This is a genomic window from Staphylococcus nepalensis (assembly GCF_014635045.1).
Taxonomy (GTDB): domain Bacteria; phylum Bacillota; class Bacilli; order Staphylococcales; family Staphylococcaceae; genus Staphylococcus; species Staphylococcus nepalensis.
The window spans coordinates 173,015-230,685 of the sequence record NZ_BMCF01000003.1 but is presented as its reverse complement, the minus strand read 5'-3'; the positions used below and the strand labels follow the sequence as shown (position 1 = coordinate 230,685).

Sequence of the window (57,671 nt, the reverse complement as noted above, 5' to 3'; positions counted from 1 at the left end):
TATGTTTTCAGTTAATAAATCGTACCGTTTTGATGTTTTAACATCCATAACAAATCGTTTAAGTCAGATTGCACTTTTATATTTCGTTCAAAAGATTGTGCGTTTATGTATCATTCGTCTATATAAATCAGTAGCTTGAGATGATACCCTTAAGTTATAATTTCAAGAACAAATAGATTATGATATAAACAGGACTATGATTAAAGGAGTAGTACGTTCTATGAAAAAAAGTATATTTTTATCGTTAGTACTCATGCTAACTGCTATACTCGCCGCATGTTCTAACGAAGATTCGAATGATGACCAACAACACAGTGACAGACACGCACCTACCGATGTCAAAAAATTAACAGAAAATGACATTTTTAGTTCGAATAAAACAGATGAAGCCATTAGTGAAGAGGAAATGAATAAAGCAATTAAAAAGTATTTAGATGTTAACTCAGATATTATAGACAACAAATATTTAATACAGTATAAACTAGATAAACAAACGGGTACTGATACTAAAATTACAGATGCTCAAGCAAAAAGATTATCAGATTTGTCTCACAACGCTATCAAAAATGATGTACGCTTCGAGAAATTCGTCAAAGAAAATCATTTACCAAAAGGTTATAAAACCCATGTTGACCGTATTATCACTTACTTCACAGCTTTAAATAGCACAATTAAAGATGCTGATAAACAAATTGAAGAAGTGAATTATCAACCCCAGAACAAATTGAACGTTGTAGATGTATCGACAGAATACGCTGGAGATGTAAATGGTAAACAACAAGAAAAAATTAAAAAATTCCTTAAAGAAAAAGGCATAAAAAGTGACGCAGTAGATAAATAACCACATTATTTATTTTTATGAAAATAATAATCATAATTGTGAACATTATTTTAAATAAATGTCATATTTACTTTACTTAATAAGAGATTAAATCAATAGCATTACAAAACGATGACATCTTTAATTTCCAGTCTCATAAAGCTTTTTAAACGCTTACACATTATTTTTCGAAAAACATTGACTTATATTTGTAAAAAACCTTACATGATTGTAAGGTTTTTTAATATGATATGTCTTTTTTTCTCAGAGTTGTGTTTGTTATCCTTTAGTATAAGATCAAATACAGTAAACGTAGGAGCACAGTCGAGAAACCATTTTAAGGAGGTAGCACCCATGGTGATAACTATTTTACTAGGTGCAATGGCTGCTGTCTTCATAGCTTTTAATCTCTTTGAGAAGAAAGAAACATATGGCGTTATCTCATATAAATCAATTGCTCTAAGTATAACTTACGTCATACTAGCAGTTATTGTCGGTAGTTTTTTAGACAATATACACACAATTTTTCAAGGATTTCATGATAGCTTAACAGCAGCAAAAAGATATTAGCTGACAGGGCAGAGTCCACATTTCTCTAAAATGATTGCTCAGTTGCGCCCTGCCAAGGATGGCTAGTTAATGTAAATATAAAGCTTGAAGCGTGTTTTCATTCCCAGTCATCTTTTGATAGCATACTGAGACCCACAGAAGTCTGTATCAGAAACTACAGCACCAAATCATACGCATTGGCAAGTATGTACGTTCAAAATTAAAATACTTAAATATAACAGTGCACCTTATTTAACGAAGGTGCATTTTAATTTTATTTTGGCCGTGAGTATTTATCTTTAGATTCTTATGCTATTTTTCAACTTCATACGGCACACAATTTTCTATTTTTTTGTCTATTACAGTATCTTTATTTTCATACCCTAAATATACTAAGCAACATCTGATTACGACTTGATGCGCAATAATTACAATAGATTCTAAAGATGGGTCTACTTCATGTTTAAAGAAAGCTTCTACACGTTTCAATACATCTTCATAACTTTCACCTTCTGGCGCTTTTTGAGTAAAGCTGTGTCTAAATGCATGATATGCGCCATTACCAAAATATGCTGCATATTGAGGATCTTGTTCAACTTCACTCACTTTTTTACCTTCAAAAATACCTAAAGAACGTTCTCTTAATAAAGGGGTCACAGTTGCAGGGATAAATTTATCAAAAATTGCATTATATGTTTGCCTAGTTCTCGTTAAATCTGATAAATAGATATGGTCAATCTTCATTTTATTAAAATGATATTGTAATCGTTGTGCGCCGCGCGCTCCTTTTTCCGTTAAAGGCACGTCTAATTGGCCACAAAAATAATGATTCCCTTCTTTTTTATCATAATTAGATTTAGATTCACCATGTCGAATTAAGTATATTTTCATATTGATTTATCCTCCTTTTTATCTCATCTAACACTTTTGTTAGATGGAGCATATAGACTATAATTCATTTTTTATTGTTGTTATGATTAACATGAGGTGATAAAAATGAATGAACAATCATTACATTCGGATACACAAGGCGGTCGCGTTCTATCTTCTATCAGTTATTTTAGTATATTTTTTGCACCTATTATTTTACCAATCATTATTTGGATTTTTGCTGATAAGCCAGCGTCTGCGCATGCAGCTAAATCATTATTTTATCATATTATCACATATATCGGTCCAGTCTTCATTGCAATTACGTTAGGTTTAGGAAGCACACTCATCAATCAGCAACAAAACACGATTACTGTTATCGCTATTATTTTCTCTATCATTTTAATCATATTGACCATTTGGTATACAATTAAAAACGTTTATCGCGGTGTTAAAGTACTAATTTCTGAAAATGCTTATTTTAACCCGTAAAATAATATTTAAAAAGGAGGATGGTTCTTAATAAACGTGAAACCATCCTCCCTTTTTATATTCGCTTTTATTAACTACTTTTACTAAATAGTAAGTTAAGTGACAGACCTATTAAAACTGTTCCTACTGCGTAATCAAAAATGGCTTTGACTTTTCTATTAGCAAAAAGTAGCTTGATATATTGAAAAATATAAACACAAAAAATAAACCATAATAAAATAACTGTAGTTACAATCGCTGACAGTATGGCTATTTGTGTTGTAACGCCTTCACCCGTACTTAAAAATTGCGGTAAAATACTTATGTAATAGAGTAGTGCTTTCGGATTTAATATGGTACTCAAAAAGCCTTGTCTATAAGAGCTTAAATAACTAAACTGTTGCGCTTCGATTTGCGTTACAGAAAAATTCATACCTTGACGTGCACTTATAATACTTTTTATCCCTAGATATATAAGATAACCAGCGCCAAGTATTTTAATTACTAAGAATACATAATACATATTTGCTAATATAAAAATAATACCAAAAACCGCTAATAAAGAATAAACAACGTGACCGGTTGTGATACCTAACGCTGCCATTGCGCCATTACCTTTACCTGACGTAATCGAATTTTTCATTACTACAAAAAAATCTGGACCAGGGACGATAATAATCATTAAAGTGATTGTAATAAATGCGGCTAATCCTTCCATTCTATGCACCTCCACTTTGTTTATGTTATCAAGATGCACTGACCATCGCAACACGCTAGTCCATTATTTTTTAATAATTCAAAGAAAGTATATTACAAGCTAGGCCTTAAACAGTTTACTATAAAAATACACCGTCTGAATTGATTCAAATTAAACGATTATGCTATATTACCTGTGTAGTCGAGAATCGGCTACTTGTCTTTTATATTCATAAACATATTACACTTAATAGAGAGCAGGACAGAAACGATTTTACTCAAAAGTTTTCACCCTGCTCTCTTCTATTTTATTAGCAATAACTCAATGAATCGAGAATAAGCTAATCTTTATTTTTCGATCTTTTTATATTTTGTCTAGAAAAAACTATCGCATATTGCGTAAGCTGTAAGTTCTATTCTAAACCTCCAAAGCAAATCAAACACATTAAAGACTAACATTAGCCAATAAGAGGATTACACATCTTCTTAATATTGATTGATACAATAAACATTAACTTATTAATTTCAAACCAATCGTACTGCCTAATATGACAATAATACAGATAATTCTTTTTATATCAGTTGACTCTTTATAAAATAGCATACCTAAAACAGCCCCTCCGACTGCACCAATACCAGTCCATACAGCATAAGCCGTACTCATAGGCAATTGGTTCATTGCTATGGATAACGCTAAGAAACTCACTGCAAAGAAAGCTATCATCCATCCAAGCGAACGCCATTTACGACTATGCACATAAGCATTCAAAAACGTGATACCTAACATTTCAAAAACACCTGCAAAAATTAATAAAATCCAAGCCATTACGAACGCCCCCCATCACTTGTTGTCACTAATTTCAAGCTAATTACACCTAATAATAATGTTATTATTAAAATAGTTTTCCCTAAATTAAATGGTTGTCCAAAAAATAGAAAATCAAATAATGTCACACCGGTCGTACCAAGTCCAACAAACACTGCATAAGATGTTCCTACTGGCAATACTTTAGATGCTTCAATAAGCAAGTAAAAGCTTAAAAATATAGCAATGATAGTTAAAATCCATTCAAATACTGATGAAGCATGCGTTAAACCAATCACCCATCCTACTTCAAAGACAGCTGCAATAATAATTTTTAACCAATTCATAATAAGATACCTCCTAAAAAAGTTAAAAAAGCCCGGGAGATAGTTGTTCATACTATCTCCCAGGCTTTTATCCTTCCGTGTCACATCATATATGTGGCTTTCTCTCGGACCGAACCAACAAAAATGTTGTGGAACCCTAGAAAGCGTTTATTCAATTATTTAAATCATATCAAATTACACTTTTATATTCAAGCTTAAGAAATGAATTTTATCATAAATTATAATAATTATCATAAGGAAAACGCTTAACATAAGATTAACGCTTAATTTTGCACTTTTTTTATAATTTTTCGAGTCAAAACTCTCTACATTTTATGAATTTTAATGTATACTAAGTATTAAATTATAATAATTATAATTTAATAGCGTGATTGATGAAACTCATTCTCAATTAAGCACTTTGATTAATTAAACTATAAATTTTTATAAAAGCGAGGGATTATGATGAAATTATTAAATTACAAAATGCAAAATGATGAACTTATTGCTACTGTATTATCCGACAAGAAACAAATATTCAAATATACTTTTGATATCAATACACCTGAATACGAGATTTTAGATGTACTTGAGGAAATCAATCACTATGTAGATAACGGTCAACATCCACTAGGCTGTTCATTATTAAAAAACTATTCACACGAGGATGTGAGCCACAATATTTTATAATCTAAATCCTCGACCAAAAAGGTGAGTATAACTGATGCATACGAATCAGTATACTCATCTTTTAATTTTTGATTAGCGCCAATAACATATCTGTTTTTAATTTTCGATATCATGTTTAAAATTAAATACACGCAGGAGAACGTCCCTGGATATATTAATATTCTATTTCATAATTTGGATAGGCTTTATTTGCAATAGCCCCATAAATCACCGCATTAAAAACACGACATTTATTGGCTTTTTTGTTTTATATCTAACTATACCCTTTCTTTACATAATCATTTATAATATATATAAACCGTATTTTAAATTTAATATGCATAATATCATTATAAATAACAAGACGAATGCGTTAATCCTAGAAAGTAAAAGGGTAAATATATAATAAGAGCACGTGTCATAATCAAATTACATAAGGAGGGACGCAAAATGTGGATTATCTCAATATTACTCATTATTGTTGGTATTGTGTTGCTCATCCTAAATAATCGTATACCAAAAAAAGAAAACGTGGGCAAAAAACAAAGTTTAGTTAGCTTCGGCGTTGTTTGTTTAGTTATTGGTATTTTTGGATTGATTGGTCAGATTATTAAGTCAATAATATAATACGTTTCATATAAGAAGGCTGAGACAAATTTAGTACAATGTCTCAGCCTTAAATATCATATTGGCAGTAGATAACTGGAATGAAAATACACTGATATTAAATTTTTAAAGTACCACTTCTTAATTTATTAAGTTGAAGGCACTTATGGCAAGCATTTTAGCTCTTGCATGCTTTTTTTCTAGTCACCTTTACCGAGATAGGACAGAAACCATTTTAGAAACATACGTTTTCTGTCGTATTCTATTATGCATGAACTTGCTTTATACGATGCTCTAAACCTTAGTAGTCCTTATATACAAATCTTAGCAAATGTATACTTATTACTGTTTGCTACCTACATATTAAATAAATCATTAAAAGATTCTGCCATTGTAGGATGGGTATAAATATTCTCTTTCAATACTTCAAAAGGTAAGCGTTGATCGATTGCTAATTTTATTAAATTAATGATTTCTTCTGATTGTAAACCATATAATGTCGCACCTAGTATTTCATTTGTTTCTTTGTTAACTACTGATTTAAACAAACCTCTTGTGTCATTGTTTACTTTGTGACGTGGGATTGTATTAACTGGAACTGCATTTTCTAAAATTTGATAACCTTGCGTTTTGGCTTCTCCTGCTGTCAAACCAACGCGTGATAATGGAGGATCAATAAATACTGTATAAGGTACAACGCCACGATTTTCAGTTGTACGTTCGCCGTTCCCAAATAACTGGTCTTTGACGATTCTAAAGTCATCTAATGAAATATAAGTGAATTGCATACCGCCTTTCACATCACCTAATGCGTATATATGTGGTACATCAGTTTGTAAATGTTTGTCTACTTTTATTTCACCACGTTCGCCAATTTTGATGTCCGTATTTTCTAGTCCAAAATCTACATTAGGTTTACGGCCAGTTGCTAATAATACGGCATCTGCTTCATAGTTACCTTTCGTAGTGTGCACAATCGTGCCAGAAGTTGTATCTTCAAAACGTTCTGTATCTGCGTTCAATACGAGGTTTACGCCTTTATTTTCTAAATCCTTCTTAACTTCAGAAACAATCTCTTTATCTTCTTTAGGCATAATATCATCATGTTTTTCTAAAATTGTGACTTGTGTACGAAAATTCGCAAACATAGAAGCAAATTCTAATGCAATATATCCTCCACCAACGATAACTAACTGTTTAGGTTGAGTTGTCAACGCCATAATACCTGTAGAATCGTATAAATGTTGTGACGTCTCTACACCATCAATGGATGGAATAACGGGATTCGCACCTGTGTTTATAACAATGTCAGTTGCTGTGATTGTTTCTTGTATTTGATCATCTTCATCTAATAAATCAATTTCTTTATTAGACGTAAATACTGCCTTATAATCTAGGACGCTTATATTGTTATCATCTGCTAAATTATGATAATTTTTGCTATTTAAAGCATTAACTACATCGCTTTTTCTAGAAAAAGCTTCATCAAATGAACCATGCTCTAATCCTTCGTGTACAAGCGTTTTAGAAGGAATACATCCTATATTAATGCATGTACCACCATACATTTTCTTAGATTTTTCAACTACAGCGACACTTTTCCCTTGTCCAGCTGCAAATTTGGCTAATGTTTTGCCGCCTTTACCGAATCCTATAATAAGTAAATCAAATTGTTTCATTAGTATCCTCCTTAAGCGTTTCATTTAAAACATCACGTATTGTAATACCTTTATAATAATCGATTAATATCTGCTGTTCCTTTTTGTGGAACTTAGACATTGTATTACCAATCTCTCTAGATATTTCACAATTACTACTTTCATCTCCAGTATATATACGTCCTTCCGATTTATCTTCATTAAAAAGTATAAATAATTCAGCTAAATTCACCTGAGCCGTTGTAATGTTGGCTCGATACCCACCAAACTTACCTCTTGATGTTTCTAGATGTTGGTATTGATTTAATTTACGCGTCACCCTACGTAATTGCACTGGGTTTACACAAATACGTTCAGCTAATTCAGTGCTATTAAAACGTTCATCAAAATGCTTTACCAAAAATGATAATAAGTGTACTGCTATATTAAATTCTAAATTCATAGGTCTCACCTTTTGGTTTTAATTGAAACTTTTGTAGTTACATTTAAACATACAATTTTATTTCACACAAATCATTTGTTTAATCCTTTGCTATATTATAACGAAAAGCGTTCAAAATGATTTAACATCTCTCCTCTTCATGGAACTTATAATCATGCACCTCTTATTTTATTATCGTATACCATATATATCTTTAAACAGCTGACATATAAATCCACCTTCTTTTTGTCCTAGTAAGCGTTTCACATCATTTTCATTAAACCCACTTTCGCTTGTAGTCACTATCGTGTAATGACTATTACATTTAAAATGAATTGTGACTGAATGCGATGCTCCTCATTTAAAGTTAATTTCTTCATTTTCAACAATATTTTTTATAAATATATTAATTTCAGCATTATACGCCTCATATCGTAAGTTGTTGTTTTTCCTTAACATCAACGCTCAGAGCCAGAGGAAAACCAGAATCCTCCAACACAATCTGGATTTACAAAAGCTTCAAACACTTTATCACTAGGCACATTGTTTTACATTTTCGTTACTATATCCAACAAATTCACAACCTTTCTCCTAAAATAAATCTTTTACCTACCAACCATATGTTCATTTTCAACTGTTTCATTATTGGCTATGTATTATGTCATACTCTAAAATGTAACTAGGTATTACGGAATCAGTAATACAATTGCAAATTACTTATAACTTATATATTATTAATAATTTTGTTATAATTTAACAATCACTAAATATATAGATTTAGGAGCTAATTATGAAAAACATCTTAAAAACTTATTTATATTATTTAATTATGCTCGTTATTGTCGGCATAGTATTACTCGGTTTATATTTCACATACGTATGGAATCAGGACCAACCTCAGAACCATGATCAATCCCAGCATCAAGATCAATCCCAGAACCAAGACCAATCTCAAAATCAGGATAAATACCAAAATTTCTCTCAATTAAAATCAGACACTGAGAAAAATAGCGATTGGCAAAGAAACATTAAGAAAACTAATAATAAAGATATATTAATCACTGCTATCCATGGTGGTGGCATTGAACCTGGTACTTCTGAATTAGCTAAGATTATCTCTAAAAAAGGAGATTTCAACTTATACAGCTTTGAAGGATTATTAAAATCAAATAATAAACAATTACATATTACTTCTACTCGTTTTGATGATTCTAAATTAAAAGAAATGAGTAATAAATCTAAAGAATCTATTTCTATACATGGCTTTCAAAGCGATGAGAATGCAGTTTATATTGGTGGACGGGATAAAAAAATGGCCGATTCAATTAAGAAAGAATTAGAAAAAGAAGGATTTAATGTAGAGGAAAGTCCCAACCGTATTGACGGGAGTTCAAATAATAACTTTATTAATAAAAACGACAGTGGTTCTGGTGTACAACTTGAGATATCTACTTCTATCAGAAAATCGTTTTTCAAAAAAGATAACTTAGACAGAAAAACGAGAGAGAACACTTCTAAATATCGTCAATCTATTTATGATTTTGCAGAAGCTGTCACTAAAGGCATTCACTCTCAAACATAAAAAATTTAATTTATTAAATAACTCATTTTAAAATAAATTCAACGAAGGTATCTTTATTTTATTTTCGTTAACTGAGGTTATTTTGTATTATACAGGCTAAGACTTTTTAATAGTTGCCTTATAAAAACGTCACGATTAGTATATTTTAATTCTAATTTACTACAGCCAAGCATATTGAAAGCCTGGGGCACATATTGCTCCCCCAGGCTCTTCTTATTCTACAAACTATTTAACGAAATACCCACTATAACGCATCTTTCAAATGGTGTACCATTTATCTAAAGCATTTAACGATTACTACACTACCAATATCATTTTATGCTTTTTAAAATAATAGACATCACTGCACACACCACCGTAATTAATAAGAAGATATTCATTATAATCATATCTGTACCATACACGTCGAAGCCTAATTTAAAATTCCCAGAATGATTACCCACGTAACTATTTATAAATACAATAATCAACACGCCAATTGCAGACAGAATTCCAATAAAATCAAATAATAATTTAACACGTGGATGTTTAATTCCTTTTGTTAACATAGCATTTCACCTCAAGTTTTATAATTATCTTTTGATTTATATTTTATAACTAAATAAAGTGCTCTATATGTGTGATTGAATCATAAACTCATACACTTGTTCATTTTTGGCTATCATTAAATGAAGTTCATTTATTTTTTTATTGATGTTTGTCCTTTTTGATACGATACCTACGGTTCATTATTCCAATCAACACACCAAATATCATATATATAATATAAATCCAAAATCCCTTGCCTTCAAACGATTTTAAATTTGTATATTCAAAAATAAGGTAAATAGACCCTATCAATAAAAACGCATATAATAACGTAAAATAATGATTAAAATATTTCATAAACATGCCCCTACGATATCAATATTAATTATTTTGATATCTTTCTAAATCATACTCTCTGAACTTAGACACCTACGTTTTAATATTTGAAATAATGTATATATTAGTCTCTCAATTTCTATGCGTAGAGTTAATTTAACACGACATGATACATTCCACAACTTTAATAAAAAGAGAAAAACAGTACTAACACAAGATTAGAACAGACTGAATATAGAAGGTAAAACGCTTATATAAGGACTATTTCTATTTCAAATACACATATTCTAAATTATATTGAAGGCCGAGACATTATAAATGTTCGGCCTTATTGACAGTAGCAATTTTTATTTGATTTTTAAAATTTGTCCTATTTTCAAACTATTCGACGTTAATTTATTATCCTTTTTAATTTTTTCTACACTCGTCCCTTGCTTTTTAGCAATGCTGTAGAGCGTATCTCCCTTTTTAACAGTGTGTGTTTTAACTAAGTATAAAGTTTGCCCTTTACTAATATGATTTGATTTTAAGTTATTCCATTTTTTTATATTATCTACACTCACTTTACTTCTTTTCGAAATATTATAAAGTGTATCTCCCTCGACTACCTTGTGTGTATCGCCAGTAATCGAATCACTCGGTGTTTCGGGATTTTTCAACTTCAATACTTGCCCCACAGTTAAATTGTTACTACTTAAGTTATTCCATTTTTTTATATTATCAATTGAAACACCACTTCGTCTTGAAATACTGTAAAGCGTATCTCCTTTTGTCACTTTGTATGTGCTGCCAGTAATAGCATCATCACTATCGTCACCTGAAAGAGATTTATAATGTTTTTGCACTAAACTGTAAAATTGGTTCATGTCATATCCCCATTGACTAAAATAACCAATAGGATCCGTATGGTTTGTGCCACCCCAATACTGACTTACAGCATTATGACTAATAATTGTCCCTGTACCTTGGTTGTTATCTGCAAGAGAAGGTTGTAAACCATTAGCTTTCAACATTTTTGCTGTTAAATAGGCCTGGTTATTTACAGATTTAGCGAATTCATCAAATGTATTAGACCTTGTTAATTCGATTTGATAAAAATAAGGGTTCGCGTTTGCGCCAGCCCCCCAAGCTAAATATTGGCTTGGGGCAGTTTGAATAATTTTATCACTACTCGCGTATGCGTGAACAAATGCACTATTGTAATTGTTGTACATATAATTCACTTCACCATCAATCGTGCTATTTGGATTAGCCGTTTCATGAATAACTACACCAATGTATTTGCCAGACTTATAACTATACTGTGGCAAATTATTTATTCTAGTATCTTGAACAATCTTCGCTGGCTTAATATTATTATTTGCTATATATGTATTCACATCTTGATAAGCACGATTTGCAGCAAAACTTCTCATCTCTGTACTATTATGTTCTGCAACTTTATTATGTAATTTTAAATCTTCTGGTGTCAGTGCATTTTTCAATTGTTGTGGGCTCATTTTTTGAGCTTCTTCATAATCAATCGCTTTGCTGGTGTCCTCTCTATTTTGCTTATTGCTTTTATCTGTGTTTTGTTCATTATTATCTTGGGCAGCCATCGCCGTTTGCGAAAGTAGCAAGCTAGAAACCAATAATAGTGAAACACCAAACCTAAATTTCATAACAACATCTCCCTAGTTAAAATTTGAATCATATTACATGTCGATTTCAAAAAATTCATTTTCAAAACCTCTTTAATTTATTCTATATTAATTTTGAAACATTTACAAAATGTTATTTTATTTGGCTCATTATAATAACAAAAATTATATTTTAATTATTTACAAAAAAGCCGCTACTCATTTCGAGTAACGACTTTGATTATATATCTGTAAAAACACTTGATAAAATCGCGACTAAAGCCACTATGAGCACTAATACTAATATTGAGTCAATTTTCCTTTGGTTCCGCTTATTCATAGGTTTTTTAAACTCTTTTATTGCTACAATACCAGCGCTTACCACAATGATTAAACAGATTACATGAAATAACAAAATCAGTACAGACATCACGAACACCCCAAATCATTAAAAATGCGCTTATTCAGTAATATTCACCTTAATATATCCTTACGAATAAGTTACACTGCTTATTTATTCATACCCATTTTATAAACTAAAATAACCAGGTTCTTACATTTCAAATTGACTATAGATAATGTTAAAAAGATTTGACATATTACGCAATATTTTTTTATGTTAATGATACGTTAAACCTATTTTAATTTCGAGGTGTCATATATGAAATATTTAATTATTTTTATTGTAGTTCTATTGTTTTCAGCTAGTTGGAACGTCTTGTCTCATAAATTTTTACCTTCAGAGCTAACTGACCACCCAAACGATCAATTTGACGAGAGCCAAAGAAAAATGTTTTTAGCGGTTTTAGCAAGAACCTGCGTATGGAGTGTATATAGTTTGTTATTTATTCTTATCATGCGCTTATTAAATGTGTGGGATTTTAATCATAGTCTATTTGGAAACTATCCAGAAATAACTATGATATTCATTATGTTCTCATTAGCTATTATGAACTATTTCTATATTAGACGTAAATATATGTCAAAAGGCCATTAAATCAAAAATAAAATTAACGTTTATCGTCAAAGCAATGCATTTCTCAATTCACATGAAACCAAGTCGTGAATGTATCTAGACAAATTATTAATGCTATTGAAAACAATCAATACAACTCTTCGTGATCTTTGGCATTCAAACTTGCTAAAATACATGGGGCCACAGTTGATGATTTAATTCGTTAATTACTTATTAATCATAAAGATAAGCCTATTCCGCTTCAATTCGCATATACATTTCCATTTATGTATAAAAAAAATGACGCAACCATACTATTGAATTTTATCATTCATTATGTTCATATTTCTCTACTTATATGCTTTATGATTTACTTTAGTATTAATTGGTAAAATGCTAAATCTAACCACTGTTCAAATTTATAACCAACACATTTTATATTCCCACATGCTTCAAAACCATATTTCTGATGAAGTTTTATACTTCCAACATTAGAAGCATCAATACCTGCTACGATTGTTTTAAAATTATTTTTTGTGATTTCATCAATTAATTTAGTTAATAATTGGGAAGCAATACCCTCATGACGTGTTTCGGGAGCAACGTAAATAGAATGCTCCACTGTATATTGATATGCTACCCAATTCCTAAATGGTCCGTATGTTGCAAATCCAACCACTTTACCGTTTTTAATGTAAACAAAAACAGGTTCCGCTTTTTCTAATTTCGAATAAAACCACGCTTCTCTTTCTGCTAATGTAACTGGTTCATATGTATAAACTGCAGTAGTGTTTAAAATCGCATCATTATAAATAGCTAAAATAGCTTGTAAGTCTGTTTGTTGTGCATGTCGTATCATAAAATATCACCTCTCACTTATTGTATATTGAATGTAAACCAGCAGCAAATTAATGTTAGAAAATATAACAAAAAACACTCATCATAACTGTCATCAGTTAGCAAATGAGTGTTGTCCATTAAATGATTTACATAAAAAAACGCATATACTTATCAGTTATTATTTATTAATAAATTGTAATTCATAAAGTGCTTTTTCTTCATACGTATTAAATCTATCTAGCTTACCATTTAACATAATCATTTTTTCTTTTCTACTTACATTATGGTAATAAGTAATTTTTATATTTAAATGAGACTCATAACCATTATTTTGAATCGTAGACTGTAATTCATCGAAAACATCTTTATTGATTGGTAACAAATAGCTTTCTTTACTAGGTAAAATACTCACATATTTTTTCTGAATTACACTATCTTCATCTAACAAAATTTCAATCTTAATGTCTTTAGCTGCGCCGCCTCCTAAATTATACATCTTTAAATAGTCTTGATGATTAAGAGAATCAGCGCTTGTATTAATCATTTGTAATTGGTTATCTTTATCTAGAGAAAGTAGAATCTGATTAAACCCTAAAGCAGGAATAAATGTGATTTTCATTTGATATAATTGAATCGAAACTGAAACAAAATAAAACAATGCCATTATAAATGTTCCTATAGAACCAATGGCGGAAATGATATTAATCATAATAAGCCACCTTTAAATTTAAAATTAGAGATGGTCGTTGATTACCGCAACGCTTTTTACAATTGTTCATCATTTTCTACCCGTTATATTAAGAAATTGTTGTATCATTCATTGGCTTTCCATTATATTGTGTCTTTATTTATTCTTTTTAAGTGCCCCAACAATAAGTGAAACTACAAAAATAAGTACGATAGCGCCGATAAGCGCTGGGAAGATTGGGACGCCGCCCCATACTGGTCCCCAAGTACCTAATAATCTGCTTCCTATAGCTGAACCGATAAGTCCAGCAATAATGTTTCCAATGATGCCTCCTGGGATATCTTTACCTACAATAGCACCTGCAATCCAGCCGATCAAACCACCGACAATAATCATTATTATAAAACTCATATGAATAATCTCCTTCTTAACTATAAATTTTAAGATACACGAATATTGCGATAATCAACATGAAAATACAATACCATATATACTTTTAATTCGTAAATAGCTATAAAATGCTAAATAAAAAAGACCCCTAATTAAAGGGGCCTTTATAACGGGAGTTATGAATCTTCTGCATACCCAAGGGCACACAGAAAACCCATCTCCTCATTTTCGCACACCCGAGGGCATGCAAAGTACATTATAAAACGCATTAGTAAGAATGTAAATCTTAAATTGATATTTTTTCTACTAAACTATAACACAATATTTAAGTTACTTCGTCCGCATTATAAAATAATGACAATACAAAAACCTCGTAAGCTTTCTGCCTACGAGGTTTACAGATACAATATTTATTATTGTTCTTCTTTAACATATGGTAATAATGCCATATGACGTGCACGTTTAATAGCTAAAGTTAACATACGTTGGTATTTAGCTGAAGTACCTGTTACACGACGTGGTAAAATTTTACCGCGTTCTGAGATAAAACGTTTTAATAATTCTGTATCTTTATAGTCGATATGTGTAATGCCATTTGCTGTGAAATAACAAACCTTTTTACGACGACGTCCGCCTCTTCTTGGTCCACCTGCCATGGTAACTGCCTCCTTTTAAAAAATTTTATATTTTATATGTTCACTATAATTAGAATGGTAAATCATCATCACTAATATCAATAGGTCCGTTTGCGTTCGCAAATGGGTTGTTTGATTGATTATGATTTGATGAATTATTGTTATTATTTTGATAAGAAGACGTGTTTTGTCCAGATTGTTGTCCACCAAAGTTTTGGAAATTATTATTTCCTTCTTGAGCATGACGCTGATTTTGGTTTTTAGGTTCAAGGAATTGAACACTATCACAGACAACTTCAGTCACAAATATACGACGACCTTCTTGGTTTTCATAGCTACGTGATTGAATGCGACCGTCAACGCCAGCTAAACTACCTTTGAATAAGTAGTTGCTTACATTTTCTGCTTGTTTTCTAAAAACAACGCAGTTAATGAAATCAGCTTCGCGTTCCCCTTGCGCATTTGTAAACGTACGATTTACCGCTAGAGTAAAAGTCGCAACACTCACGCCTGAGGGTGTTGTTCTATATTCTGGATCTTTCGTTAAACGACCGACTAAAACAACTCTATTTATCATTTAAACGACCCCCATTTATTATTTTCTTGTCTTATCTTCGTCTTCACGAATTACGATATAACGGATGATATCATCTGTAATTTTAGCTAAACGTTGGAATTCGTCAGTAGCTTCGTTATCTTCAGTTTGGATACGTACGATATTGTAGTAACCTTCACTGAAATCATTAATTTCATAAGCTAAACGACGTTTGCCCCAATCTTTAGTTTCTAAAACCTCTGATCCGTGAGAAGCTAAGATACCGTTGAAACGATCAACAACAGCTTTTTTAGCATCTTCTTCAATGTTTGGACGAACGATGTACATAACTTCATATGTTCTCATTTATAATTGCACCTCCTTGTGGTCTATACGGCTCACCATCTAATGTGGTAAGCAAGGAATAATTTTCATTACTCACAATCAAGAATTATAGCACACGCCTTTACATTTTACAATGATTAACAGACGTTCAAACGTATATTTTTTATTGAATGTTTCATATGAAACATCTAGAAATACGAGTACATTTAATGAAATTCCAAAATCACAATAAACGCATACTTTAAATCATGAACCCCATTTATATTTTATAAAAATTTCTTATTTATATAATTAAAAATCACTTGAGACAAACTTGATAAATAATTTTAATTCTACTAGCATGTCAAATATGTTCTTGTTTTATATGTTCTTGTAGCAAAAAACGCTTACATTATTTACATCATTCTATATTTAAAAAGGAGATTTATATGAGTTCAATAATCAGAAAAGGGTTTTTATCAATTAGTATTCTATTTGCAACTACAATGACTTTGAATGCTGCACATGCAGCTGAAGATACAGCTAACCAAAAAGGCACAATGGGCTACGGATACCAAAAATACCTTGACGAACATCCAGAAAAAGCTCAAAAAGAAAAACCTGAAAGTAGTTTTCGTTCTGAAGCTGGCACAACAGCTGCTGGAGAACGCGTCTTAGATATATCAGAATGGCAAGGTGACCTAACAGCTCAACAAGTAAAAGACTTAAAATCAAATTACGACTTTATTATTATTCGCGCCCAATACGGATCCGAAAAAGTTGACGCTACATTAGAACACAATTCAAATTTGTTAGATAAATATAACTTAGATTTCGGTGTTTATTCCTACAGCATGTATGAAAATCCAGAGGACGCACGATATGAAGCACAAACATTATATAACCGAGCACCTAAGGCTAGCTTTTATATTAATGACTTTGAAGAAAACACCGTAACATCTGGCACGACAGAAGAAAGTACTTCCGCATGGTATGATGAAATGCGCAGCCTTGCTGGTGATAAAAAAATCTTATTCTATTCTTATGAAAACTTTATGAAAGAACATGCTTCGGAATCTGTTGGTCAATATGATGGCTATTGGATAGCTAATTATAATCCAGGACAACCAACTCAAGAACATGTGTTATGGCAATATACAGATAGCTACGCATCACCTGAATTAAATCAAAATGTAGATGCAAATTATACTGGCCCTGGTGTAGATACATCATGGTTCACATCATAAGTGTTTTAAAATAACTGCACAATGTGTTATAAAAACATCCACAACATATAAGAAGCAAGGCAGTAATCCAATGTTTCTAAAATTGATTGCTGCCCTATTTTTATTTTGGGTACACATATATAAGCTCAAGTCTTTCTTTTTAATTTATATATCACTCAAACAAAAATCTAACCAATCAATATAAGCTTGTTCACGAAGTATTGCCTTTTTCACTATACGAATATGTTGAGCATCTTTAGTAGAATCAAGACTTTTAAAAATCGACTCTAAGTAACTCAGTTTTTCTAACTTATATGTTTGCTTACTTACTAAAAGATTTTTCTTCTCTTCAGCCTTTAAATAATCATAGAAGTAAACTTTAATTGCAAAAGGGTCTTTATTATTTTCTTCCTCATCTGCTGTTTCAATCCAATGGTATAAGGTTTTCTGACCTAACGGCGTAATACGATATATTTTTTTTGTTACCTTACTCGTTTCATCTACATCTGAAATAAAAATATGTTCAGATTCCAAAAGTTTTTTTAGTTCATTATATATTTGGCTATGTTTGGCAGACCAAATCTCCCCTATAACCTCACTGAATGATTTATAAATTTCGTACCCTGTTAAAGCTTGATGGTTTAATAAACCTAAAATTGTGTATTGAAGCACATTTTTCAATTTAATCACTCCCATTGATTTGACATGATTAGTATACAGATTTAACATGTAAAAGTAAACATGTAAGTAATTACATATAGGAGGTCGATCAGCATGTCTACATTAAAAGAATTTATTGGAATGCATATGATTTATACGTATGACAATGGATGGGAATACGAAATGTATGTTAAAAATGACCATACCATTGATTACCGTATTCATTCAGGCATGGTTGGAGGCAGATGGGTAAAAGACCAAGAAGCTGATATCGTTGAAATCATTGAAGGCGTTTATAAAATATCTTGGACAGAGCCAACTGGTACCGATGTTTCATTAAACTTTGTCCCTAATCAAAATCTAATGCATGGTGTTATTTTCTTCCCAAAATGGGTGCATGAGCGCCCAGATATCACCGTTTGTTATCAAAATGATTTCATTGGTTTAATGGAAACATCTAGAGAAAAATATGAAACGTACCCTAAATATGTTGTACCAGAATTTGCAAAAATTACTTACATTGGTGCACCTGGCGTGGATAATGAACAAGTTATTGCACAAGCACCATATGAAGGTATGCCGGAAGATATCAGACAGCACAAATTAAATTTCTAAAAATAAGTTAGAAGTACAAATTTTAATATTTAAGACAGCCGTATGATTAAATATTAAAATTATAAAAACCCCTATATATTACAAAATACGTAATATATAGGGGTTTTAAATTTAAACATTAAATCTAAAGTGAACAACGTCGCCATCTTTCATGATATATTCTTTACCTTCTAATCTTTGTTTACCAGCTTCTTTGGCACCATTTTCACCGTTAAATTCAACGTAATCATCATAACTTGTCACTTCTGCACGAATAAAACCGCGTTCAAAATCTGTATGGATAATGCCCGCACATTGTGGCGCAGTCATACCCTTAATAAATGTCCAAGCGCGTACTTCTTGTACACCAGCTGTGAAATAAGTCGCTAAACCTAATAAGTCATAAGTTGTTCGAATTAAACGATCTAAACCTGGTTCTTCAATACCTAGATCTTCTAAAAACATTTCTCTGTCATCAGCTTCAAGTGTAGCAATTTCTTCTTCAATCTTAGCGCTAATTACGATTACTTCAGAATCTTCTTTATCTGCATATTCACGAATTGCTTGAACTTTTTCATTATCTTCATCGCCTATTTCATCTTCACCTACGTTAGCGATGTATAGCATTTCTTTAGATGTTAATAATTGTGCTTGATTCACATATTTTTGATCTTCTTCAGTGAACTCTAAACTTCTTACTGGAGCGCCTTCTTCTAATGCTTCTTTAATTCTTGTTAAAATACGAACTTCATTTACAGCATCTTTATCTTTTTGTCTCGCCATTTTCTCTAATTTTGGTAGGCGTTTCTCAACTGATTCTAAATCTGCTAGTACAAGTTCCATATTAATCACTTCGATGTCTTCTATAGGATTCACTTTACCAGACACATGAGTTACGTTATCATCATCGAATGCACGCACAACTTGGCAAATGGCATCAACTTCTCGAATATGAGATAAGAATTTGTTCCCTAACCCTTCACCTTTAGAAGCGCCTTTCACAATACCTGCAATATCAGTAAATTCAAATGTTGTAGGTATTGTTTTTTTCGGTTGTACCATATCCGTCAATACATCTAATCTGCTGTCTGGAACCTCTACAATGCCTACATTGGGATCAATTGTTGCGAATGGATAGTTCGCTGCAAGTGCACCAGCTTTAGTAATTGCATTGAAAAGTGTTGACTTACCTACGTTGGGTAAACCAACGATACCTGCTGTTAAAGCCATTTAGTCATTCTCCTTGTTTTCAGTATCTTGATTAGATACTAGTATTTTTTTTAATTTTTTATTAAAAGTTTGTCTTGGAATCATAATACTTCTTTGACAATTTTCACATTTTATTCGGATATCTGCACCCATGCGAATAATTTTAAAACGATTTGTGCCACAGGCATGTTGTTTTTTCATTTCTACAATATCATTTAAACCGTAATTGGATGTCATTCTGTAACACCTCCGATCGTCTTACGCATTATTTTGTTGATTGGCTTCGTATTTTACCATCATTGGTTGTGGCATTTTAATTTCTTTAAGTTTGAATAGTTTCAATATTTCTTTTCTTAAAATGCGTGCGCCTGTAAAGCCTTCTCCAGGTATCGTCTCTGCAGAAATACGCAATACGATTTCATTATTTGTGATGGAATTTACACCCACAACCTCTGGCGTAGATATAAATAAATAATATTTCGAACGAATCGCTTCAAAGAAAGCATTTAATTCTTCTTCTACTTTATCAATATCTTCCTCTATAGAAACTGGGATTTCTACGATCGCTTCACCATTTATCACAGAGTAGTTCGTAATTTCACCGACACTACCATTTGGTAATGTCGTCAGTTCGCCAGAAATAGTATTAATGCGCATAGATCTTAACCCTATTGATTTAACAGTACCTTCTGCTACTGGAGCACCACCGTTACTAATTTTAACATAGTCTTCCACGTCAAATTGATTTTCAAAAATAATAAAGAAACCTGTAATGATATCTTTAACTACAGTTTGTGCACCAAAACCGACTGCTAAACCTACAACACCAGCACTTGCTATGATGCCTCCCACACTGATACCAAATTTACTTAAAATCGTAGTCAACACTATAAACCATACCACATACGAGACTACATTTTGTACTAATGATATTAAAGTTTTTGACCGCTTTTTATTACCATTTTTGCCTTTATTTTGAATTTTAAAGAACTGTGCGATACCTTTGTTCACAAAATGTAAAATAATCCATGCAGCCACTACATAAACAATAATCATTATTAGATTAGAGAGTAATGATTGATACGTTTCTGGTTTCAATAATGGTTCTATTATCGAATATAGAATATTTTTCACTTGATCCAACTATACTTCCTCCTTAACACATTGTCACTTTAGTTTATTATAACCTTTTTAAAGCTGAAACAAATCCAACTTTCGCTCTAAATTACGACCTTATCAATGATCTATGCCACTACGTTAACCTCATCTAGTTTATTAAAAATATAAGGATTAGCAAAGTGTTTAAGCATAATTATCACTATATTTTTTAATGTTTTTAGTTAAAAATAGACAAAAGAAAAAGAACCATAATTTAAAATTATGATTCTTTAACACCCAATAAGTAATATTACTACAAAAACACTTTGAAATAAAGCATTTTTTTGATTTTCTTTACCCCCCTCAACTACTCAATATCAATTTTATATACTTCTTTATCTATCAAGCACATTTTACACTAGTTAAAATAATAATTACATACATTCTAATTTCAATTAATTTATTATATTAACGCTCAGGAATATTTTTTGGCCATCTAGGGAATTTTCAACATAAACCAATATAATTATTATAATATTCAGATAAAGGGGGTGTTCACTATGTTAGCAACATTAGCAGAACAAGTTCTCAAATTAATTTTTGATCAAATTGAATAATCGCGTTTTACTTTTAAATATGAAGGAGTGATTAAAATGATTGAAAACATACTTGAACTCATTTTCAAAGATATTTTAAAATAGTAGATGTTTCTTTTAAATGAAATACTTACAATGGATAAGTATTCAGATTAAGGTTACATACATTTGAAAGGAGGGATATTATGGTAGGAGGATTATTACAAACAGTATTAGACTTAGTTTCAAGCATTTTACCTTTATAATTTTAAAGCATGGATAAAAATTATGATTCTTTAACACCCAATTATTTATATGAGGATAGCCATCTTTTAACAAACGATACTTCTGATTTCAATAGGTTATGAGTGCCTACTGACCCTTACATCAGTAGGTACTCTATTTTTGAGACTAACAATAAAAATGAGCCTAGGCAGCTTTTATGCCTTAGGCTCATTTTTATTGTTAGCAGTAATGAACTTGAATGAAACTATACTTGTACCAACAACCATCTGTTACTACATCCTATTATACAAAATTTCAAAACACTAAATTTGATAACGGATTTATTCAGCAATTTTTTTCTCAAGATTGTTGAAAAGTTTAAATATCATGACACGTTCACCTGTTTTAGAACTTAAATCAGTGTGAAAACCTTTAACTTCTTCACCAGTAATCGAGTAAATAATATCATCGAGTGCTTCAATACCAGATTCTACTAATTTTGATCTTGTACGTTTAATTGTTAATAATCCTTCATGCGTTTCGCAAACTTTATATTCAGCTTGTGTCAAAACGCCTTGTAAACTCACAATAATCATATCACGTAAAATATCTGTTTTTACAGAAAGCGAACCACGACCAAGGAAATCTTTTTCCCATTGTGTAATTGCTTTACTGATTTCAGACTCATAGGCACCTTTGGTTGTTTTCATGTCGTATGCATCTCCCATAGAATCAGAATGTCTTATCACATTATTTTAATAATGCTAACATTATCATTTTTGCATGTATTTCTCCATACTTATGCGCAATTACCAAGAAATTAATCTATCTAGTTGCCTTAACCATTCACTTATCTGCCACCATATCATTTTAAAATCATCTTGATAAATTAATTTAATGGCCAATCATGCCATTGACCAAATGCATCTATACTTGCTAATTTAACCCATCTGTTTAATACTTTTTGATAAAAATCATGATTATCGTTTAATATCTGTCTAATAAAATCATCCGGTGCTTGAACGACAATAAGGAGTCTGATAGGTGAATGATACATTTCATTATCTGCTGACATCACAGATTGCCAAGGTAGACCTGTCAATAAATCACTCGCATTGCCTTGCATCACGCCTATACCAGCTGTGATTGTTTGTGTCGTCTTACTGCCACTACCGTAGTAGTGAGGCGCTACTGTTGAAGCGTAGTATTGTAAATTAATCCATTGTGCTACAGTAGCTGGTCCACTAATTATATTAGCTAATATACTACCGTCACTATCTTGCTTCCAATCATAATTGTGTAAAAAAGATCGCCCTTTTAAATCACTATGTTTAGTTAAGTCACGTTGACCAATGATAAATGAAGCGTTTCTTGCTAACCCCCACTCAGGTCTAATTTCGCTCCAATCATTTGTTAAGCGATGTACTTCTTTTAAAGGGTCTTTTTTAAACAAATGATTGTCTGGCAAAGCTTTCAAACGCTGCTCGTTTGCTCTATAGCTAATATCAGGCATAACTGCTTGTATTTGATTAAAAGCATTTTGCGCAGTTTCAGATAAATTAGGCGTATATATCCAATCTAACTCATCGATAGAAGTTTGATGTTCTGCTGCTACAAAAACAGTATCTTCTGGGATAACGATGCCTTCAGTTAATAAGGACGCCCTTACTTCTGGTAAATTACATAATTGCGCCAATACTTTTGCATTAAATCCACTTGCTGCACCGCCACACGCCCCACAGTCTAACGAGGAAGCATAGGGATTGTTCGCACTTTGACTTCCATGGCCACATAACACCACTAACGGCGCAAAATGAGAAGTCAGTCCCATTAAACGCAACGCCTGATGCACATACGCTACTTTCTCTTTTTCTGTAAAACCAACTGGCATACCTTCTTCAGTATGGTTACAATGTTGCAACGATAAAGTTGTATCATTTGGTTTTTGTAGCCAACCCGCGTAAAATTTTCTAATTAATTTACCAACAGGTCTGGGTGTAAAACTACGTGAAAACATTTGAAGGGTTAACCAAGGTCCACTTAATTCTGGTAATAGCAAACTAGGCAAAGCGTTTTGCTTCATTTTCTTAAATGTATACGTTATTGATTTAAGTATATGCTGATGTTGGCGAAAAGTAGTAGGTTCTTTTTCGTGTGTGTACTCTTTAATTTTATGTTGAGGCTGGTTCATCACAGGTAAAGAAGGATGACTATGTTCACTTCCTAACGCTTCCTTTACAATAGGCAAACCAAAGAAGCCTGCAATACCAATTGTCTCAAATGGCCCCGCCGCTTCTATTTGCCGACGGAAAGGTTCTGAACGCACATCGATACAAAATGCCATTTGCACTTGTATTGTGTGCTGTTTGTGCTCAACGTTTTGCTCCGATTCAACAGCGGTTTTTAACTGTTTTTCATAAGTTGCTTCCCAAGCTTCTAGTAACAATTTTTTACAAATTTGCGTTTCAAAATGGATCGCAAAATCAATATACACCTTTTGTTGAGATACGGATAACTGGTCCCATTGTTCAGTTGTAAACAGATCGGTATGAATCCAATTTTCCCTAAATTCATCAACTGAATATTCAAATTCATAATTTGGCTCTGTTGCAGGCAAATAAGGTTGAACGATAGCCCATTCTAAGCCAACACGAATCGCTAAATAGGCTAATAGCAATTGATATTCAGTGTGATGATATTCATCTTGCCATAGCATCATGCCAGCCCACCCAGGCAACGCTAATAAATGATTTTCTAAATAGGATTGTATCTGGCCCTCCGACACTCCTAATGCTTCTAAACATACTTCAAGTAAATCTTCAGCATTATCTGGTAAAGTCTTCAGACGTGTACGCTGTTTTTTAGATAACGCAGGATCATGTTGAACAAGGCGTCTCCATGCAACAAACAACCCTTGGTCACGGTTGGGCATTGTCCAACCCGATTGGGCATCGTCAAGGTACAATTTACACCATTTAATTACATGATAATCTACTATATCTATTAATTTTTTATCGTTTTTATCAGTGATATACGTACTCACTAATGATGTTGTATTCATGTCATCTGTTTTATTTAATGCGTTCGTACGATGGTTTGCTATGTCTTGACTTTCTGAAACACGATTCAATACTGTTAAGTGAGCTAAATCTAGAGATTTTCTAGCATAAGTTTCAACGTGATTTTTATCTATGGAAGGGTTTATTTGTTTTAACCACTGTTGTAACTTAAGTTCAATCTCACGGTCACCTATTTCATTACGCTCATATGCCTGTTTAAATGTATTAAATGTTGGATAGATATCTACGTCACGTACTTTTTTCAACCATTGTGCAATATTTTCAAATGTATATTGCTCTAAATTGGCCCATGGGTTTCTTGCAGCAAATACTGAAATAGGCGATAAAGGCACAATGACCCTGCTTGCTTCAGAGATGATATGATTGATATCATCCGTATATTGGTTTTGGTTTGTTATGACTTTATTCATTCCCATTTTAGCGGCCTCCTTTTGATAAATAAGACTTAAGATAATTAGGATGACGTTCAACTGTTTCAGCTTTTGCGTCACCTAAACGCACAATCCACATATATAAAATTGAAAATGCTACAGTAGAACGATTGTGTGCCACCCATGTACTAATTAAACTGCCTAACAATAAAATAAGCGCTACAAGAACCACGATAATTGTAGGAGGTTGCGCACTATGCAATGTCATTGTATATAATGCATCAGCAAAATAATGATGGACTAAGAAGTATACACCACCGACAACAATTAATACTGTCAAACCGACAACACGCCCTAAACGACCTTCTCCAAACGCAACTAACTGCGTCCACGATACAGATAACGACCAGGCTAAGATAAGACCACTCACAAGGCGATAACCTTCTTCTGGCGCGCTTAACCAAAAGCCTAATCCAATAACGATTGCTAAAATACGCCCACTTACAATCCATACATAGGACATTCTTTCATTTGCACGACTTGGCACACTAAAATGGCGTACCGCTGATCCAGAACGAAGGAATAATGTAGCTTTGAATAAACCATGTAAAATTAAATGAATAATAGCTGGAACATATGCCCCCAGAGCACATTGGATAAGCATAAAACCCATTTGGCCAATCGTTGATCCTACTAGTAAACGCTTATAATCCACATGTATTAAGCTTATACCTGCACCTAACAATACCGAAACACTTGCAAAAAACAATAAAATAATAGCTGCTATATCGCCGCTAAAGATTGGTGAAAATTTTGTTAACATGATACCCCCAGCGTTAACGATACCAGCATGCATAATAGCAGAAACTGGCGTCGGTGCGGCTACTGACTCGATTAGCCAACGTTGGAAAGGCCATTGCGCCGCTGGAATCATAACTGCTAAAACAATGAGTAAATTAACGCCGAATTGACCCCAGCTGCTTATAATAGATAAATGTGTCTCATCTAGCGCAGTAGAATAATGCCATTCCCCTGTCAATATACCAATCCATAATACTGCTAAAAGTAACGCTATCCAGCTTAATAAAAATAATTTTGCTGTCACCTTAGCTGCAATACGTGTCACTTGCCATGCATTTGTCAATCTAATTAATAGCGTAAGCCCTAATAATGTGATTCCCCAACAAACTACCATGATTCTCATGTCTGCAGTCAACCAAGCTAATGCCGCAAAAGTAGTCGTAAAAGTAAATAAAGTGAAATATTTTTTATAACTTTTATCTCCTGCCAAATAGCGAATACAATAGCGTTGAATAACCAAACCGATGACTAAAACAAAGCCTGCCATTAACCATGACAATACATCCGAACACCATACACCTACTTCTACATTTTTCTGTGAAAAAATAAGACCTAAACATGCAACTAAAGCTGGTAATGCTACAAAATAAATATGTATACGTGCATATTTAGGTGTGATTTTTTTGATTAAGAAAAAGAGACTACTCAAAATAGAAACAATTAATGTTATAAATAGCAATGCTAACAATGCATTCGTATTAATTATGATCATCACGCTACCTCCTTTGATACAACTTCTAAATTTACATCAGCGCAAAATGTCCATTTGCATAATCGTTGGGATTTACATTTTCCATAGAAAAAGCCGACAATTAATAACAAATCGATATTGATTCATTATTATTGTCGGCTTCATTACAACTCACATCATTTTGTGTTTTGCGCTGCTACCTATTAAATATTTATTTATGTTGAAGTTCATTTTTTAATGTCGTACTGTGAGACGTACAATTCTTAATTTCCACTGATATTCATACACTTTTTCAATTTACCAATACAGTTCAATTAGCAACTTGCTAAAGCATGATTTACGTAGAAAACAGAGAATAATATGCCTAACATTTTAGTTTTCAATATTAATAAGATATAACGATTATTCGTGTTTGTCAAGAAAGACTACATGTTACTATGTTGTTTTACAATGCTTTATGTTTAAACACATGTTTAGAAGTAATAAACGAAAGCAACATAACGATTAAACCGAACACTGCAAATGTGCCACCATACCAAAGATTTTTACTGACTTCACTTATCATATCCCCTGAGCCAGAGAATAAGGCTAATAAGCCAAAATAGTAAACGAAAAATACAATCACTACTATAATAGAAACAATCATAAAGATTACATTAGATTTCTCAGCACCTATTTTAAAAGTAAACGGGAAAATAAGTGAATATAATGCAATAAATCCAATGCCCAGCATTGCAGAATTAATGCCTGTAACGATACTATCTGCCACAATAGCATTGATTACAAGGGACACGATCATACCCATGAGTGCCAATATACTGTAAAAAGCAAAGTGACTTGCCACATAAGTATTTCGACTATAAGGTAACGTTGACACAAAATACATCCATTTTGAATCCTTTTCATCCTTTAAATTATCTGTTGCTGGAGAAACTAAAAAGATCATAGGCATAAAACTAGCGATTAATGGATTGGAAAATGAGAAAAATAAACAAATTGGAATACTTAATAACAAATATGTATAAATGGATTTTTTATTCGTAAAATAATAACTCATTAAGTAACCTTTCATACTAACTCTCCTCTCATTAATATTTTCGTCGCGTCATCAATTTGTTCTATAGATTGTGCTATATCTATTTCATCTTTGTTATTGATCAGTGCTTTACCTGAGCCTTTATGTATACGATAAGCTATAACAGCACTTTGATTTACATCAAATTGCCCCTCTTCAAAAGTAACAACGCCATAATCGTTTAATAACGTTTCTTTTTGTTCTTGCAATAAAATGCGACCATTTTTCATAAATATTAATTTATCAGCAAGTGTTTCTATATCTTCTGAAATATGTGAAGAAATAAGAATCCCATTACCTTTATCTACGAAGTCTTCAAGTATTTCTAATACTTCTTCGCGCCCTGAAACATCCATCCCTGCCGTTGCTTCATCTAAAATTAAAAGTTTACTATCATGTGACAATGCAATCGATAGCGATATTTTCATGCTCATTCCACGTGAGAATGTCTTAACTTGACGTTCTTTAGGTAATCCAAAATTTTCAAGCATATCAAAAAAGTGCTTTTCATCCCAAGTACGGTAAATGTTGGCAAATACTTTGCTAATTTCTTTAGCATTCAGTTTATTTGGAAGACGAAGGTCATCAAACACGACACCCATATGTTCTTTATATGTATATTCACGGTTCGTTATAGATTCATCAAAAAATTGAATTTCACCTGAATCTGCAAACCGGTTTCCAACTAATGTATTGATTAGCGTTGATTTACCAGAACCATTTTTTCCAATAAGCCCAACCACTGTGTGAGGTTCAATCGTTAAATTAATTTGATTAAGATTAAAATCAGAATCAGCATAACTTTTACTTAAATTTTGTACATTTAGCAAATATGTCATTGTTATCCCCTTATCTTTTTTATCATTTAAAACAATATAAATGGTTTAACATTAAACAACTTATAAATTAAACATAATATAATCCATTAAAACAAACAATACATTTTTATAAAAAATCGATTAAAAATTGATTTAAGTATTAATAAAGTATAACTTGCATATGTATTCAAACGTAAATTTAGTGAAACAAAGAAAAAGACGGGATAGTCGTCTTATATTACTAATAAGATTGCATTACCCCGTCGATACTTCAATAACTAAGAAGCAAACACAAACGCTATGGCACTTGCAGAACTACTACGACTAGCCGATTAAATGAACTAAAACTTATCGATCTATAGCACTTTAGTCATTCTACAAATGTTTGATATAAGACTACCTTTCAACCTGGCGCCTACTATCAGCGTCATCTTCGAAACTGAGACATTGATATAGGTATGGTTCAGTTTCGAGTTATTCCTGTAACTATTTAATAATATCAATCAATTCTTTCTTAGACGCTGAACGTGCCGGAATCCAACCAAACACAATGCCTATCAACGTTGAAACACCTACTGCAATAAGAACCGAGCTTAGGCTGACCGCACTCTTAATATATTCTGGTGTTACAGCATCTACAAGACTTGCGACAAGTATTCCTATGATTAGACCAATAATACCGCCAATGACACATAACACAACGCTTTCCACCAAGAATTGAATTTCAATATCTCGTCCTTTTGCACCAAAAGCACGTCGAATGGCAATTTCTTCCGTACGTTCAGTTACAGAGATATACATTACATTCATTACACCTATGCCAGCGATAAATAATGAAATACCCGCAACAGCAGCCACAAAGTAAGTAATACCATCAAATACTTTGTTGATATTTTTCATAAACGCTTCCATATCTGTATAAGTATAACTACCTTCACCTGCGCCTGAACCTTTTTTATTCAAAGCTTTAGCCACTTTATCTGCAACTTCTTTTTTATCGGCGTCATCTGTCAATGATAATTGAAGTGATGGGTAATCTTGTGTTAAATAGCCCATATATCTGTCAAATGTGTTGGCAGGCATATTTACAGCTGATGGGTTCATCGCATCATTTACAATACCTACTACTTTAAAACCTTGATCGTCAATATATAATGTCTTACCAATTGGCTCATTATTGAACACATCTTTAGCAATTTTATCATCCACAGTGACGACTTTTTTATTTAATTCATTATCATCTTCATTAAAACCGTCACCTTTTTCAGGACGCGTCATTTCTTTTTTCTTTAAAATACTAATATCGCCTTTTTTCTGCGCGTTAGTCATCTTAGCTGAATAACCTTGGTCTTCGGTCTCTTTAATTTTTGCATCGGTAACACCGTTAACTTGTTTAGCAATATCTATATCTTGCTGACTAAATGGATTTTCCTTTGCGCCTTCGCCATCACTTTTCATATAATTCACTGTTGCTGAATCTTTACCTGCGCCAGTATCTTCAAATTGTTCTGAGGCCGTTTGTTTAAATCCGTTACCTAGCGACATAATTGTGATAACTGCAGCAATACCGATAATAATGCCAATCATCGTGAAGATATTACGCCGTTTATTTTTTAAAATGGATTTGAATGAAATAGCGATGATATTTGATAAGTTCTTCATTCAACCACCTCTTCTCTTTGGACACGACCATCGAGGATATGAATGATACGATCTGCCTTGTCTGCCACTTTACGGTCATGCGTCACGAGAATCATCGTCGTATTATGCTCTTTATTTAATGCCATAAACAATTCAATGATGTCTTTTGAGGTTTTTGAATCCAGTGCGCCAGTTGGTTCGTCAGCAATAATAAATTTAGGGTTATTAATAATCGCACGTGCAATCGCCACACGTTGTTGTTGTCCTCCAGACAATTGATTAGGCGCTAAATTTTCTTTATTGTATAGCCCAACATCATGTAATGTATTGGATACTTTAGTTTTACGCGCTTGTGCTCCAAGTCCTGCATAAACTAGAGGAATACTAACGTTTTCTAAAACAGTATTATTTTGAATTAATTTAAAGTTTTGGAACACAAACCCAACCGTCTTGTTTCTGATTTCTGCTAATTCATTGTCTGAACTTTCTTTATAATTTTCACCTTTAAATAAATAATCGCCTTCATAAGCTCGATCAATAAAACCTAATATATTGATTAATGTACTTTTACCTGATCCTGAAGGCCCCATAATGGCTATAAATTGACCTTCTTGAATGCTAATATTAATGTCTTTCAAAATATGGTTTGTCTCATCGCCATTTTGAAAATGTCTATTGACATCTACAAGTTCTATCATGATGACACCTCAACTTTGTCTCCATCATTCATAGATTTTTTAGGGTTTTTAATCAGTTTATCGCCGGTTTTCAGACCTTCTTTCACGAAAATTTCCCCATTAACTTTATCAATTTTAATGTCTCGTTTTTCTACTTTATTACCCTTACCTACTACAAATACATTATTATCTTTCGTTAATACTGATTTTGGTAATTTAATCGCATCTAATGGTACTTCGACATCTGTTGAATAGCCAGCACGTACGGGAATATCGATATTATCAATAACGATGGTATATTTTGATGTGTCTGAGTCTTCGCCACTACTTGGGTCCGAAACTGGGTTTGAAGCTTGCGTACCGCCGCCTTCTTCACTACTTGAATCAGTAGCTACTGCGCCGCTACCACCTTTATTCAAGCGTTCTTCATAACTTTTAGGTAATTCTGAAATTTTCTGTATTTCACCTTTGCCTTTTTTACCAGTACTTGTTACTTTGACGTCTACTTGATCGCCTTCTTTAATTTTCCCAAGGTCAAACTCAGTCACTGTTGCTTTAATTTGTGGTTCATCTCCAACAAGTTGCAAAATAGGTTCGCCATCTGAGACGTGATCCGTATTTTTAATATCTACTTTGCCATCAAATGCAGCATAGATACTATCATTAACTTGACGATCATATTGATTTAGTTGTTGCTGCGCTTCCGCTCTCTCATTTTCATTTTTAGCGCTATCCACTTTATCAATTAATTGTTGGCGCTTATTATTATTAATTTCATAATTGATAAGCGGATCGCCTTCTTTAACTGATTGACCGTCATCAACTTGTGTACTTACATATGTACCTAATTGACTGTTGTTATTGTATGTTTTTACTGATTTAGGTGACGCCTTACCTTCTAAATTGAGTGGGCTCTCTTTTTCTACCTTATATGTATCATAGCCATTATTATCTTTCGAACTGTTGTTTGCTTGTCTTAAAATAAGTGCAATTGCAATTAATAAAATAATTACAATAACGGCGATGGCCCACGTCCACTTTTTCTTCAATTAGTAAACACTCCTTTAAAATATATTCATTTTAGATACTATCACAAACACACAATAAAAAATATAATGCATAACATGATTTTCTACACAATATTTATTTAAAAATATAAACCTAACAATATTGTAATGTTAAAATGTGAATCTAAGTTAATTTATTATTTTTAATTTTATTTAATTTTTTTCTTAAAACTGTTTGAAAATATTGTAGGTAATGTTATGATTTGGAAACAATACATATAGGGGGCAAGGGACAGATGGAGAATTCTAATTTACCATTTTTACAACACTTTTCAAATTTACGCGAAAACCCTAAATGGGGGCTTAAACTGATCCTTTCTATTATCGTGGCAGCACTTTCTGCAGCTATCGGTGCCATGTCAATTGATTATAATGAAATATATCAAGAAGCAGGTGCGAATGGAGAAGCCATGGACATGGATATGGGCATGATCGGATTAATCGTGGGCATTGTTGGCGGCGCTTTTAGTAGCATTATAGGTATCGGCGTTACATTTGTAATCTTTTTAATTATTTCCAAAATAATGAAATCAGATGCAGGTGCAAAATCAATCTTTTCTGCAACGTTAAGTTTCTCTTTAATCACTGGCATCGTTGGGTTAATTGTTGTATTGATTCAATGGGTTGCAGGTTTATCACTGTTAGATTACAACATTGCAAGCCTAAACATTTTTGATAAAGGAAACCAAATGCTAGGTGCGTTAAATTTACAAACACTTATTGATGCATATGTCTTTGGTATTATGCTATTTGCAACAAATCGCCTATCTAAAAAGGCAGCTATGATATGGGCAATTGCTTACATTGTCGTATCAGTTGGCTTTGCTTTAATAGGTGCAAGTTTCCAATAATGAATATTTCTATCAAAAAAGCCTGAAACATTGTTGTTTCAGGCTTTTTTGATTAATAAGTTTACTTATGTAAAAATAACGATTAAACATATTTTACATAAGCATATTCACTAATGATTCAACTCGTTTAAAACTTATTCTAATAATAAAATTTTGTGAATGGCTTAAGGAGGAACGCTTTATGGCCAAAAATTCAAAAATAGACAAGTTCCTTTTGAGAAGCTTAGTTATTGTAATCATCTTGTGTTTTGGAACATTATTTTTACATATGTTTAATATCGTTAATGACACTGTATACTTAATTGCTTCAATTATTATGTCACTATTGATTGTCATGAGTGGTGTGATACATCTATGGGAGAAACAATTGATTCGCGGTATCATATTCACATTAATTGGTATCATTTTGTTAATAAGTAATATAGGTTTTATTTAAGTGCACCAGGTAAATAGACACTTATCTAATCGTTTTATATGCTTATTTACGATATATTAACAAAGTTATAGTTTTTATATACGTCATAACGAAATATATAAATCCAACCATCTGATGACATGAACCATTAACAAAAAATCCCGACGCACTGTTAAACAGTATGCCGGGATTTTTCTATTGCTATTCTACTTAAATGTTTCCTTCATAAACTAGAATTAAATTATAAATACTTCGCTTTTTCCGCTTCTCTTAGCTCAATACGTCTTATTTTGCCAGAGTTGGTCTTAGGCAAGTCTTCAACAAACTCAATTGCTCTTGGGTATTTATAAGGTGCAACGTCTTGTTTAACAAAATTTTGTAATTCTTTGATTACACTTTCGTCCCCAGTAATGTGATCTTGCAAGATCACAAACGCTTTGACGATATTTCCTCTGATTTCATGTGGACTAGCTACTACTGCACATTCTTTAACGTATGGATGTTTTGTAAGTGAATCTTCAACTTCAAACGGCCCAATTGTATAACCAGAACTGATAATAATGTCATCTTTTCTACCTTCGAACCAGAAGTAACCATCTTCATCTAATTTCGCTAAATCACCAGTAATAAAGTATTCACCAATTTGTGGCTCAGCAGTACGTGCTTCGTCTTTATAATAACCTTTAAACAAAGCAGGTAAATCTAACGGCACTGCGATATTCCCTACTTCATTTGGTTGTGCAGGGTTACCATCATCATCTATAACTGTAACGTAACTACCAGGAATGCCTTTACCCATTGATCCAGGGCGTCCTTCAGTGTCTTTTAAGAATCCGATCAACAATGTGCTTTCTGTCTGACCATAACCATCTCTAACTGTTAAATTAAAGTTTTGTTTGAATTTATCAACAACTTCTTTATTTAATGGTTCACCTGCAGATACGGCACTATGCAAATGTGCTAGTTTATAATTTGTTAGATTGGGTGACTTAGCCATTAAACGATATTCTGTTGGTGTACAACATAATACATTGATGTCGTACATTTCTAGTAATTCAAGATATGTCTCTGCATTAAATTTACCGTTATAGACAAATGCTGTCGCACCTGATCCTAAAATTGATAAAAATGGGCTCCATACCCATTTTTGCCAACCTGGCGCTGCAGTTGCCCAGACCGTATCATCTTCTACAATACTTAGCCAATGTTTAGGCGCCATTTGTAAATGCGCGTATCCCCAACCATGAGAGTGCACAACTGCTTTTGGATTTCCTGTAGTACCTGAAGTATATGATAATAAAGCAATATCTTCTTTTGAAGTTACTTCAATTGTAAGCTCATCTGAAGCTTCAGCTTGTTCATCTTCAACGTTTATCCAATTTTCTACTTTGTCACCAACAATAAATTTAAGTAATGACTCATATTCTTTAACATCCTTAAATTCTTCAACGCTGTCACTGGTAGCTAAAATTGCTTTTACTTCACCATGCGTAATCCGATATTGCAAATCTTTAGTGCGCAACATTTCAGAACTAGGGACGATAATAATACCTAATTTTAATGCTGCTAGATAAACTTCATATGTCTTAATTGCACGTGGCAGCATAACTAATAATTTGTCACCTTTTTTTAAACCATATTTTAAAAACATATGTCCAATTTTATTAGCATTATTAATAAGTTGGGTATATGTCGTATCTTCTTCTTTACCACTTTGATCCCTGAAAATAATTGCTTTTTTCGATGGATTGGTTGCATATTTCTCAATTTCACTAACTATATTGTATTTTTCTGGAGCAATTAGATCTGCTTTATTCATTTGTTACTCTCCTTAAATCGATCATTAATTTTGTAATATGCGATGTAATATGAAATTACATTGATTCTGATTATTCTGAAAATAAAAACGCATGAGTATGCCTTTCTAACAGAACAAAAAGTTATTACATATCTACTTAGCTTATATACCTAAATCATTTTAACATTATAACAAATGATAATCTAATTTACTTCATCTAAGCATTTGTCGTATTGGTTTCATACTTGTATTTTGTGGTAAGACATTTATAGCAAAAACTTTATTAGGTGGTGCGGCATTATGAAGATTAAAGATTGGGAAAATGAAAAAGATACACTACACTTATTATCACAGATTTTGGGGAAATATAAATTAGAAGCAAATTACCAAGAACCTCAATGGTCTCACGTCACTCTTAATATAAATGTTCAAGGCTTTTGTACAGGTATGTTAAATTATAAGACACATACCTTCTCACTAGAAGTTAATTTATTACAACATCAAATTGAAATAGTAGTTGACCAACACATAAATGATATCGATTTAGAAAATGGAAAAACAATACAATTTTATTACAACCAAATTGAAACGATTTTAAACCAATTAGGTATTAACTTAAAAATCAATACGCTGCCCCAAGAAGTAACTCATCCAATTCCGTTTGAAAAAGACGACACACATCATCACTATGAACCTAAAATAGCTGAAAAAGCTTTAGATTTAATGAAATTTGCCTATCATGCTGAAGCGAATTTTATTAACAGCTTAAGAGTAAGAAAATCAAAACCGGGGTTATTCTGGGGAACTTTTGATATTTCATGCATTATTGTAAAAGATAAAGCTGCACCATTTGGAGATGATTCTAAAGTCATTGAACGCGCAGCCTTCGATGAAGAAATGATTGAATTTGGTTTCTGGTTTGGTGATGAACAGTTTGAAGGTCCAACATGTTTTGTCTTACCTTACCCTTTTGCAGACCAATCGTTTAACGCAGATCATCATTTCCCAGAAAATAGTTATTTCGATAAACAATTAATGGAGTTTATTTTTGAGCACGCCCATCACCATCATGTTGATACTATTACTCAATTTTTCAAAGCATCTTATTTAAAATTTGCAGATTTTTTAAATTGGACAAATATCGATTATGTATTTACGCCTTTAAAAATGAAACCCAATTACTTAGATGATAAATCGTGACGCCTGAGTAACTTTAACTATGAGATGCATCTTAGGAACATAAACTTAAAGTAATATGCTCTTTTAAAATATTACACTGGATAGCAGCAAACTTTCTCAAAAATAAATCTATAACAGTATTTTAAAAAACTTATTCTTTTAAAGTGGTAGCCAGTTATACATGCGTCTTAATCCATGCAGTCATTTATGAAGGTAATCAGCATGGTACTTGTATTTTTTCTAGTTATTCTTGCTGGAGCGGGCTCCCGAAACTATTTTGGAAAATATGGTTTCTCTCCCGCTTCCTTCTTTATATATAATCTTTTTACATACACCAACTGATGTTAAATAACCAATTCGAATTGTATTGCAATATAAGCAAATGTACTTACATGCATATTTAAACACAATGATAAATAAATTTTTAAAAAGTAAGTTCAACCTTTAGCTTTAACATACGACAAGTGATATAATGTTTTGATGTGTAATTTGTTAAGAAAGAAGTGAGTATATTGACAGAAACCGGAACATTCCATATTGAAAAAAGAATCCCTCTGTTTATAGTTCTATTGTCAGGGGCTTTTATAACTATTTTAAACCAAACTTTACTTGGTACAGCGTTGCCACCCATTATGAAAGACCTTCAAGTATCAGAAAGTACAGTTCAATGGTTACAATCTATATTTATGTTAGTAAACGGGATTATGATTCCTGTCACTGCATTTTTAATTGAGCGCTTTACATCGAGGCAACTATTCTTAACTGCAATGAGTATCTTTGCAGCAGGTACGCTACTCTGTGCTATTGGAATTGATTTTTCAATGCTATTAATTGGACGTGTCCTTCAAGCTGCGGGCGCAGGTATTATGATGCCGCTTATGCAAACTATTCTATTTTTAACTTTCCCTAAAGAAAAACGCGGTACAGCAATGGGTCTATTCGGACTTGTTATCGCATTTGCTCCAGCAATTGGACCTACCTTATCTGGTATATTAGTTGAACACCTATCTTGGAGAAGTGTCTTCTATGTAGTATTCCCTATCGCGATTGTTATTATTATCGCTTCCATTTTCTTATTAAAAAATGTTACAGAAACAACGCATCCAAAATTAGATATTGCTTCAGTTATCTTATCTACGCTAGGTTTTGGCGGATTACTATATAGTTTCAGTTCTGTTGGTGAAGCAGGTTGGGGAAGTATTCAATTTATTGTACCTATCATTGTTGGTGTCGTTTCACTCGTTATATTTATTCGCCGCCAATTAAATTTAAAAGAACCAATGCTCGAGTTTAGAGTGTTTAGTTACGGTATTTACACATTAGGTACTGTACTAAGTATGTTTGTATTCGGCGTATTAATCGCAACGAACATCATCTTACCACTATACATGCAGAATATGTTAGAATTCTCTGCATTAGAATCTGGTTTAGTATTACTTCCAGGGGCAATCATTATGGGTATGATGAACCCTATTACTGGTTATCTATTCGATAAATTTGGTGGCAAGTGGCTCGCTCGTATTGGCTTATTTGTATTAGTTATTTCAACATTACCATTTACAGTGTTAACAGAACATACAAGCTTTACGTATCTTGCTACTTCAAACGCATTCAGAATGGTTTCAATCGCTATGGTTATGATGCCTATGACTACATTAGCAATCAACCAATTACCAAACGATTTGATCGCACATGGTACAGCGATGAACAACACATTTAGACAAATGGCTGGTGCAATTGGTACAGCAGTTTTCATTACTATGATGTCTGTTTCAGCAATACCTTCAGAAGGTATGGTTGGTATGATTCATGGTGTAAATGTCACATTCATTACTGCTACAATTATTTCAGTTATTGCACTGCTATTATCATTTAAACTTTCTGATGACAGTAAGCCAAAACGTCGTACATTATAATTCATAATCGTTATCAAAACCTCGTAAACATTTTAGTTTACGAGGTTTTTCTGCAACATAATGCACCAAGGGTTTATTCATAGTAATAATAAGGTTATCATCCACCCTTATCCCAAAGTGTTTTGCTTTAATTAGGAACGGGTAACTATATACTAGCTCTTGACATAATTTTTCGTTTTACACTTGCTACTGTTAGTCGTCTATTTTGCACTAACAGTAGTTTTTATTTTATCTTGCTATGTTACGCTTTCTAGTGGATGGGTTATACAATCATTTAGAGGTGATACTAGATGGATGAAAACACAAAAAAAGAATTAGAGTTTACATTTCTAGGCTTTGATATAAAAATTGACGCTTTCTATAAACTTCTTTATCAAATCAACGATATCCTGTTAGCCTTATGCTTTATCATTGGTAGTTTTTTATTTTTTAGTGAATCCACTACTTTCTATGGCACTGTACTATTTGTCATTGGTAGCTTTGAATTATTAATTAGACCTATCATAACTATTATTAGAGATATCCATATATATAAAGTTAAGAAAGATAAAAATTTATAAGTTTGAGTTGTTTTCTGCTAAATAGATAATGCTGTATACACTCTTTACTAAATTTACTCTAATAGGGAGGCATTGATTAGAAACTCATTGCTAGATAAATTTATGAAAAATTTAATTACGCAATTTTCAACAATGGTTTCAAGACGAAAAATGAAACCACGGGCAGATGCGCATCAAATATTAAAACAACTAAAAATAAACTGAAAACAGTTATATTTTTAGTGAGCAGGATTATTGCTACTCCCAAGGTATATTATTACACTGTAAGAATAATAAGAAAACGAAAAAAGTTAATACCAGACACATTCGATAAAAATTGAAAATCAGCAAAACAAATAAAAAGCACACAAGTGGAATATCTAAAATGATAGAATCAGGTGATATAATGAAAAAAGTTTTGGTTAAATATGACGAATTAGTCCCTAAAGCAGCAGAACTGACAATTAAAGAAACTGAAAATCGTTTTAATGATTTAGTCCCTGAGCAAGTTTCAGATGCCGAGGAATTTATGGGAAAAACGACTGACGCCTTTCTAGATCATTACGAAGCAGTATTTCGCAAAAATTTACACGATCTTGTACTAGTGTCTCTCAACGAGCAACTTAATGAATCATAACTTTTAAAATGATACACTTTGGCGAAAATGCTTGAAACCAAAAATAGCATTTATCAATCACATGCATTGTGTGACATTAAGCGTTTAGAATATAAATATATTTACCTAAAGTACAAACGTCAATTTCTATATTATTTCAATAGACATTGACGTTTGCTTTGCTTTCATAAATCTAAGTGTCTTTTAGTTCGGCTAAATAAATGCATTCTTTATTACTGACTAATACTATAATTCAGCTAACAAACCATTTTTACTTTTATATAATAAAAACAGCCTATGTTTCATGTAATAACTACGTGGAATATTAATACTATGAGTACCTAAAGGAGGTAATACGATGACTTTCGAATTTAAACATGATGTAGGAACTACTGAATTACCAGAAAATATTAATTCAGCAGTAGCTTTAGAATTTTCATTCGTTGATGCATTAGTAGCTTTAGATATAGACATTAAAGGTATTGCTGATGATAATGATAGTACGAATTTAATATCACCAATAAAAGAAGAAGTCGGTGGCTATGTCTCAGTAGGTACACGTGTTGATCCAGATTTTGAATCAATTCGTTCTGCTGCCCCACAACTTATTATCGGAGATGCTGATCGCCATGACGATATATATAATGAATTAAGCGAGATAGCTCCTACGATTTTATTTAGAAGCTTTGACGCTGGTTACCAAGAATCATTAGAAGTATTCCAACGTATTGGTACAGCAGTTAGTAAATCTAAAGAGGCCAAAGAACGCTTAGATAGTCACAAAGATTTAATAAATAACTATAACAATCAAATTGATATAGATAAAAATAAAGAAACCCTAGCAGTTGTAATTTCTGAACAAGGTGTGACTGCACATTCAGATAAAACATATGTGGGTGAATTTTTAAATAAATTAGGTTTCAAAAACGCACTTAACGAAAAAATTGCTGATAAATTACCAGCATATAGAGAATCAGATTATTTAGAAATGTCATATGAACAACTTGCTAATGTTAATCCAGAAAGATTAATTGTTATGGTTGAAAATGATGATGATGAAGACTTAAACAAATTACAAAATAGTAATCAATGGGACGATCTTGACGCTGTAAAAAATAACAGAGTGCATTTTGTAAATAGAGATGAATGGGCTAAATTACGTGGTTTAGTAGCTTCTGAAGATATGATTGAAACTTTAGCTAACCTCAAAGAATAATCAGCATTTATACCGGCGTTAAAATATCAAAAACTTTATCCTTTTACCTTCCAACTGCTGTGATGTTAAATATATTTAACGAAAATAAGTATTCGCTTATTCACACCCCTCACTACTGCGAGTAGCGAGGGGATTTTTATTGGTTTGGCCTAATGTCGCCTAATTTTTATTTCATTTACTATGCCAATAAGTAGACGCATCATAACACAATCAATGATGATTGACGCTTTAATGCGAACGAAAATGAGCATCCTTTTATACCTCTTTCTTTAAATCAACTTGACACTCGAGAGATAGATGACTTCATTATTATAACGTCTGTAAACACCTGAGCGTGCCCACTCCCAGCAATCAACGATTGTGTTAACTAAAAATAAACAATTCCATGGTTTATTTTGCTGTTTAATTACTTGATGGTTACATATAATGATTATTGGCATTACAGCTCTAACCATAGTTCAAAAGGATAAATCACTATGTGGCTGTTTATGTTTATAATTTTTATGTATGGTATTTTATTTCTAAATGACTAAAACACTTCTTTTAAAAAGAGGTGTTTTTTTATAAATTATAATCATCATTTCACTCAATATAGTTCTTTATATTTAAACGGTTTATATAATCTTCTTGGATACCGACTAATTACTAGTTTTATTAATATAAGAAAAGCGAAATCTTTATACCCGTGTAGGGTATATGTTATACTCTCATTATCTTATAAATATCTTTAAAAATTAAAATTCAGGAGGTTTATTGTGTCGAATAACTGAAACCCCCATAGTCAACATGAATGTGGGCAACGTTATCGTAATAAATACGATGAGGAAAATAACTCAAAATTTACGTGTGCTACAGGATATAACGTGGTTATCGCTCCTCTTATGTCCGATATATCAGCTTGTATTAGTTTGATATTACCACAGCCTGCAGGCGCAATTATTAATATCTTTAAGCACGATACTCATAGTAATTAACGCTTTTACATTAAAATAAACGAAGGAGTTTTTAAATATGATGAAAGAATTGAGCTTTATTATATTAGCATCAGGTTTAGTATTATCAGCTTGTTCCAATGATAATGAAAAAGAAAAACAAGAGTCTAAAGACCAACAACAAGAAGAACATATGGCACATAAAAGCGAAAGTAAAGCTCCAAATGGTATAAAGACTACAGATGATGGTAAGTTTAAAAAAGGTGATGAAGTTACTATTACAGCAGGACACATGCCTGGTATGAAAAATGCCGAAGCTACCGTAAAAGGCGCTTACAAGACATATGCTTATGTCGTAAGCTACACACCTACAAATGGGGATGAAAAGGTTAATAATCATAAATGGGTTGTTAATGAAGAAGTTGCCAACGCCCCTGAAAGCGGACTCAAAAAAGGCGATACAGTTAAGTTAGAAGCTGATCACATGCCTGGTATGAAAGGTGCAAAGGCTAAAATAGATGATGTAAAAAACACCACCGTTTATATGGTAGACTATGAATCCACGGAAAATGACGAAGTGGTTAAAAATCATAAATGGATGACAAGCGACGAACTCAAATCACGTTAAGCATGTTACTAACATTTATAAATTAACTATTTAAGATTATACTTTTAAAAATGGATTGTTAAACCAACAATATAACATTTGCTTTTGTCACTTTACTTAGTATGTGTGGGTAATTTTAGCTAACAAATGAGAAATTCTTGCAACATATGCTCCAAAATTCAGCTCCGAAAAGATTTCTTAAATTAGAAATCTTCACGGGGCTTATTTTATATTCCTTTCCTCTCTTACCACAGGTATTTAGCTTTATCCTTGTATTTTCTCTTATGTTCGACAGAGTACCTTGTAATGTATCAAAATTATATTTAGCGATTTTATCCTTATTTTGAGCTTCTATTTGTTTTATATTATTAATAAATCGTTCAATATTATCCAAAGTTTCTATAAATATATCTGTTCTATTGTAAATATATCTATTTAAATAAATAATTTTAGCATTATTTCCGAGAAGTTCTTTTTCTATATCGCTTATATAACTATTAAATATAGTGAAAATATCTACGTTTTTTATTTCTTTACACTGCATTTCTAACTCGCTTCTTTTTTTTCGCTCTTCATTTAATATAGCTTCAATATACTGTTGGTATATCCCTTGTTTTTTCATATATATTTTTTGTTGCTTCATCAATTTTTCAGATAATTCATTTTTATATTCTATTAGTTCAGGGTTTTGTGGAAAGTGAAAGTTTATTAGCTTTAATAAATCTTCTCCTTCTATACTATCACTTATTTGTAGTTCATAATTTTCAAGTAAATAATCTTCTAATTCATCTATTTCTTTTTCATTTAAAGTTACTATGCCATTTAGGCATAATTCTTTAAGTTTCATATAAATGTTGAGACGATAACCAAATGAATATCTACCACCTTTTATTATATCAATTGCTTCACTTTCTTTACCTTTAACTTTATCCTCACTATACAACATAAAATTTCTTAATATATACAGTACGTCTTCCTCTGCATTTTTTTCACTAAAATTATCGTTTAGCTTTTTTTGATATTCTTCTATATCTAAAACACCTTCAAAAATATAATTGTTTAATTCCCTTGAAAAAAATGCATATTTTTTTGCAATTTCATTTTCTTGAAAATATTTTTGGTAAATTTCTTCTTCAGGTGATGGTTTTTTATCTTTCTTAGAGTTTATAAAAGTAAACCCATTAGGAACTTTCATATCTTTGAATTTTTCTTGATTGTCAATTACATTATTTCTATTTATATTATGCAATATAAATAGAGAAGTAAATAAAGACATACGTGTATTCACGTGTTCTTTATTACAATTTTCTAATTGATCATATATATTTTTAAAATCTGTTATTACCAAATTTAACGTCCTAAGATTTAATACATTTGCTTTAGACGTGGACAAGGGTGAAACCTGAATTAATTCTATTAAATCTTGAATTTCATTTTCATTAAAATAACTTTTTCTCAAATCATTATTTAATATTTTCTTTCCTACTTCTAAATTACTTGGAAACTTTAAATTTCTACTGATTACCTTCTCCCAATAATTTTTCATCTCATTTTTATTTTCACTCGTTATTGCTTCTTTATTACCAATTATAATAACTTTACAGTTAAAGCTGTCTAATAAAACATTACGTATAAACCCTAAAAATTCTTTTAAACTGATTCCATCATTTAATCTTTCTATATCGTCTATTATAAAGACGACTCGTCCTCCATTATTATTGAGCTTATCCTTAATTTTATCACGTGCTTTTGATTCTAAATAATCATCTATTGAAGAGTTATATTTTCAGTATTCAAAAACTTTACTTCAAACATTTTAAAAATATTACTAATTCCTTGTTTTAAGTTTTCGCTAATTACATCATCATCTACATAGCTCAAAATTTTTGTAACAATTATTTCTTTTATTTCTTTCAAACTATGCTTGCCATATACGCTAATATATTCTTTCTTATAACATTTCTTATCGTGGATTTCTTGAATTTCATCATTATCTTCTCCTACTTTATTTAAGAAATAATCATGCTCAAAGAAATGTGTTTTACCTGTTCCCCATCCTCCATCAACAAACACTGCAAAATTTTCATCTTTCTCTATATAATTTGTTATAGCTTCTTTAAATTTTTCCATTCGTTCACTTCCGTTTATATAATTTTATAAAAAATTACCAACTTTTATAAAAAGCAGTTAAGGTTTAAATGTGCTAAGGATATAAAAATTCCAATTATTTTGTATATTATGTTCTCAACTCAATAATAACCACTTCTATTAACTCAACCTAGTAAATTTTATATAAATTATTCTTTATGTTACACTCATACTCATTAATTAAAAATATGGTTCGTCATATGCAAGCCTTACTGTCGTCTAAAGCAAAGTAGGGTTTAATTTTTTATATCCTTTCTCTATTTGGGATATAATATTTTGAGTAATAGCAATCACATTTTGGATCGCATCGTTTTATGTTTCTGAACTATGATATTTTACCACTATATTTGGGATAATTATTATAGTAAATATATCTATGTACCCTTGGTTTAATGATCTACCTATAGGCAATAATAATGATTTCAGAGCTTTTATTTGGTTAATAATGAATATTTCGGTCAATGTTTTCAAATAAAATTTAGCCTTTTTATGATCAAGTTTGTTAAAAAGGAGTGATCAATCATCTTATATTACTACAAATTATTTTGGATGAATGGGTTAAATCTAAAAGGGGGTCAAGACGTAAAGAATTTTGGTACCCCGAACTAATGACATTTATTATTTCTTTAGTGGCTTCTGTTTTAAACTATATAATACCTATACCTTCCATTTTAGCTATAATTATTTATTGGATTTTTACAATAGCTACATATATCGCAAATTTTTCTGTATCAGTTCGACGGTTTCATGATTTAGGTATGTCTATGCTTTTCCCTATAATATTTTTTATTTTTGGTATAATACTAGGTGTCACTAATAACTATATAGCTGAAATAAATACAGGCTCGTTCTTGTATACTTTATTTGTCATTATCGGGGTTATATACATAGTAATGTGTATTATATCTTTAGCTATTTGTTGTACTAATGGTTCCAAAAAAGAAAATAAATATGGTAAGAACCCTAAAGAAATATAACCTATCAAACCCAATATAGCTAAAAGTATAAGTATTGCGTTATCATACAATCTAAACACTTCTTAGGTTTATGTTATAGGTAATACTTATTTTTTTAATTATTATACTTTTTGCTTAATTTACAAAATCTCAATAAAAATTACCCCCGCCCCCACATCTTTCAATTCTTGCGGGGTGAGGGGGTATTAGGATTTGTTTATGTTTGTATCTGTATTTTCTCTTATGATTTTCATAACGCCTTAGTGGCTATAAACAAAAGTATCTCTCTTGATTCTTTTTAAAAATCTTCAACTAACGTTTCTTCAATTTGCCTTTAACTTTATCTACTATGTTTTTTTAACTACTTTTTCTCGCTTTGCTCTTGTATATCTTTAAGTGTTATCTTCACTTTTGCTTCTGGCAAAAGCTTTATATCTTTTGTCTCTTCTTTAAATTTTCCAAATTATCTTTTATATACAAATTCTGTAAATCCCGAAGGTCTGCTGTCTTACTAATATATGTTTTAATAGTTGCTGATTTAAATTCACGAAATTTATGAGATACGTCTTTAATTCTTTTATAATAATCTAACTCACTCATTTTATATTTTTATGAGACTCTTCTATACGAAAAATAATTTCCTTTTACATTATCTATATTCTCTAAATTCCTTCCAGAACTTCACTTTCTATTACTATTATTAATTAAATTGACTATACATTAGTAACCTGTATAGTCAAAACATATTTACGGGGATATGCAACGCCCGATAATCAATCCTTTTCATTCATTAGTGTTATATACTTTTTAATCCATTGCTTAATGTCTGCTTCCTGTAAGTCGTCTGTAGCAATTTTAACCATATAGTCGGCCACTTCTTCATTACTAGCATTAAACTGATATCCATTCATCTTAAGGAAAACAACCAATGTCATTAAAGCTGTTCTTTTATTACCATTGTAAAACACATGTTTTTGTACTAAATTTCTAACTAAGTTAGCTGCTTTCAGTTCTAAAGTGGGGTACTGTTCTTCACCAAATACACATTGCTTAGGTGCGTTAACTAGCATATTTAAAGCATTTGGTTCTTTTACGCCTATTTGCTCATTAGGGCTATATTTATTAATAACATATACATTTAGTGTGATAATGTCTTTTTCTGTTAAATACTGCATATGCTGTCCTCCAGTAGTCTTTATCATTCATCTACATCTACGTATTAACCTGCTGCTATCTATTCACTAAATCTTTTAAAGCACTATCATACTGATTACTTACTTGATCGGCCATGCTTAAAATATCCATTTCGTTACTATCCGTTTTAACTGCTTCTAATACCACTTGACCATTCTCAACGTTAAATGCGATTTTTTGTCCCTCATTAATATCTAAAGCTTGTATTACTTCCTCTGGTATTGTTAGAACCTTGCTATTGCCAATTTTTCTAAGTTTTCTTGTGTTAGTTACTGCCATATTGGTTATCCCCTTCCGAAATCGTATTTCCTAATATATCTTTGTATATCTTTCACTATATATCATGCGCTATCTTTTGTAAATAAAATCATTTAGCTTTAATTCATTAATCACTTTAGCTTCAAAAGCTTCTTTATAAATAAAATTCCTATATACATTACCTGTCGGACGTTCTATATACATGTTATATAAATACATCTCTTTATCTAAACTAACAAACTCTTTTTAACAATTATCAGTATCTTTCTCAATTTCTCCAAGTATTAATACGTTATTTCAGCTTTCATAAATAAAATTATTTATGAAACTACAAGCCTAGTAACAAATCAGCAATAGTCGCTACAATTAAATGCATAAGCTACCTCCTATTTATAAAATTCAACATACTTACTTAAAATAAAAACAATTTATTTCTAATATGTCGGACCACTATAATTATATTTCTCTTTTACAAAAAAAATATATTATTCTTATAAAAATACTATTTCTTTTAATCACTATTTTTGTTAACCTTTAATCGGCGTAAAAAATTTAGGAGGTTACATTTTGGAACTTTTATCTATGGAAAATATTAGTAAAAAAATCAAACGAAAACGCATTTTGAAAGACATCACATTTTCACTTGAAAAGGGACATATTATAGGTTTGGTTGGCGGAAATGGTGCTGGTAAAACCACATTAATGAAAGTTATTTTAGGGCTTTCTAACTATCAATCTGGTACTTTGAAAAATCATATCAGTACTAATCAGAACGATATAGGAGCGTTGATTGAAGCTCCTGGATTATACCCATTTTTAACAGGTTATGAAAACATGAAATTAATCGATGAAGACCCCGATAATAAAAATATAAATCTTATTATCGAAAAACTAAAAATGGAAGACTTTATACATAACAAAGCAAAAACCTATTCTTTAGGTATGAAACAAAAATTAGGTATTGCGCTTGCTTTCTTAAACCATCCACAACTCGTTGTATTAGACGAGCCTATGAATGGATTAGATCCTCGGGCTGTAAAAGATGTGAGAGAAGCAATTATTAACTTAAGGGAACAAGGTGTTACTTTCCTTATATCTAGTCACATATTAAGTGAACTTGTTAAAGTGACTGACTCACTCTTGATTATCGATAAAGGGGAAATTGTTAGAGAAACTACAATGGATGAATTGAATCAAACAGATGAAAATGATTTAGAAAATGTACTTCTTAATATTATTGACCGTAAGGAGAAAGCCTAACCATGACAACACTCGTAAAACAAGAACTATTTAAAATGTTCAAGAAAAAATCATCTATCATTATTCCAATCCTTATTTTTATTTTAATGATTGGGTTAGCAGTACTAAGTAAAAATTACCCTGATATTATAGGGTCAAAATCACTATTCAAACAAGGTTATAGTTCATTTTCTTGGATTTTCTTTCTCATGATTATACAAGCAAGTACGATAATTACAATGGAATTTCATTATGGTACAATTAAAAATTTATTATATCGAAATTATTCTAGAACAAGCATTATCATAAGTAAGTTTATATCATTATTTATTTATTCACTTATTATATTTGTGATTAGTATTATCATTTCTTTAGTTATCAATTTAACTATGTTCTCTGACATTAATATTTTAAAACAAACGGGTGATAACCTATCCCTTTTACAAGAAATGTTATTAACTGCATTAGGTAATTATGTTGGCATGTGGTTATTACTAAGCTTAACGCTACTTATCTCTTGTATATTCAAAAGTCCTGGCGTTTCTATTGCGATTGGCATTATCTTTTATTTCGCTATTTCTATTGTTTCTGGCATATTATTTGCATTAATTAATCAATGGGAATGGTTAAAATGGTTGCCTATTAATATGTTGAACTTAAGTTCTCAAATTATAGATAATGAAATGATGAAATCATTTACTAAACTGGAATTGCATGAATTATTTATTGGCAATATTGTTTATATTGTAGTTTTCTTATCTCTAGTTATCCTCGTTTTCAAAAAGAAAAACGTCTAATTTTGGCACCGAAATTATAGTATAACTAAACACGCTCTTAGCACTATTAAGAGCGTGTTTTTTAATAAAAAGGTTAATAAAACATAAATTAAGATTAATTTTAAAGATAACTTATTTTAGTATAAGGATTATTATTTTGTTTTCTTAGCTTACTGATACAGAGATACTTTAGATAATATATGGTTTATTGTCTTTTTGATGATTGCATTATTGTTTTTAACCTTGCAACTGATTATTTTGCATCTAAACAGAAATGAGGAATTAAATAATGGCTAATAAAGAAGAAAAAGTAACGCATCCTAAGGCAAAATCACTTGGTATCATAGGCAACATTCTGGGATGTTTGACTATTGTAATATACTCACTGAAATCAACTTTTAGTATTCCTAATTTAGAAAATACAGCTCTTATTACAGCTTTTTTGACATTTATATCGTATTTTATTGGAAACATTATATTAAAATCCGCCATAGGAATGATTGCTAGTTTTATACTGACTTTTTATTTAATTATCATACTTTTAACTTAATTTACAAAATCACAAAGGAGCGTTATATATGTTTGAAGCTAAAAAGAATACGATAAAATCCATGCTAATACTCGTATGGTGTTTTATTTACACTGCTACTGATATGTATAACAAAATGAACTTATTTATCCTTATCATAATTGCTATTGTATGCGGTTTAGCCATCCATTACATAGTTGATTTTATCTTTAATCAAATAGATCAATTTTAAAAATAAGAGATGAATATTGAAAAAATTAATAAGTTATCCTGAATTCAAATTTTTAAAAATGGAGGTGAATAAAATGAAAATTTCTTGGACTTTTTGGTGGATCATAAGTGCTATTGAAGTTTTAAGTTTTATAGGATTCTCAATTTTACTCTGGATGAGAGATATAGATGCTAGCGGAACAATACAAACGACGCAATTAAAGTGGGCTAATATAACTGTTTTAGGTTTTGCTTTTTTATTTCCATTTGCAATACAAGTAGCATGGTTAATCACTAATTTAGTCTTATCAAAAAACAAATTAAATCAGTCTTAGATTAAGAAAAAACGGTCATATCAACAACCAATCGAATTTAATACCTTTGAATTATTTCTGTATATAGTATCAAGACACGAAAAAACTCATTTCAAAAACCAACAAAAAGAGGTGGATTATGTTCAATATCCAAGATCCCAATTACGCTAAAAGATCTATAAAAATATTCATCTTCACAGCTATTATTTTCTTAATCACTTTTGTTCTAGCAGTTATTTTCAGCCCGTCAATCGAAAATTTCAAAAATATGACAGATGGCCAACATGGGAACATCGCCAGGGCAAATGGCTTAACCAAGGTTTGGGAATATATTATAAATAATGGCTTTAAAGTTCCCTTTCAAATGTTTATATTTTCTTTAATTCCAATTCCATTTTTATACTTTTTAAATTTAGTTTCTACAACAATAACCACTGGAATAGTATTTGGTTTTGTAGTTCATTTTGATTTTGATAAAGGTATCATAATGGTATTATCTTCAATTCCGCATACAATCATAGAAATACTTGCAATGTGTCTTGTTATCAGTGGTTTATATAAAGTAAGCCAATCAATTATTAGAAAAATAAGTAATATTTTTAGAAAAACTAAAAAGCAAAATTTATCATTTAAATTGGCGTTAAGTAATGTTTTTAAAATTTACTTTCTAATTGCTTTACCTTTATACATACTCGCAGGATTTATAGAAACATACTTAACAGATTTTATATATAATTTATTTATTTAAATACAACGTTGCTTTATTAACGTTGAACTTCTAAATCCTTAACACCCCCCAAACTTGTCGAATGGTTGGCTTAACAGCTCACACTATGCCGGCATCCGTCTGCAAGTTTAATTAAGCGTGCTTCTAAACACATAATAAATTTTCTCAGCATAAATACATTCTTTAAACAAAATTTATGCTCTATATTTAAGAAGATAAGCCATAAATTAAAAGTGTAATTGGTGAAATCAAGAGTAAACCACTAGATAAAACATCTAACCGTTTATCTTTATTATTACTAAGTGTATTTTTTAAAAGAGAAATAAAAGACACTAATATTAACAAAGTACAAATTATATATATAACTATAATAAAAGTTCTTTTTTAATAAACTTTATCATAACGATTATGGTTTTACAGGTCTATTTGTCGTCGTTATAAACGAATTAAGTCTCGTAAGGTCACACTTATGCGTTCTAAAAAGAATGTGGGCAAAATCGTAAACGACCTTTGTTGATTTTCATTTTAGTTTTAATTAAACAGTTTTGTAGTGCAGATACAACAATTAATACTACATCAAAATTCAATTAAGATTTAGAAATTTCGGATAAATAGTTGCACAATTTGTCTGTTTTAATATCTCTATATCTTCCGATAAATTGTAATATAGTAACCTAATCCAAAGAATATTTAAAAAAATTATTTATTATCTATACCAATATACACAGGGTGACTCCCTCTACTTTGATTAAATAACACTAACTTCTTCCAATATCACTTTTTTTGTTTATTTATCATTACTTGGATATATAAAGCAACCCATAACTCCTTAGGATGAGGTGTAGAAGATTCCATTATTAAACGATGTTGCTCACCCCTACGTTGAGTGAATAGATTTTTTCCTAAGTCTAAAAACGAGCGACGTGCTGAAAATATTTTTGTTCCTTCTTTGTTTGAAATAGTTGTCTCAGTTGATAAGTATGGATTATTGAATAAATATGTAGTCTTATTATCAAAAAACGCATAGGACGTTTGTTGCTTAATGCCGCCTTTTAAGATTTTTATCATCTCTAAGCGACCAATTGCTTGGTTATTAATCAATACACTATAATGTGGCCTTAAAGACCACAGTTTAATCCTTTTCAAAATAATATTATAGTTCGGTGATGTAACTTTTAAACCGGAAGCAGATACAATATCAAAAATACTAAGCCATTTTTGAATTTTATTATTAAAATATAGCGTCCAAGCCATTTCTGTTAAACCATGTATTTTAATGTGCATATCATCAAATATATATAATGGTGCTTGATAAAAAAATTCATTTTCTTCTAATCAAGGGCTTTTTTCTCTTATTGCAATTTCTTTTTTATACCGTCTTTTATAAAATTTTCTCAATGTAATTGAACCAATCAACGCTAAAATACTTGCAAACCAAAATGCGGTTAAAATTCCTGGTGAAATAGGATTACTTAAAATTCCTACCAAACTACCAATCATTATAACCGTTACTAAAATAGTTTCAATAAATAATAATAAAATAGCCAATTAAACCTATCCTTTTCAAATAATTCATTTTTCCTAATTCATTTTTCCTGGGCATAATATAACATCTACACCAAGTTTCTGCTGTATAAACATAACAAAACGGACGGTTTTTATATAAATAAAGTAAAAACCCTCCGTTTTATAAAATGTTTGAACCGCTTGAGCAATTATGTGCCTTACACGCTTCTTTTTAATATAACTATTGGTAATAATCGTCAACTACGTTGAGTAGTTGATTTTTACATAAAGCCTTTTAACATGCCATACCAATACATTCTCGGTAACAAATCTTTTTTAAATATATACATGCTTCTTCGTTCTTTGGCTTGGTTAAAAGGTAACGTTTCTTGTGGCTTTTTATTATAATCAAATTCAGCTAAGATTAATTTATTATAGCCTGTGACAATTGGGCATGAGGTATAACCGTTGTAATGATGTGTTAACATTTCGTTATTCATTACTTGTAACAAATTAAGTGTCACGACAGGCGCCTGTTTTCTGATAGCTGCACCCGTTTTCGAAGTTGGTGCGTTAGATGCGTCGCCTAGACCAAATACATTTGAATATTGTCTGTGTTGTAAAGTGCTAGGATCTACATCTACCCAACCATCATTATCTGCAAGCGCACTTTTTTTAATCACATCTAAAGGGCCCATAGGTGGCGTAACATGTAACATCTCGTAGTCTAATGTTTTTACATCACCATTCTTAATATGCTCAAATTTGGCCATTTTTTTCTCTCCGTCAATTTCAATCAGATTGTAATTGTAATTAACAATAATATCTCTTTCTTCAGCTATTTTTTCTAATTCTTTACTATACTTTTCTACATCAAACAACGCAGTTTTAGGTGTTTCATATATTACGTTAGCTTTTGAACGGATATTATGTTTTCTAAAATAATCTTCAGCTAAATACATAATTTTCATCGGTGCGCCTCCACACTTAATAGGTGTATTGGGGTGCGTGAAAATAGCATTACCGCCTTTGAAATTAGAAATTTGTCGCCAAGTTTCGGTTACATATTCCGGCGAATAATTAGAACAAACGCCATTTTTACCTATGTTCTCTTGTAACCCTTTAATAGACGACCAATTAATTTGTAGCCCTGGAGCAACAATTAAATAATCGTAATTAATGGTTGTATTATCTCCTAGCGTAATATTGTTATTTTCAGGTTTAAAACTTAAAACAGCTTGATTAATCCACTGTGTCCCTTTAGGTATAACATGCTTCATGCTTTTACGAGAGTTTTTTAGTTTAGAAACGCCCCCGCCTACTAAAGTCCATAAAGGTTGATAATAATGATTTTTAGCTGGATCAATAATAGCTATATTGCCCTTTAAATGTTGGTTTTGTTTCAATAATCTAGAAGCAACTGTGATACCTGCTGTGCCTCCGCCTACAATAGCAACTTGATAGTGTTTGATCATTTACCCACATCCTTAAATTATTTTAATGAGGATGGTAAATCTTGATAGCCTTCTCTAACGTTTACAATATTAGTAAAACCTCTATATTCTAGTATACCCGTTGCAATCGAACTTCTAACCCCTGATTGACAATGAACGTATATTTTATCGTTTTTATCAAAAGGAATTTCTGCGCTTAATAATTTACCATGAGGGATATTCACCGCTTGTTCTAAATGTCCTTGGTTCCATTCTTCATCGTTACGCACATCTAGCACATGAGTTTCTTTCCCAGTCATATCCGCGCTGTGAATAGAAGATGTCATGATTGTTGTTTGTGGCAAACGATAACCTGCTACATTTTCAAAACCAATTAATTGTAAAGTATGCACTGCTTCTTCAACTGTAGCTTTATCGCCAATTAAGTCTATATCTTTATCATAGTCTAAATACCAACCGATTTGATTAATAAAGTTGTGATTATAAGGAATATTGATAGTTCCTTGCGCATGACCGCCGTGGAAAGCTTCTTTACTACGAAGATCAAAAGCGATTCTTTCATTGTTTGAGCTAGGGTAAACATTATAAGGTTGGTACATGCTCATACCAACTTGGTTAATTTGTTTCATTTGGGCAAAATGATGCGGTGGGGCTGGTTGGTTTGATGTCAATGTTTCAACAAACGTTGCTTCATCAGTTACATTAAAGGCCCAGTTGTTTATTTTTTCGTAACCTAACGTAGACATCGGTACTGCCCCTAATGCTTTACCACATGGGCTACCTGCACCATGACCTGGCCAAATTTGAATATAATCTGGTAAATCTTTAACACTATTTATAGATTGATACATTTGTTTTGCACCGATTTCTGTTGAGCCTTTCATTTGAACAGCTTTTTCTAATAAATCAGGTCTACCTATATCACCAACGAAGATAAAGTCACCACTAAATAGTCCCATCGGTATATTAGAGCCTCCCCCCTCGTCAGTAAGTAAGAAACTAATACTCTCAGGGGTATGACCTGGCGTATGCAAGACTTCTAATTTAATATTTCCTACATAAATAGTGTCTTGATGTCTAACAAAATGAGTTTGTTTTGGCATATTTTTATAACTCAAATCATCGTCACCTTCACCAGAAACGTATATACTTACGTCCAATTTGTCCGCAACATCTCTAATACCTGAAGCAAAGTCAGCATGAATATGCGTTTCAGCAGCTTTCGTAATTGTAAAACCTTCGTCATCTGCAACTGTCATATATTTTGTTAAGTCCCGTATTGGATCAATAATCATCGCTTCCCCTGTACGTTGACATCCAATTAAATAAGATGCTTGAGATAAATGGTTATCATAGAATTGTTTGAAAAACATAGAAAAACTCCTTTTTTAAATAAATTTAATTTGTTAAATAAATAAATTATGGCTCGCTTGTTCTGTTTCGCCTATATAAGTGCCTACACCGCCAAATTCAACTTCATCTCTTAATTCTTCTTTTGTAATTCCCATAACATCCATGCTCATCGTACATGCGATTAATTTAATATCTTGTTCTATCGCTTGATTGATAAGTGATGGTAAAGAATCTACATTTTTCTTTTTCATTACGTAACGCATCATGATATTACCTAAACCGAACATATTCATTTTTGATAATGGCATGCGCACTGGCGTCTTCGGCAACATCAAATCGAACATTTTTGCAATGCCTTTCTTCTTAACATGCGTTGCTTGTGCTTTTTTTAATGCATTAAGCCCCCAGAAAGTAAAGAAGATCGTTACATCTCTGCCTGTAGCTTTAGCACCATTCGCAATAATCATTGCTGCCACCGCTTTATCTAATTCACCACTAAAGAGCACAATTGTAGTACCTTTAGCAGTATGATTTACTTCCAGTTCTTTTGGTTTTTCTTTTTGGATAATAGCATTGATTCCATCATGATTTTCCTCCAACTTAACAAGTGAGTGTCCTGTCTGTTTCGACCAGCTTTTAATATCACTAAGAAAACCAGGATCAGTAACGGTTACTTCAATTTGGTCGCCTATTTCAATATTTTTTATTTCTTTACTAAGATTAACTATAGGGCCCGGGCATTGAAGACCATTAAAATTAAATTGTTTGCGGCTCGGTTTGATTGCTTTATTACCATCTTCTACCACATCGTCATGATTAATATTTTGTTTTTCATAAGCTGTATAACCACCGTCTAAATTCACAACGTCATAACCTTGTTTAGCTAAATATTCGCTTGCTTTAGCGCTTCTATTACCACTTTTGCAGTAGACATAATAAGTTTTATCCTTGTTCTTATCGAATGTGTCAATATTTTCTACAGAATGTAATATTGCGCCAGTAATATGCCCTAACTCATATTCTTCTGGTGTTCTAACATCAATCAATTGTCCTTTTTTCCCCAATTGCTCTAACTCTACTTTACTTAATTCGTTAATATGTTCTTCTTGATATTGTTTCATATTTTCCTCCTCTAGATACCTATAGGGGTATAGTAACAGGTAAAAACAACCTAAGTCAAATACCCCGGTAGGTATTTGACAATTTACTATAAATTTATTACTATAAATATATTCAATTTAAAATCGGAGGAAACCAATATGGATTATAATAAACAAATGGTAAATCGCATCAATAGAATACAAGGCCAATTAAACGGCGTTATTAAAATGATGGAAGAAGAAAAGGATTGTAAAGATGTCATTACGCAACTCAGTGCATCAAAGAGTTCAATCCAACGTTTGATGGGTGTTATTATAAGTGAAAATTTAATAGAATGTGTAAAAGCAGCCGATGATAAGGGAGAAAGTTCTCAAGAAATGATTAATGAAGCTGTGAATTTATTGGTAAAAAGTAAATAATGGACATGCTCAATATAATAACTATGTTGTTGATTGGCATATTTGGAGGTTTTATATCTGGCTTGGTAGGCATAGGAGGAGCCATTATTATTTATCCAGCTATTTTGTTGTTACCGTCCTTATTAGGGGCTCCTGTCTATAGCGCATATATTGCTTCGGGTCTCACTTCTAGCCAAGTGTTTTTTAGTACACTCAGCGGCTCATTTAAGGCGAGAAAGAAAGCTGAATTCTCACCTAAACTTGTAATGAATATGGGCGGAGGTATGGTTATTGGAAGCATATTCGGAGCAATGCTAGCTAATTTATTTAACGCTACTTTTATAAACACTATATATATAATCATCGCCATTGTTGCATTATTATTAATGTTTGTTAAAGTTAAATCTGTTTCCCAAGAGGTAAGGTTCAAACCTGTTTTACTTATCTTAGTAGGATTTGGAATTGGCGTAGTATCAGGCATTGTAGGTGCAGGCGGCGCATTTATTATTATTCCCGTATTGTTAGTTTTATTCAAATTGCCAATGAATACAGTAGTGACTAACAGTATCGTCATTGCTTTCATATCATCAATAGGGGCTTTTATCATTAAATTCATACAAGGTTATATCCCTCTAGAAAGTGCAATATTCTTAATAATTGGAAGCATGCTCTTTGCACCTATAGGACTAAAAGTAGGTGCCAAGGTACCTGATACTGTTCAAAAAACCATTGTCAGTATCTTAATCGCAATCGCAATTATACAACTTGTATTTTAATAAATTAAAAAGGAGGCTTTAAATTGAATCACTGGGATGAAAAATTTGATTCAGAAGAATATATTTATGGCAAAGAAGCGAATTCATTTGTCAAAGATATTTTTAAAAAGCAAACAAACAATAATGAGAAAATTTTATTACTTGCAGAAGGTGAAGGCCGTAACGCGATATATCTAGCAAAACTTGGGTATGATATAACAACTTATGATATGTCACAAGTTGGAATTAATAAGCAATACCAATTAGCAAGTGAAGCACGTGTTGATATCGATGCAAACTATGGAGACATCACAAAGCCTAATTTAGCGCCTCAGTCATCATTTGACTATAGTATTAATATCTTTGGTCATGTGCCTAATGAAGGCAAACAAGAGATGTTCAATAACCTCGTTCAATCATTAGTCGTAGGGGGTTATAGTTACTTTGAGTTTTATTCAAAAGAACAATTAGCATATGGCACTGGCGGTCCTAA

Annotated in this window: 65 protein-coding genes and 1 riboswitch (1 of these 66 cut by a window edge); of the genes, 27 read left to right on the top strand and 38 right to left on the bottom strand. The window is 31.7% G+C overall.

The genetic code is table 11. The features are described 5' to 3' along the window. The first annotated feature begins 220 nt into the window (after positions 1–220). Together IEU88_RS06700 and IEU88_RS06695 are read left to right on the top strand one after the other, a co-directional pair. Positions 221–841 carry an NDxxF motif lipoprotein gene (locus tag IEU88_RS06700; RefSeq protein WP_096823959.1) on the top strand — a complete coding sequence of 207 codons (621 nt, stop codon included), beginning with the start codon at positions 221–223 and terminating at the stop codon, positions 839–841. Positions 842–1,174: 333 nt separating this feature from the next. Next, complete coding sequence (locus IEU88_RS06695; protein WP_096811048.1) at positions 1,175–1,390, top strand: hypothetical protein; 216 nt, start codon at positions 1,175–1,177, stop codon at positions 1,388–1,390. A gap of 291 nt (positions 1,391–1,681) precedes the next feature. On the opposite strand, the gene IEU88_RS06690 is transcribed toward IEU88_RS06695, so the two are convergent. After that, entirely contained in the window at positions 1,682–2,260 is a 579-nt protein-coding gene (locus tag IEU88_RS06690) for a histidine phosphatase family protein (RefSeq protein WP_103372906.1), read from the bottom strand. Between the two features lie 105 nt (positions 2,261–2,365). On the opposite strand from IEU88_RS06690, the gene IEU88_RS06685 reads away from it, so the two are divergent. Beyond that, complete coding sequence (locus tag IEU88_RS06685) at positions 2,366–2,731, top strand: DUF4870 domain-containing protein (RefSeq protein WP_096811050.1); 366 nt, start codon at positions 2,366–2,368, stop codon at positions 2,729–2,731. A gap of 70 nt (positions 2,732–2,801) precedes the next feature. Here IEU88_RS06685 and IEU88_RS06680 read toward each other — a convergent pair whose 3' ends face one another. From IEU88_RS06680 to IEU88_RS06670, 3 genes are all read right to left on the bottom strand, one after another. Then, the gene (locus IEU88_RS06680) at positions 2,802–3,428 is read right to left on the bottom strand and encodes a LysE family translocator (RefSeq protein ID WP_096811051.1); all 627 of its coding nucleotides are present in this window, start codon (positions 3,426–3,428) and stop codon (positions 2,802–2,804) included. Positions 3,429–3,917: 489 nt separating this feature from the next. Beyond that, positions 3,918–4,232 carry a DMT family transporter gene (locus IEU88_RS06675; RefSeq protein WP_096811052.1) on the bottom strand — a complete coding sequence of 105 codons (315 nt, stop codon included), beginning with the start codon at positions 4,230–4,232 and terminating at the stop codon, positions 3,918–3,920. Next, positions 4,232–4,558 (bottom strand): DMT family transporter, encoded by a 327-nt coding sequence (locus IEU88_RS06670; RefSeq protein ID WP_103372905.1) that lies wholly within the window; start codon positions 4,556–4,558, stop codon positions 4,232–4,234. The genes IEU88_RS06675 and IEU88_RS06670 overlap by 1 nt, the downstream gene beginning before the upstream one ends. A gap of 54 nt (positions 4,559–4,612) precedes the next feature. Further along, positions 4,613–4,709, bottom strand: a riboswitch (guanidine-I (ykkC/yxkD leader). A 293-nt stretch (positions 4,710–5,002) separates the two neighbouring features. Here IEU88_RS06670 and IEU88_RS06665 point away from each other — a divergent pair. Together IEU88_RS06665 and IEU88_RS06660 are read left to right on the top strand one after the other, a co-directional pair. Continuing rightward, positions 5,003–5,227, top strand: coding sequence for a hypothetical protein (locus tag IEU88_RS06665; protein ID WP_096811054.1), 225 nt, complete (start codon positions 5,003–5,005; stop codon positions 5,225–5,227). A gap of 429 nt (positions 5,228–5,656) precedes the next feature. Next, on the top strand, positions 5,657–5,833 hold the full coding sequence (locus IEU88_RS06660) for a hypothetical protein (protein ID WP_170006901.1): 177 nt from the start codon (positions 5,657–5,659) through the stop codon (positions 5,831–5,833). Between the two features lie 335 nt (positions 5,834–6,168). Here the strand turns inward: IEU88_RS06660 and merA are convergent, their stop codons facing one another. Then, a complete protein-coding gene (gene merA / locus IEU88_RS06655; protein WP_103373262.1) occupies positions 6,169–7,491 on the bottom strand; it encodes a hypothiocyanous acid reductase MerA in 1,323 nt (440 codons plus the stop codon). Then, positions 7,478–7,912 (bottom strand): redox-sensitive transcriptional regulator HypR, encoded by a 435-nt coding sequence (gene hypR, locus IEU88_RS06650; RefSeq protein WP_103373261.1) that lies wholly within the window; start codon positions 7,910–7,912, stop codon positions 7,478–7,480. Before hypR ends, merA begins: the two co-directional genes overlap by 14 nt. Before the next feature lie 769 nt (positions 7,913–8,681). Here hypR and IEU88_RS06640 point away from each other — a divergent pair. After that, positions 8,682–9,473 carry a poly-gamma-glutamate hydrolase family protein gene (locus IEU88_RS06640; protein ID WP_103373260.1) on the top strand — a complete coding sequence of 264 codons (792 nt, stop codon included), beginning with the start codon at positions 8,682–8,684 and terminating at the stop codon, positions 9,471–9,473. A 311-nt stretch (positions 9,474–9,784) separates the two neighbouring features. Here IEU88_RS06640 and IEU88_RS06635 read toward each other — a convergent pair whose 3' ends face one another. The 4 genes from IEU88_RS06635 to IEU88_RS13685 form a co-directional block, all read right to left on the bottom strand. Continuing rightward, on the bottom strand, positions 9,785–10,021 hold the full coding sequence (locus IEU88_RS06635; protein WP_096811058.1) for a hypothetical protein: 237 nt from the start codon (positions 10,019–10,021) through the stop codon (positions 9,785–9,787). Positions 10,022–10,160: 139 nt separating this feature from the next. After that, the gene (locus IEU88_RS06630) at positions 10,161–10,358 is read right to left on the bottom strand and encodes a hypothetical protein (RefSeq protein WP_103373259.1); all 198 of its coding nucleotides are present in this window, start codon (positions 10,356–10,358) and stop codon (positions 10,161–10,163) included. Positions 10,359–10,684: 326 nt separating this feature from the next. Beyond that, on the bottom strand, positions 10,685–11,998 hold the full coding sequence (locus IEU88_RS06625; protein WP_103373258.1) for a LysM peptidoglycan-binding domain-containing protein: 1,314 nt from the start codon (positions 11,996–11,998) through the stop codon (positions 10,685–10,687). A 199-nt stretch (positions 11,999–12,197) separates the two neighbouring features. Next, on the bottom strand, positions 12,198–12,386 hold the full coding sequence (locus IEU88_RS13685; RefSeq protein WP_096811061.1) for a hypothetical protein: 189 nt from the start codon (positions 12,384–12,386) through the stop codon (positions 12,198–12,200). A gap of 231 nt (positions 12,387–12,617) precedes the next feature. Here IEU88_RS13685 and IEU88_RS06620 point away from each other — a divergent pair, with 231 nt between their 5' ends. Next, on the top strand, positions 12,618–12,953 hold the full coding sequence (locus IEU88_RS06620) for a hypothetical protein (protein WP_103373257.1): 336 nt from the start codon (positions 12,618–12,620) through the stop codon (positions 12,951–12,953). 328 nt (positions 12,954–13,281) lie between these two features. On the opposite strand, the gene IEU88_RS06615 is transcribed toward IEU88_RS06620, so the two are convergent. The 6 genes from IEU88_RS06615 to rpsF form a co-directional block, all read right to left on the bottom strand. Next, positions 13,282–13,770, bottom strand: coding sequence for a GNAT family N-acetyltransferase (locus IEU88_RS06615; protein ID WP_103373256.1), 489 nt, complete (start codon positions 13,768–13,770; stop codon positions 13,282–13,284). 159 nt (positions 13,771–13,929) lie between these two features. Beyond that, complete coding sequence (locus tag IEU88_RS06610; RefSeq protein ID WP_103373255.1) at positions 13,930–14,460, bottom strand: hypothetical protein; 531 nt, start codon at positions 14,458–14,460, stop codon at positions 13,930–13,932. 135 nt (positions 14,461–14,595) lie between these two features. Continuing rightward, on the bottom strand, positions 14,596–14,850 hold the full coding sequence (locus IEU88_RS06605; RefSeq protein WP_096811065.1) for a GlsB/YeaQ/YmgE family stress response membrane protein: 255 nt from the start codon (positions 14,848–14,850) through the stop codon (positions 14,596–14,598). 392 nt (positions 14,851–15,242) lie between these two features. Beyond that, positions 15,243–15,485, bottom strand: coding sequence for a 30S ribosomal protein S18 (gene rpsR / locus IEU88_RS06600; protein WP_042737618.1), 243 nt, complete (start codon positions 15,483–15,485; stop codon positions 15,243–15,245). 49 nt (positions 15,486–15,534) lie between these two features. After that, complete coding sequence (ssb, locus tag IEU88_RS06595; RefSeq protein ID WP_096811066.1) at positions 15,535–16,041, bottom strand: single-stranded DNA-binding protein; 507 nt, start codon at positions 16,039–16,041, stop codon at positions 15,535–15,537. Positions 16,042–16,059: 18 nt separating this feature from the next. After that, the gene (gene rpsF / locus IEU88_RS06590) at positions 16,060–16,365 is read right to left on the bottom strand and encodes a 30S ribosomal protein S6 (RefSeq protein ID WP_096811067.1); all 306 of its coding nucleotides are present in this window, start codon (positions 16,363–16,365) and stop codon (positions 16,060–16,062) included. A gap of 407 nt (positions 16,366–16,772) precedes the next feature. Between rpsF and IEU88_RS06585 the strand changes: the two genes are divergently transcribed. After that, entirely contained in the window at positions 16,773–17,570 is a 798-nt protein-coding gene (locus IEU88_RS06585) for a GH25 family lysozyme (protein ID WP_096811068.1), read from the top strand. Positions 17,571–17,714: 144 nt separating this feature from the next. Here the strand turns inward: IEU88_RS06585 and IEU88_RS06580 are convergent, their stop codons facing one another. Beyond that, the gene (locus tag IEU88_RS06580; protein WP_229719037.1) at positions 17,715–18,221 is read right to left on the bottom strand and encodes a PadR family transcriptional regulator; all 507 of its coding nucleotides are present in this window, start codon (positions 18,219–18,221) and stop codon (positions 17,715–17,717) included. A gap of 102 nt (positions 18,222–18,323) precedes the next feature. Between IEU88_RS06580 and padC the strand changes: the two genes are divergently transcribed. Next, a complete protein-coding gene (padC, locus tag IEU88_RS06575) occupies positions 18,324–18,824 on the top strand; it encodes a phenolic acid decarboxylase (protein WP_115359589.1) in 501 nt (166 codons plus the stop codon). Positions 18,825–18,935: 111 nt separating this feature from the next. Here padC and ychF read toward each other — a convergent pair whose 3' ends face one another. From ychF to IEU88_RS06520, 11 genes are all read right to left on the bottom strand, one after another. Beyond that, positions 18,936–20,033: a redox-regulated ATPase YchF gene (gene ychF, locus IEU88_RS06570; protein WP_096811071.1), complete on the bottom strand. Its 1,098-nt coding sequence runs from the start codon at positions 20,031–20,033 to the stop codon at positions 18,936–18,938. Beyond that, the gene (locus IEU88_RS06565; protein ID WP_096811072.1) at positions 20,034–20,249 is read right to left on the bottom strand and encodes a DUF951 domain-containing protein; all 216 of its coding nucleotides are present in this window, start codon (positions 20,247–20,249) and stop codon (positions 20,034–20,036) included. It abuts the gene before it with no gap. Positions 20,250–20,270: 21 nt separating this feature from the next. Then, positions 20,271–21,155, bottom strand: a complete 885-nt coding sequence (locus IEU88_RS06560; RefSeq protein ID WP_096811073.1) for a mechanosensitive ion channel family protein — start codon at positions 21,153–21,155, stop codon at positions 20,271–20,273. A 1,096-nt stretch (positions 21,156–22,251) separates the two neighbouring features. Further along, complete coding sequence (locus IEU88_RS06555) at positions 22,252–22,620, bottom strand: Na-translocating system protein MpsC family protein (RefSeq protein WP_096811074.1); 369 nt, start codon at positions 22,618–22,620, stop codon at positions 22,252–22,254. Between the two features lie 179 nt (positions 22,621–22,799). Next, positions 22,800–25,406, bottom strand: coding sequence for a DUF2309 domain-containing protein (locus IEU88_RS06550; protein WP_103373242.1), 2,607 nt, complete (start codon positions 25,404–25,406; stop codon positions 22,800–22,802). A 1-nt stretch (position 25,407) separates the two neighbouring features. After that, positions 25,408–26,934 (bottom strand): NADH dehydrogenase subunit 5, encoded by a 1,527-nt coding sequence (locus tag IEU88_RS06545; RefSeq protein WP_318270863.1) that lies wholly within the window; start codon positions 26,932–26,934, stop codon positions 25,408–25,410. 424 nt (positions 26,935–27,358) lie between these two features. Further along, positions 27,359–27,985: an ABC-2 transporter permease gene (locus IEU88_RS06540; protein WP_103373240.1), complete on the bottom strand. Its 627-nt coding sequence runs from the start codon at positions 27,983–27,985 to the stop codon at positions 27,359–27,361. Beyond that, positions 27,982–28,827 carry an ABC transporter ATP-binding protein gene (locus IEU88_RS06535; RefSeq protein ID WP_103373239.1) on the bottom strand — a complete coding sequence of 282 codons (846 nt, stop codon included), beginning with the start codon at positions 28,825–28,827 and terminating at the stop codon, positions 27,982–27,984. Before IEU88_RS06535 ends, IEU88_RS06540 begins: the two co-directional genes overlap by 4 nt. A gap of 465 nt (positions 28,828–29,292) precedes the next feature. Further along, positions 29,293–30,468, bottom strand: a complete 1,176-nt coding sequence (locus IEU88_RS06530) for an ABC transporter permease (protein ID WP_103373503.1) — start codon at positions 30,466–30,468, stop codon at positions 29,293–29,295. After that, the gene (locus IEU88_RS06525) at positions 30,465–31,145 is read right to left on the bottom strand and encodes an ABC transporter ATP-binding protein (protein WP_103373502.1); all 681 of its coding nucleotides are present in this window, start codon (positions 31,143–31,145) and stop codon (positions 30,465–30,467) included. Before IEU88_RS06525 ends, IEU88_RS06530 begins: the two co-directional genes overlap by 4 nt. Continuing rightward, on the bottom strand, positions 31,142–32,173 hold the full coding sequence (locus IEU88_RS06520) for an efflux RND transporter periplasmic adaptor subunit (RefSeq protein WP_103373501.1): 1,032 nt from the start codon (positions 32,171–32,173) through the stop codon (positions 31,142–31,144). The genes IEU88_RS06525 and IEU88_RS06520 overlap by 4 nt, the downstream gene beginning before the upstream one ends. A 254-nt stretch (positions 32,174–32,427) precedes the next feature. Between IEU88_RS06520 and IEU88_RS06515 the strand changes: the two genes are divergently transcribed. Both IEU88_RS06515 and IEU88_RS06510 read left to right on the top strand, forming a co-directional pair. Then, positions 32,428–33,042 carry a hypothetical protein gene (locus tag IEU88_RS06515; protein ID WP_103373500.1) on the top strand — a complete coding sequence of 205 codons (615 nt, stop codon included), beginning with the start codon at positions 32,428–32,430 and terminating at the stop codon, positions 33,040–33,042. 181 nt (positions 33,043–33,223) lie between these two features. Beyond that, positions 33,224–33,478 carry a hypothetical protein gene (locus IEU88_RS06510; RefSeq protein WP_103373499.1) on the top strand — a complete coding sequence of 85 codons (255 nt, stop codon included), beginning with the start codon at positions 33,224–33,226 and terminating at the stop codon, positions 33,476–33,478. Between the two features lie 220 nt (positions 33,479–33,698). On the opposite strand, the gene mbcS is transcribed toward IEU88_RS06510, so the two are convergent. Further along, positions 33,699–35,276, bottom strand: coding sequence for an acyl-CoA synthetase MbcS (mbcS, locus tag IEU88_RS06505; protein WP_103373498.1), 1,578 nt, complete (start codon positions 35,274–35,276; stop codon positions 33,699–33,701). A 279-nt stretch (positions 35,277–35,555) separates the two neighbouring features. Between mbcS and IEU88_RS06500 the strand changes: the two genes are divergently transcribed. The 6 genes from IEU88_RS06500 to IEU88_RS06475 all read left to right on the top strand — a co-directional run bounded on the left by IEU88_RS06500 (position 35,556) and on the right by IEU88_RS06475 (position 42,281). Continuing rightward, a complete protein-coding gene (locus tag IEU88_RS06500; RefSeq protein ID WP_103373497.1) occupies positions 35,556–36,455 on the top strand; it encodes a DUF5996 family protein in 900 nt (299 codons plus the stop codon). Between the two features lie 491 nt (positions 36,456–36,946). Continuing rightward, on the top strand, positions 36,947–38,350 hold the full coding sequence (locus tag IEU88_RS06495) for an MDR family MFS transporter (RefSeq protein WP_103373496.1): 1,404 nt from the start codon (positions 36,947–36,949) through the stop codon (positions 38,348–38,350). A 290-nt stretch (positions 38,351–38,640) separates the two neighbouring features. Next, positions 38,641–38,910 carry a YrhK family protein gene (locus IEU88_RS06490; protein WP_096811081.1) on the top strand — a complete coding sequence of 90 codons (270 nt, stop codon included), beginning with the start codon at positions 38,641–38,643 and terminating at the stop codon, positions 38,908–38,910. Positions 38,911–39,274: 364 nt separating this feature from the next. Then, positions 39,275–39,526, top strand: a complete 252-nt coding sequence (locus IEU88_RS06485) for a hypothetical protein (RefSeq protein ID WP_096811082.1) — start codon at positions 39,275–39,277, stop codon at positions 39,524–39,526. Between the two features lie 337 nt (positions 39,527–39,863). Then, the gene (locus tag IEU88_RS06480) at positions 39,864–40,721 is read left to right on the top strand and encodes an ABC transporter substrate-binding protein (RefSeq protein WP_103373592.1); all 858 of its coding nucleotides are present in this window, start codon (positions 39,864–39,866) and stop codon (positions 40,719–40,721) included. A gap of 1,011 nt (positions 40,722–41,732) precedes the next feature. Next, positions 41,733–42,281 carry a DUF1541 domain-containing protein gene (locus IEU88_RS06475; RefSeq protein WP_096811084.1) on the top strand — a complete coding sequence of 183 codons (549 nt, stop codon included), beginning with the start codon at positions 41,733–41,735 and terminating at the stop codon, positions 42,279–42,281. A 115-nt stretch (positions 42,282–42,396) separates the two neighbouring features. Here IEU88_RS06475 and IEU88_RS06470 read toward each other — a convergent pair whose 3' ends face one another. Both IEU88_RS06470 and IEU88_RS06465 read right to left on the bottom strand, forming a co-directional pair. Further along, positions 42,397–43,950, bottom strand: coding sequence for a P-loop NTPase fold protein (locus IEU88_RS06470; protein ID WP_503827406.1), 1,554 nt, complete (start codon positions 43,948–43,950; stop codon positions 42,397–42,399). 77 nt (positions 43,951–44,027) lie between these two features. Continuing rightward, entirely contained in the window at positions 44,028–44,390 is a 363-nt protein-coding gene (locus IEU88_RS06465; RefSeq protein WP_103373763.1) for a P-loop NTPase fold protein, read from the bottom strand. 563 nt (positions 44,391–44,953) lie between these two features. On the opposite strand from IEU88_RS06465, the gene IEU88_RS06460 reads away from it, so the two are divergent. Continuing rightward, positions 44,954–45,385 carry a DUF805 domain-containing protein gene (locus tag IEU88_RS06460; protein WP_115359590.1) on the top strand — a complete coding sequence of 144 codons (432 nt, stop codon included), beginning with the start codon at positions 44,954–44,956 and terminating at the stop codon, positions 45,383–45,385. Between the two features lie 752 nt (positions 45,386–46,137). Here IEU88_RS06460 and IEU88_RS06455 read toward each other — a convergent pair. Both IEU88_RS06455 and IEU88_RS06450 read right to left on the bottom strand, forming a co-directional pair. Next, positions 46,138–46,539 (bottom strand): type II toxin-antitoxin system death-on-curing family toxin, encoded by a 402-nt coding sequence (locus IEU88_RS06455; RefSeq protein ID WP_096811086.1) that lies wholly within the window; start codon positions 46,537–46,539, stop codon positions 46,138–46,140. 55 nt (positions 46,540–46,594) lie between these two features. After that, positions 46,595–46,837 carry an AbrB/MazE/SpoVT family DNA-binding domain-containing protein gene (locus IEU88_RS06450; protein ID WP_096811087.1) on the bottom strand — a complete coding sequence of 81 codons (243 nt, stop codon included), beginning with the start codon at positions 46,835–46,837 and terminating at the stop codon, positions 46,595–46,597. 546 nt (positions 46,838–47,383) lie between these two features. On the opposite strand from IEU88_RS06450, the gene IEU88_RS06445 reads away from it, so the two are divergent. The 6 genes from IEU88_RS06445 to IEU88_RS06420 all read left to right on the top strand — a co-directional run bounded on the left by IEU88_RS06445 (position 47,384) and on the right by IEU88_RS06420 (position 50,632). Further along, entirely contained in the window at positions 47,384–48,076 is a 693-nt protein-coding gene (locus tag IEU88_RS06445; RefSeq protein ID WP_096811088.1) for an ABC transporter ATP-binding protein, read from the top strand. Between the two features lie 2 nt (positions 48,077–48,078). Then, positions 48,079–48,852, top strand: coding sequence for a DUF2705 family protein (locus IEU88_RS06440; RefSeq protein WP_103373719.1), 774 nt, complete (start codon positions 48,079–48,081; stop codon positions 48,850–48,852). A gap of 268 nt (positions 48,853–49,120) precedes the next feature. Continuing rightward, positions 49,121–49,381: a hypothetical protein gene (locus IEU88_RS06435; RefSeq protein WP_103373720.1), complete on the top strand. Its 261-nt coding sequence runs from the start codon at positions 49,121–49,123 to the stop codon at positions 49,379–49,381. A gap of 28 nt (positions 49,382–49,409) precedes the next feature. Next, entirely contained in the window at positions 49,410–49,592 is a 183-nt protein-coding gene (locus IEU88_RS06430; protein WP_096811091.1) for a hypothetical protein, read from the top strand. Positions 49,593–49,665: 73 nt separating this feature from the next. Beyond that, entirely contained in the window at positions 49,666–49,905 is a 240-nt protein-coding gene (locus IEU88_RS06425) for a DUF3923 family protein (RefSeq protein ID WP_103373721.1), read from the top strand. Between the two features lie 118 nt (positions 49,906–50,023). Further along, positions 50,024–50,632: a stage II sporulation protein M gene (locus tag IEU88_RS06420; protein ID WP_096811093.1), complete on the top strand. Its 609-nt coding sequence runs from the start codon at positions 50,024–50,026 to the stop codon at positions 50,630–50,632. 753 nt (positions 50,633–51,385) lie between these two features. Here IEU88_RS06420 and IEU88_RS13680 read toward each other — a convergent pair. From IEU88_RS13680 to IEU88_RS06400, 5 genes are all read right to left on the bottom strand, one after another. Beyond that, positions 51,386–51,865 carry a hypothetical protein gene (locus IEU88_RS13680; protein WP_229719030.1) on the bottom strand — a complete coding sequence of 160 codons (480 nt, stop codon included), beginning with the start codon at positions 51,863–51,865 and terminating at the stop codon, positions 51,386–51,388. 81 nt (positions 51,866–51,946) lie between these two features. Continuing rightward, positions 51,947–52,159, bottom strand: a complete 213-nt coding sequence (locus IEU88_RS13675; protein ID WP_229719029.1) for a hypothetical protein — start codon at positions 52,157–52,159, stop codon at positions 51,947–51,949. Between the two features lie 239 nt (positions 52,160–52,398). After that, a complete protein-coding gene (gene sqr, locus IEU88_RS06410) occupies positions 52,399–53,592 on the bottom strand; it encodes a type II sulfide:quinone oxidoreductase Sqr (protein WP_103372685.1) in 1,194 nt (397 codons plus the stop codon). A 17-nt stretch (positions 53,593–53,609) separates the two neighbouring features. Continuing rightward, complete coding sequence (gene cstB, locus IEU88_RS06405) at positions 53,610–54,944, bottom strand: persulfide dioxygenase-sulfurtransferase CstB (RefSeq protein ID WP_103372684.1); 1,335 nt, start codon at positions 54,942–54,944, stop codon at positions 53,610–53,612. Positions 54,945–54,977: 33 nt separating this feature from the next. Then, the gene (locus tag IEU88_RS06400; protein WP_103372683.1) at positions 54,978–56,045 is read right to left on the bottom strand and encodes a DsrE/DsrF/DrsH-like family protein; all 1,068 of its coding nucleotides are present in this window, start codon (positions 56,043–56,045) and stop codon (positions 54,978–54,980) included. Positions 56,046–56,183: 138 nt separating this feature from the next. Between IEU88_RS06400 and cstR the strand changes: the two genes are divergently transcribed. The 3 genes in view from cstR to IEU88_RS06385 are tightly spaced (at most 23 nt apart) and all read left to right on the top strand, a layout consistent with a single transcriptional unit that may run on beyond the window. Next, positions 56,184–56,444, top strand: a complete 261-nt coding sequence (cstR, locus tag IEU88_RS06395) for a persulfide-sensing transcriptional repressor CstR (protein ID WP_017722250.1) — start codon at positions 56,184–56,186, stop codon at positions 56,442–56,444. After that, entirely contained in the window at positions 56,444–57,199 is a 756-nt protein-coding gene (locus IEU88_RS06390; RefSeq protein ID WP_103372682.1) for a sulfite exporter TauE/SafE family protein, read from the top strand. The genes cstR and IEU88_RS06390 overlap by 1 nt, the downstream gene beginning before the upstream one ends. Positions 57,200–57,222: 23 nt before the next feature. Further along, positions 57,223–57,671, top strand: the 5' portion of a protein-coding gene (locus IEU88_RS06385; protein WP_103372681.1) for a class I SAM-dependent methyltransferase. 160 nt of this gene lie beyond the right edge of the window; 449 of the gene's 609 nt are visible here — the first part of the coding sequence; it begins with the start codon at positions 57,223–57,225; the stop codon falls past the right edge of the window.

Coding starts and splice junctions, on each gene's coding strand:
- IEU88_RS06700 (WP_096823959.1), top strand. CDS start 221: ATGAAAAAAAGTATATTTTTATCGTTAGTACTCATGCTAACTGCTATA.
- IEU88_RS06695 (WP_096811048.1), top strand. CDS start 1,175: ATGGTGATAACTATTTTACTAGGTGCAATGGCTGCTGTCTTCATAGCT.
- IEU88_RS06690 (WP_103372906.1), bottom strand. CDS start 2,260: ATGAAAATATACTTAATTCGACATGGTGAATCTAAATCTAATTATGAT.
- IEU88_RS06685 (WP_096811050.1), top strand. CDS start 2,366: ATGAATGAACAATCATTACATTCGGATACACAAGGCGGTCGCGTTCTA.
- IEU88_RS06680 (WP_096811051.1), bottom strand. CDS start 3,428: ATGGAAGGATTAGCCGCATTTATTACAATCACTTTAATGATTATTATC.
- IEU88_RS06675 (WP_096811052.1), bottom strand. CDS start 4,232: ATGGCTTGGATTTTATTAATTTTTGCAGGTGTTTTTGAAATGTTAGGT.
- IEU88_RS06670 (WP_103372905.1), bottom strand. CDS start 4,558: ATGAATTGGTTAAAAATTATTATTGCAGCTGTCTTTGAAGTAGGATGG.
- IEU88_RS06665 (WP_096811054.1), top strand. CDS start 5,003: ATGAAATTATTAAATTACAAAATGCAAAATGATGAACTTATTGCTACT.
- IEU88_RS06660 (WP_170006901.1), top strand. CDS start 5,657: ATGTGGATTATCTCAATATTACTCATTATTGTTGGTATTGTGTTGCTC.
- merA (WP_103373262.1), bottom strand. CDS start 7,491: ATGAAACAATTTGATTTACTTATTATAGGATTCGGTAAAGGCGGCAAA.
- hypR (WP_103373261.1), bottom strand. CDS start 7,912: ATGAATTTAGAATTTAATATAGCAGTACACTTATTATCATTTTTGGTA.
- IEU88_RS06640 (WP_103373260.1), top strand. CDS start 8,682: ATGAAAAACATCTTAAAAACTTATTTATATTATTTAATTATGCTCGTT.
- IEU88_RS06635 (WP_096811058.1), bottom strand. CDS start 10,021: ATGTTAACAAAAGGAATTAAACATCCACGTGTTAAATTATTATTTGAT.
- IEU88_RS06630 (WP_103373259.1), bottom strand. CDS start 10,358: ATGAAATATTTTAATCATTATTTTACGTTATTATATGCGTTTTTATTG.
- IEU88_RS06625 (WP_103373258.1), bottom strand. CDS start 11,998: ATGAAATTTAGGTTTGGTGTTTCACTATTATTGGTTTCTAGCTTGCTA.
- IEU88_RS13685 (WP_096811061.1), bottom strand. CDS start 12,386: ATGTCTGTACTGATTTTGTTATTTCATGTAATCTGTTTAATCATTGTG.
- IEU88_RS06620 (WP_103373257.1), top strand. CDS start 12,618: ATGAAATATTTAATTATTTTTATTGTAGTTCTATTGTTTTCAGCTAGT.
- IEU88_RS06615 (WP_103373256.1), bottom strand. CDS start 13,770: ATGATACGACATGCACAACAAACAGACTTACAAGCTATTTTAGCTATT.
- IEU88_RS06610 (WP_103373255.1), bottom strand. CDS start 14,460: ATGATTAATATCATTTCCGCCATTGGTTCTATAGGAACATTTATAATG.
- IEU88_RS06605 (WP_096811065.1), bottom strand. CDS start 14,850: ATGAGTTTTATAATAATGATTATTGTCGGTGGTTTGATCGGCTGGATT.
- rpsR (WP_042737618.1), bottom strand. CDS start 15,485: ATGGCAGGTGGACCAAGAAGAGGCGGACGTCGTCGTAAAAAGGTTTGT.
- ssb (WP_096811066.1), bottom strand. CDS start 16,041: ATGATAAATAGAGTTGTTTTAGTCGGTCGTTTAACGAAAGATCCAGAA.
- rpsF (WP_096811067.1), bottom strand. CDS start 16,365: ATGAGAACATATGAAGTTATGTACATCGTTCGTCCAAACATTGAAGAA.
- IEU88_RS06585 (WP_096811068.1), top strand. CDS start 16,773: ATGAGTTCAATAATCAGAAAAGGGTTTTTATCAATTAGTATTCTATTT.
- padC (WP_115359589.1), top strand. CDS start 18,324: ATGTCTACATTAAAAGAATTTATTGGAATGCATATGATTTATACGTAT.
- ychF (WP_096811071.1), bottom strand. CDS start 20,033: ATGGCTTTAACAGCAGGTATCGTTGGTTTACCCAACGTAGGTAAGTCA.
- IEU88_RS06565 (WP_096811072.1), bottom strand. CDS start 20,249: ATGACATCCAATTACGGTTTAAATGATATTGTAGAAATGAAAAAACAA.
- IEU88_RS06555 (WP_096811074.1), bottom strand. CDS start 22,620: ATGAAAACAACCAAAGGTGCCTATGAGTCTGAAATCAGTAAAGCAATT.
- IEU88_RS06550 (WP_103373242.1), bottom strand. CDS start 25,406: ATGGGAATGAATAAAGTCATAACAAACCAAAACCAATATACGGATGAT.
- IEU88_RS06545 (WP_318270863.1), bottom strand. CDS start 26,934: ATGATCATAATTAATACGAATGCATTGTTAGCATTGCTATTTATAACA.
- IEU88_RS06540 (WP_103373240.1), bottom strand. CDS start 27,985: ATGAAAGGTTACTTAATGAGTTATTATTTTACGAATAAAAAATCCATT.
- IEU88_RS06535 (WP_103373239.1), bottom strand. CDS start 28,827: ATGACATATTTGCTAAATGTACAAAATTTAAGTAAAAGTTATGCTGAT.
- IEU88_RS06530 (WP_103373503.1), bottom strand. CDS start 30,468: ATGAAGAACTTATCAAATATCATCGCTATTTCATTCAAATCCATTTTA.
- IEU88_RS06525 (WP_103373502.1), bottom strand. CDS start 31,145: ATGATAGAACTTGTAGATGTCAATAGACATTTTCAAAATGGCGATGAG.
- IEU88_RS06515 (WP_103373500.1), top strand. CDS start 32,428: ATGGAGAATTCTAATTTACCATTTTTACAACACTTTTCAAATTTACGC.
- IEU88_RS06510 (WP_103373499.1), top strand. CDS start 33,224: ATGGCCAAAAATTCAAAAATAGACAAGTTCCTTTTGAGAAGCTTAGTT.
- mbcS (WP_103373498.1), bottom strand. CDS start 35,276: ATGAATAAAGCAGATCTAATTGCTCCAGAAAAATACAATATAGTTAGT.
- IEU88_RS06500 (WP_103373497.1), top strand. CDS start 35,556: ATGAAGATTAAAGATTGGGAAAATGAAAAAGATACACTACACTTATTA.
- IEU88_RS06490 (WP_096811081.1), top strand. CDS start 38,641: ATGGATGAAAACACAAAAAAAGAATTAGAGTTTACATTTCTAGGCTTT.
- IEU88_RS06485 (WP_096811082.1), top strand. CDS start 39,275: ATGATAGAATCAGGTGATATAATGAAAAAAGTTTTGGTTAAATATGAC.
- IEU88_RS06480 (WP_103373592.1), top strand. CDS start 39,864: ATGACTTTCGAATTTAAACATGATGTAGGAACTACTGAATTACCAGAA.
- IEU88_RS06475 (WP_096811084.1), top strand. CDS start 41,733: ATGATGAAAGAATTGAGCTTTATTATATTAGCATCAGGTTTAGTATTA.
- IEU88_RS06465 (WP_103373763.1), bottom strand. CDS start 44,390: ATGGAAAAATTTAAAGAAGCTATAACAAATTATATAGAGAAAGATGAA.
- IEU88_RS06455 (WP_096811086.1), bottom strand. CDS start 46,539: ATGCAGTATTTAACAGAAAAAGACATTATCACACTAAATGTATATGTT.
- IEU88_RS06450 (WP_096811087.1), bottom strand. CDS start 46,837: ATGGCAGTAACTAACACAAGAAAACTTAGAAAAATTGGCAATAGCAAG.
- IEU88_RS06440 (WP_103373719.1), top strand. CDS start 48,079: ATGACAACACTCGTAAAACAAGAACTATTTAAAATGTTCAAGAAAAAA.
- IEU88_RS06435 (WP_103373720.1), top strand. CDS start 49,121: ATGGCTAATAAAGAAGAAAAAGTAACGCATCCTAAGGCAAAATCACTT.
- IEU88_RS06430 (WP_096811091.1), top strand. CDS start 49,410: ATGTTTGAAGCTAAAAAGAATACGATAAAATCCATGCTAATACTCGTA.
- IEU88_RS06425 (WP_103373721.1), top strand. CDS start 49,666: ATGAAAATTTCTTGGACTTTTTGGTGGATCATAAGTGCTATTGAAGTT.
- IEU88_RS06420 (WP_096811093.1), top strand. CDS start 50,024: ATGTTCAATATCCAAGATCCCAATTACGCTAAAAGATCTATAAAAATA.
- IEU88_RS13680 (WP_229719030.1), bottom strand. CDS start 51,865: ATGGCTTGGACGCTATATTTTAATAATAAAATTCAAAAATGGCTTAGT.
- sqr (WP_103372685.1), bottom strand. CDS start 53,592: ATGATCAAACACTATCAAGTTGCTATTGTAGGCGGAGGCACAGCAGGT.
- cstB (WP_103372684.1), bottom strand. CDS start 54,944: ATGTTTTTCAAACAATTCTATGATAACCATTTATCTCAAGCATCTTAT.
- IEU88_RS06400 (WP_103372683.1), bottom strand. CDS start 56,045: ATGAAACAATATCAAGAAGAACATATTAACGAATTAAGTAAAGTAGAG.
- cstR (WP_017722250.1), top strand. CDS start 56,184: ATGGATTATAATAAACAAATGGTAAATCGCATCAATAGAATACAAGGC.
- IEU88_RS06390 (WP_103372682.1), top strand. CDS start 56,444: ATGGACATGCTCAATATAATAACTATGTTGTTGATTGGCATATTTGGA.